The following is a 55,679-nucleotide window of genomic DNA, read 5'->3' as shown; positions in this document are numbered from 1 at the left end:
CGCGCCCCAGCGGGAGCAAGCTCCCTCGCCACGGGTCGATCTTCATGAAAGGCGAGCAGTCCCGCTTTTGGCCGATGCACTGCCTACGTCCTGTTGCGCTGGCTTGTTATAGTTCAAGCCTCTTTTCAGCCGGTAAAGGATCACTGCCATGTCGCAATACCAAGCGTTCAACGTCGAACTTGTAGACAACATTGCCCATGTGCAGATCAATCGCCCGGAAAAGATCAACTCGATGAACGCCGCGTTCTGGAGCGAGATCATCGAGATCTTCCAATGGATCGACGACACCGATGCCGTACGGGTGGTGGTGCTGACCGGCGCCGGCAAGCATTTCTCCTCGGGGATAGACCTGATGATGCTGGCGGGCGTGGCCAACGAATTGGGCAAGGACGTAGGGCGCAATGCACGCCTGCTGCGGCGCAAGATCCAGCAACTGCAAGCCTCGTTCAACGCCGTGGACAACTGCCGCAAACCCGTGCTCGCCGCGATCCAGGGCTACTGCCTGGGCGGGGCCATCGACCTGATTGCCGCCTGCGACATGCGTTACGCGGCCGAGGACGCCCAATTCTCCATCAAGGAGATCGATATCGGCATGGCCGCCGATGTTGGCACACTGCAACGCTTGCCCCGGATCATCGGGGACGGCATGCTGCGTGAACTCGCTTATACGGGGCGCACCTTCGGAGCCGACGAAGCGCGCAGCATCGGCCTGGTCAATCGTGTCTACAGTGACACCGCCAGCCTGCTCGACGGTGTGATGGGCATCGCCCGGGAGATCGCCGCCAAGTCGCCGATTGCCGTGACCGGCACCAAGGAAATGATCAGCTACATGCGCGACCACCGCATCGACGACGGCTTGGAATACGTCGCCACCTGGAACGCCGCCATGTTGCAATCGACCGACCTGCGCGTGGCCATGGCCGCCCATATGAGCAAACAGAAACCTGAATTTCAGGATTGATTGACCATGATTTCACGCTGGACCACCGCAGTACTCGATACCGCTCTTGCTGGCGGCTGGGCCGTCGCCCGCAGCCCTGAGGGCTTTCTGTTCGATGACAATGGCGCGCTGTTTCCCCGCGAATGGCTCAAGCGCCAAGACCTGTCGGTCCTCGCCGAGCACGGCATCGGTCACCTGGATGGCGAGCCGGTCTACCTGCTGGAATTGCACAGCTCGCTGGACATCCCAGGCTGTAACTGGAAAGGCCTGCGGGCGTTCATGCTCGAGGATGACCACACGCTGTACAAAGTGTTGGGCTATGCCGCGCAGATCGGCACCTGGGCCCGCGAACATCGTTTCTGTGGCAGTTGCGGCAAGCGCATGGGTCAGATTCCGTTGGAACGAGCCATGTATTGCGATGCCTGTGAGCTGCGGCACTATCCGCGGATATCACCGAGCATGATCGTGTTGATTACTCGCGGCGATGAAGTCCTGCTGGCCCGTTCGCCGCGTTTCGTCCCGGGCGTCTACAGCACCCTGGCGGGGTTTGCCGAGCCTGGCGAATCGGCCGAGGATTGCCTGGTGCGCGAGGTTCGCGAGGAAGTCAGTATCGAGGTGAAGAACATCCAGTACATGGGCAGCCAGTGCTGGCCGTTCCCCCATTCGATGATGCTCGGTTTCCACGCTGAATATGCCGGTGGCGACATTGTGCCCCAGGAAGATGAAATCGAGGACGCCCAGTGGTTCAACGTCCATGACTTGCCACCATTGCCGGCCTCGCGCTCCATCGCCCGCTACCTGATCGATCTGTATGTGGCGCGGCGCTTAGGCCACGCTGAACCAGTGCTGCCAGGCTAGGCGCACGGTCAAGCCCAGCACCACGGTGATGAACACCGGTCGGATGAACTTCGCACCGCCGCTGATGGCGGTGCGAGCGCCGAAGAACGCGCCGATCATCACCGACAGGCCCATGCTCAGGCCGATGACCCAATCCACTTGCCCGGAAAAGATGAACACCGACAGTGCCGCGATGTTGCTGACGAAGTTCATGCTACGGGCCACGCCACTGGCCTTGACCAGGTCGATGGGGTAGAGCAGCAGGCTGCTCACAGTCCAGAACGCCCCCGTACCCGGCCCGGCCACACCGTCATAGAAACCCAGGCTGAAGCCCTGGGGCGACTGCCATGTCTTCTTGATCGGTGCATCGCTGTCCAGCGGTGCCTTGGGCGTGCCGCCGAACAACAGATACAGGCCGCAGGCGAAGACGATCACCGGCAGCATCTTGTTCAGCCACTCGGCGGGCAAGTAATGGGCGACGATGGCGCCGGTCAGGGCCCCGACCAGAGTGCCGACGAGGGCATGAGTCCACTGCCTTGGGTGGAACAGCTTGCGCTTGTAGAAGGTGAAGCTGGCCGTCGCCGAGCCGAAGGTCGAACTGAGTTTGTTGGTCCCCAGGACCAGATGAGGCGGCAAGCCTGCCGTCAGCAGGGCTGGCGTGGTCAGCAACCCACCGCCACCGGCAATGGCATCGATGAAACCGGCAATGAATGCGACAACAGCAAGAATAGCGAGGGTAGTGAGGTCAACGCTGAGTTCAAAAGGCATGGAATAGGCTTATTTAGCAGGTCGCAGAAGGGCTGCGGGGAAGGCCGGTATGTTACCCATAATGGTGCAGGGCTGCGACAGCCGGTTGGGCGGTGCACCGTAGACCTCACAACCCCGCAAATCCCCGTAACGAGGGAGCCTGCTCACCCAGGGCTGTGCAGCAGCCCCAAAAGGCTTCTGATATCTGCCTGGCACACCGAGACCGCTGGGCGATTTTTTTTTGAAATCAAGGGGTTGCCAGCCTAGGCAAATGAGTACATAATTGCGCCCATCGAACGCACTGAGACGTAAAAAATCTCAATGTTTTCAAGGAGATAGCGCCGAGTAGGTGGCTTGTTTCCTGATCAGTTTGTACTGCGGTTGATGTGGCAGCATCGCATCAAGCGTTCTGAGGCCGAATAGCAAAATGGTTATGCAGTGGATTGCAAATCCACCTACGCCGGTTCGATTCCGACTTCGGCCTCCACTTTTAAAAAGCTCTGTAGATCTATGATTTACGGAGCTTTTTTATTTCGAAGCATTGAAAGCTTTTGTATTGAAAAGGACATGAGCTACCTTGCTTCGCGGGGGAGGGATGTATATATTCCCCCCTCTTGCTGCACCAGCCAGAACATCGGCCATTGGATTTTGCCGATATTTCCATGGCTAACCGCGCTACCGCCCGAATGGCGAAACTGGTAGACGCATGGGACTTAAAATCCCCCGCTCGTAAGGGCGTGCCGGTTCGATTCCGGCTTCGGGCACCATCTAAAATCAAGGGTTTGCGAGCGAAAGCTAATGCAAACCCTTGTTCGTTTCTGCTTCTGGAAATTGCTGCAGAAACGGAGTCCAAGCCTGCGGGTGTTTTCAAGCACAAGCCCTTACACTCGGCGTCGAGATTAGCAAGGGGGTCATATCCTCCAGGCCTTGCCCATTACGCTAATCCTTTACCATGGAGAGGTAACGAGTGAAAACAATCGCAACGATGAGTCTGTTGGCCTTGATGAGCAGCAGCGCTGTATACGCTGGGGAGACAACCTCCGTTGATGGGAAATCGCTGGCTGTGGACTTTGGCGAGCCGACCGTCAAGCAGGTTCTGCACTATCGGAAAATGTACGATAAGAAGCCTTTTCCCGATGCGGAAATTTATTACTACAGTAACGGTTTGTACAAGATCATCTCTCAGGGAGAAAATCATTACGGTGTCTACGTCTTGCAGGGCCAACACACCGATGAGACATACACCGTGAAGTTCATTTCCCTGCCTTCCCCGGATTGGGGAAATAAAACGGCGTATCACCAACTTACCTTTATTCGAGGTGATGAACAAAACGTATTTATCCAGAACGCAATTGTCGACACTGGCGAGGCGATAGCCCAGCAGAATGGGACCTATACGCAGGAAAAAAATACCGTGGTCAATCCGATCAGCACCGCCTGGCAGAAAAAGTGAGCCCATTGCCCCCAGTGGCTTGATGGCAGGTTTTCAGGCATTTTCTGATCATCTAATACTTATAAAACAATAGGTTGCATGATTTATCTCATGCAACCTATTCGGCGTTGATCATCAGTGCCGGCGCCTCACAACCGCCGCCGAAAAGCCTCGAGAATGTCCCGCGTTCCCTTTTTCATTTGCAGTTGGGCAATGGCGTCCAGCGGGTGCCAAAGGCAATCGCTGATTTCATTCTGTGGCTTGGCCGCCGTCGAGTCGCTGACCGATGCTTCGAACACATGATGTTCGGTCTGCCCGTCACTGATTCGCATCAAGTAGAGCAGGTTCTCGACGTCCAGGCCGGTTTCCTCTGCCAACTCCCGTATGGCTGCCCCGGCATGGGATTCCCCGCGCTCGACGGTACCGCCCGGCAACGCCCAGCGGCTATTGGCTTTGCGAACCAGGAGGATATGGCGATTTTCCTCGCAGATGACGGTCGCTCGAATTTTCATGGCCGTGCTCGATCTGTGAATGTCATTAAAGTGAAATATATCTGCAATATTTGAGCCTGGCATTAGCTGCTTCGTTCAAATATCGAGTTTTTCAAGGTCTTATCCAATACGACCGCGACGGAGCGGAGAAGACTGAGCTTATTCGTGCCTGCCATCGCTCCAATCCATCTCTCCGACCACTAGCACTAGGTTTTCGACCGGTTATCGCCTCAAATGAATCAGCTTCAAAAAAATGAATCCATGTTGGGTGCATTGGCCGGCCCCGATAGGGGAAGGAAGCGAGAAATGACCACCGTTGAAGACTTCAAGATCAAATCCCATGAGCTCCTGGTGGAGCTCGATACGGCGACATCGGAAATGATGAAACTCATATGTGTTCATCAAATGAGTGGATCGACTTGGGATGAGGCGGTCCAGCGTCAACATGAGGCCTATGAGCAGTGGGTCGCTTATCTGAACGAGCGGGGATAGCCGCCAATGCGCATCTTGAGGGTGAAAATTCTTTGAACGGCGCCTCAACGGCTCTGCCTAATTCTTGAACCGACAAGAGGATTAGGCCATGTCTGAATTAGCCAGTTATTTCTGGATCGCTGTTGCGGTGCTTTTGCTGCTCGTCGATTTGTGGGCGATCGTCAGTGTCTTTCGAAGCGACAAGTCGGCCGGCACCAAGGCTGGCTGGGCCCTGCTGCTGATCATCTTGCCAGTGCTAGGCCTGGTCATTTGGGGTGTAGCCGGGCCTCGCGGGGTCAAGGAAGGTCCTTCATCGCCGGAGCACAGCAAGGGCTAGCCAGGAAGAGGCTGTGGGAGCCACCTCAATGGTTTATCCAATTGCCGCCGGTGGTTTCGCAGTCTTCCTGGGCCTGCTGCAACTGCTCGATACCGTAGTAGTACCACGTCAATTTTGCATTATCGGGAAGAGTGGCCGACCCACCGCGCTTGTCCTTGCTGGTTGAGTGCGGGTTGGCCAACGCTTCCTGGGTCGGCTTCGCCTGGCATGTCGCCACGTATCCCTCGGCACAACGCTCGACTTTACGCTTTTGGGTCGTGAGCGTTCCTTTGCTTTCATTGCTGCAAGACCAATCGAGGGTTTCCGCGGGCATGCCTTTGTATTCGTAGCAACTGTGGCTTTCGATTACTGGGACGGCCTGGCTCTGGGATCGAGTGATGACATCGCAGCCTTGGGCGAAGACGGCGACGGGGCTCGCACAAACGATCAATAGCAGGATTCTGGCATTCATGAGTTTCTCCCTTTGCGGTTTCTGCACCGGTGCCTATCAATTTCGAGGTGCAAAAAAAGCCCGCGTTCCATCAGTTTTCCAGCCGGTAGAACTCAGGGAGAAACAGGTCTGGCGCAGCGCGTCAGCGAAACTTGGGCAGAGGGGGGTCAGCAGGCTTGAGCGACATTAGCGCGCTTTGGATCGACGGGGCATCTTTGTCGATGTCGTTGAGCCGGTCCCGGATGCGCACTGCGGTGGGATGCCCGCCCTGGTGGTCGACCCAGTCGGCGATTTCCTTGCAGGCTGCCGTGAGCCGGGCCTGACGCGATTCGAGCAAGGTGAGCAGGGTGGTGATGGACTCTTTTTCGGACATGTCACACCTCCATTCAGGGGTTGATGAGGCAGCACAAAACCCGCCAGGGGCGGGCTGTGCCGTGGTTTAAGCGTAGTTGAGTTATTTCAGGTCTGTCGAAGAATCCGGCGTCCGGCTAGACAGCCGGTGCGTCGCAAACAATGCCAATGATGTCAGCTGGACTCCTTGACCCAGGACGGCGTGACGCTCGCCCGCCAGCGCACGTCGGTAATACCGTATTTTTCAGCCAGGGGCTTGGAGACCCGCTTGACCTTCTCTCTCCCGAATTTCGGTATGCGCCCGACCCCCGCGTCGCAACTGGCCCAATGCCAAGCCTCGGAGTTATTCATCGCTTCTGCGCGAATAATGAATGACTTGGGTTCGCCATGGAGCATGTAGTCGATGATGTAAAGCGATGGCCCGCCCATAAATCCTCCCTAATTAGTCCTATACGGATGGATACAAAGGCATGCGGAAAATTCCATCGAATTTCCAGACGGTCAAATTAATACCGCCCAGGCTCGAGCACGGAGCAACACCAGAGCGGTCGGAATTCGCGGCAAGGAACCAAACCCGGTTACCCTTCTCCAAGGTGAGCTTCAACACCGTAGGCCAGGGATCAAAGGCGACGCAGCGCGGCATCAACAAAAGGCAAGACATGAAAAACATCGCCAGGGTGCTGTTCGTCGCAGCCCTCACCATCGGTTTGTCGGGTTGCATTGGCGCCCCCATCGAACTGACGCCGCAAACCGAGCAACGTTTGCGCGAACACCCCCCGATCCGTTTCCTGCTGACATTCGATGATGGTCCCAGTGCCTCGTCTTTCTGGAACCCTAGCCTGGAGGTGCTCGACGCACTCGCAGACAATCCGGTACAGCCTGGCATCAAGGCGGTATTTTTCCTGCAGACTCGCGCACCACGTGCTGGTGGCAGTGATATTGGCCGCTCGGTCATGCGCCGTGAACAGCAGGAAGGCCATGTGCTGGCCTTTCATACGGCGACCCACTGGCACACCAATCACCGGTCGCTGAGCCCTGATGAGCTGGAGCAATCGCTCAACAATGGTGGGAGCGACATCGCTGCCATTAGCGGTGCGGCACCGATTTTGGTGAGGCCGCCATTCTGGAGCTTCGACAAGCGCACCGCGGCCGCCTACCGACAGCATGGCCTGCACATCCTGTTGACCGACCTGAGTGCTAATGACGGCAAAGTCTGGGGCATCACGATGAGCCCGCGGCGGCGGATCAACCTGACCCGGCAACTTTCCGAAGTGCGCGAGCGCATCGCCGCCGGGCAACTGCCAGCGGTGGATGGGGTTATTCCAGTGGTGGTGACGTTTCACGACATCAATCGTTATACCGCCCGGCATGCTCGCGAATACCTGCAAATCCTGCTCGAGAGTGCCAAGGCTACCGGCGTGAGGACCGACGCCAAGCCGTTCTATGATGACCACCAGGCGCTGGAGCGAGCGGCCTTGGCTCGGACGGTCGATCACAGCGCTGGGCCCGTGCATTTGCCGGGGCTGTGGGACTGGTTGTGGGATTCGGATTCCCACTGAGAGCGCCACGAATGCGGCGGGTGTCGCGACGTTCGGTTGGCCGCCCAGCGCAATCCGCGTGTATGGTAGGCCGTGCACCCTTGGTTAAAGTCGGAGGTGACCAATGAGTACTGCAATGCTGACGAAAATGCACATCAACGGTTATGACGTGCTTAGCGTAAACAGCGGCCCGTGGAGGGTCTGCACCCAGGCTGACCGGTTGGGTTCCTTTGCTTCCCGTGAGGAAGCGCTGGCCTACGCCGCCGCGTTGCCGACCCGAAGAGCCCGTAGTGGCCGGCCTGTAAACACGAAATAGAGGGGGCCGGTACATCCACTCTCTCGGTGACAGGTACACCGCTATCGCGAGCAAGCTCCCACAGTTTTTCCGGCTGTTCACCAAAAATCCCCTGTGGGAGCAGCTTGCTCGCGATGCCGGCGGGCCAGCCCGCGCCCGTCACGATGATCAGGCGCGGGCCAATTCCAACGGGACTTCCAGGGTAAACAGAGCACCTTGCCCCGGTCCGTCGCTATGGACATAAAGGCGGCCATTCATTTCAACCGCCGCCAGGGCGCAGCTGTGCAAGCCAAACCCATGGCCGTCCTTGCGGGTCGTGAAACCGTGATTGAAGATGCGGGCCAGGTTCTCCGGGGAAATGCCTTCGCCTCGGTCCTTGACGCTGAGGCATAGTGTCGTTTCGTCGAGGATGCGGATCCCCAGGGTCATCTCCCGTGGGTGCTCGCTGATGTGCGACATCGCGAATTTGGCGTTGCTGATCAGGTTGATCAGGATCAGCAGCAACCTATGCTTGTCGCCCATGATCGCAGGAACGTCCTGATACTCCTTGATGACGGTGACGTGATGCCGACTGAGCGCGCCCGAGTTCATGCGTAGCGCATCTTCGAACAGATCGCTGACATTGAGCGGTTCGATCAGCCTGGCTGCCCCTGCATAGGTTTGTTGAGTGGTGACGATTTCCTTGATGTGATCGATGCTCTTGGTCAACTGCGCCAGCTCATCGATAAGCACGGCTTGTTCTGCGGCGATGGAGTCGACCAGTTCGTTGAAATAACGCGGCAGCAACCGACCTTTTTCATCATGGGTGATGAACTGGCCAAGATCTTCGGCATGTTCATTCATCATTTTGACCGCCTTGGTGAGCCCGATCGTCTTGCTGTTCCTCAACTTGCGGGTGACGAGTTCGGCTGAAATGTTCACGCTGTTCAGCACATTCCCGACGTTGTGCAACACATTCGTGGCGATTTCGGCCATGCCCGCCATTCGGGCCGCATCTACCAGTTCGCGTTCTGCCTCCATCAGTTCTCGGGTGCGCTCCTGCACGCGCTCTTCGAGCCGTTCATTGGACGTTTGCAGTTGCTGGTTGATCTGGTTGATGACGGCGTAGCTGCGAACCAGTCGCACCGCCAGGTAGATCATCAACAGCGCCATGAGGCTGGCACACGCGCCCAGGTAGATATGGTATTGACGGTCCGCAGCGGCGGTCCTGCGCTGGGTCTCGTTCAATAGCTCGGTGATGCTGTCCAGTTCCTGGGCCACCGGAATCACGCTGATGCGATCCAGCAGATCATTGACGATCGGTTGTTCCTGGATAATGGATTTGACGTGCTGGGTCAGGGCAATGAAAAGGGGCTGGCTGGTTGCAGGCAGTTGATCGACGTATTTTTCCAGATCACTCAATTGGCGCTGCACTTCCTCGGCTTTGTCCGAGGTGACATAAAGTGCGTACTCCAGCGTCGTCAGCGTCAGCTCACGAACATTGGAAGCTGTTGCCAGATGTTCCGTCGGGCTTTCGGCGCTCATCCCGTCGAGCAAGGTTTGAATACCGTCCTCGACCATCGGCAACGCATCCAGGGCGGTGCGTAGATTGGCGTTGTGTTGCTGGAATTGATCGACCAGCACCGTTTTGTTCTTGACCGCGTCCACGTAGCCGTTGCGTCTGGATGCCCAAAGAACGGCCAGTGGGCCAGCGTTATTGAGCTGCTCCAACTGCTCCCATCGACTGCCGGCCTCGAGTGGCGGTGTCAACGACAGGTTGTTGTTCATGCCGATCTTTTTCCTGAGGATCTTGACGTTCCAGTTTGCGTCGGCTTGCTTGAGCTGGCGAATGAAGTCGCGGGATTCGAAGTAGGTCGATGAGTCGTACGTGTATGACTTGATCAAAAAGAATATCAGAGCCGAAAAAACAACAAGCGCGATGGCCAATAGGGCGGGCCATTTATATTTTTTGATAATAGTGGTCACGCTATTCTCCTGTTCAGGGCGCTTATCGAAGGAGTCGGTGAATGCTCGAGGGCGGAGAGAGGCTCGAGGGGGAGCCGGAAGGGGGAAAAGTAAACGTCGTGCGGGGGTGGCGTGCCGGTTTGCTTTGGCCTGGGTACACGTTGAGCTCCCTGCTAACGATGAACGTCGGTTTCATGGCTGAGTGTAGCGCTAACGAGAGGGGCGATGCTTGCTGCGCAGCGCGCCGCAGTGAAGCAGGCGCGGCCGGATAGCCGCGCCGGTGGCATTACTTGATGTCGATGAAGGGCAGGGCGCCGTTTGGCAGCACGGTGGTTGGCAAGACACCATTCCAGCGTTCGGCCTTGGTCAGTTCCACCAGGTTCTGGTTGCTGGCCAGGGCCTGGGCCCGTGCCTTGATGGCTTCGGCCTCGGCTTTGCCGCGCAACTCGGTCGCCAGTGCGTCTGCCTTGGCCTGCGCAACTTGCGAATCGGCCTCCGCCTGGGCCTGGGTCACGCGAATCTGTGCTTGTACCTGCTCGGTGGCGAGCTGTTGTTCGCGGGTCTTGACCTGGACTTCCGCAGCCATGCGCGCTTCGATGGCTTTTTCGTAGGCGTCACTGAAGTCAATGTTCTCGACCTGGACGCTGTCGATGATCACGGGGCCGGTAATGGTCGCCTTGATGGCCGTGGAAATATCGTTGACCAGTTGGACGCGGTTCTGCACGGCAGCCACGGCGTTGAACTTGCCGAATACGTTTTCCACCTGGGTTGGCACCTGGCGGCTGATCATCCGGTCGCGGATACCTTCCAGGTCCTTGAACTGGGTATAGACCTTCGCGACATCGGAAGGCGCGATGTGCCAGGACACGGACACCTTGAGCTGGGCGGACTGTTGGTCCTTGCTGTAGGCCTGGAGGTCTTCATAAGCCGTCACTTGGCTCTGGACGCTGATCAGGCGTACCGACTCGATAAAGGGCGTCTTGAAGGACAGTCCCGGTTCAATCACCCCGACCAGCGCCCCGTTGCGCAGCAGTACGCCACGCTCGGTTTCGTCGACCGTGTACCAACTGCCAAAGAACACGCACAACAGGACGATGCCCGCGATTGCAGCAACGATGGAGCCGATGGTTTTACTGGTCACTTTTCTTTCCTTGATTGGCTTGGGAGGGTTTGCCATAGCTGTGTCCAATGTTGAAGCTGCAATTGGCGTTCTGAATGCCAGACACGAAAAAGCCCTGAATAATCAGGGCTTTAACGTTAAAAAATGGCGGAGGCGATGGGATTCGAACTCATGGACCTGTTACAGTCGACGGTTTTCAAGACCGTTGCCTTAAACCACTCGGCCACACCTCCGTACTGCGTTGCGGGCGCCATAATACCCGAATGAAACACACTGTCAAACTCTCTACGTAGCTTGTTACAGAGCGTCTGTTATGATCCTTGCCACTGAATGTTTCAAAACCGGAGGAGTGTCGCCATGCGCGAACAGGATTACGCAGTGAACAACAGCGTGCAGGCTGAGCAGCTAGAGGTTAGCCGCGTCCTGCGCAACACTTATGGCTTGCTGGCACTCACGCTCGCTTTCAGCGGTGTGATGGCTTATGTCGCACAACAGATGCGGGTGGGTTACCCGAACATCTTCGTCGTGCTGATCGGTTTCTACGGCCTTTTCTTCCTCACCAACAAACTCCGTGATTCGGCCTGGGGCCTGGTGTCGGCTTTCGCCCTGACCGGCTTCATGGGCTTTTTGCTCGGCCCGATCCTCAATCGCTACCTGCAAATGCAGGGCGGCGCCGAAGTGGTCAGCTCGGCCTTCGCAATGACCGCACTGGTATTTGGTGGCCTGTCGGCCTACGTGCTGATTTCCCGCAAGGACATGAGTTTCCTGGGTGGCTTTATCACCGCAGGTTTCTTCGTGTTGCTGGGGGCGACGCTGGCCAGCTTCTTCTTCCAGATCAGCGGCCTGCAACTGGCGATCAGCGCCGGCTTCGTGCTGTTCTCCTCGGTCTGCATCCTGTACCAGACCAGCGCCATCATTCACGGCGGCGAGCGTAACTATATCATGGCCACCATCAGCCTGTATGTATCGATCTACAACCTGTTCGTCAGCCTATTGCAGCTGTTCGGCCTGATGGGTCGCGACGACTGATTGCATGGATGATGAGGTGAGAAGCCCGCTTTGGCGTGATGCTGTTCACCTAGAAACAGCGGCGTTTTTCAGAGATGAAAAGCGCCGTTTTTTTTGGTTTTCCGTTTTTAGGTGCATTTTTGGGGGAGGGGATATCCATTTCTGCGGCAACGGATATACACACCAAAGCAAGTAAATCCCGAACCCCTCTCAAAAAAAACGGCACCACCCTTGGAAAAAGGGAAGTGCCGCTTTTGGAGCCCAGGTAAACGGCATTGCCACATGAAGTGGACTTAAGAGGCAAACCGCCGCAACCCCACCGGTGGTACAAAGGCTTCCAGCTCGGCCTCCACGGCCTCGATTATTCGTTCAACATCCGGGGCATTCATCACCGTCGCGCAGGGGATACCCGCAATGGCGATCATGGTCTCGCCGCTGGCACGGTCAAACAGCCGGGCAACCATGCTGCCAGGCGCATCCATGCTTGCTTCGAATCCCATGGGATGGAAGTGCCAGCGCATCAACTGGCAAGCATTGGGGAACGTAACCTTGCTGAAGGATCCTTTATTCATGTGTTGCCCGCCTTCTTCAATCGAGCGCTTCCTTTTGCTCATGTCAGGAAGGAAGAGCCATCATGGCTCTACCAGTGAGAACTAAAAATAGCACCTGAAAATGAAGCTCATGTGGATTTTTTCAGTCCGTTTTGCGATTGGTTCACTTTTTTTGATCTGGATCACGACTTAAACGGCAACGTCCAGAATGCCATCACGCTTGGCTGGGCTTGTCCCGAGGCTTGGACAATGGCTCTGGCACGCGGCTTTTCCAGGCGATGAGCAGGGCCAGGATCATCATCGCCAGGGCGACGACGAAGGTCATGTGCAGACCGTTCGTCACAGCCGCGGGGCTGGCGCCGGTAATGTCATTCGTCGCCGCCGCGGCTGCAAACACCGCGCCGAGCACGGAGGCTCCGGTGAAAAAACCCAGGTTGCGCGACAAGTTGAGCAGCCCGGCGATGACGCCTCGCCTCTGGGCTGCTACATCGGCCATGACTGCCGTGTTGTTGGCCGTCTGGAAGAACGCATAGCCAAGGGTCGTCACCACGATAGCCGCGAGGTAGCCGACGGTGCCAAGGGTAGGGGGGACCAGTGACAACATCAGGCAGCCGAGCACCATGTTCGCCAGGCCGGCGAGTCGCATGGGATGCACGCCGAAGCGATCCACCAGGCGCCCGGCAGGTAGTCCGGCCAGCGCCGCAACAGATGGGCCTACGGCCAGGGCCAGTCCTACGAAGGCCGCCGGCAGTGCGAGGGTGATGGACAAGTAAAAAGGCCCGACCAGCAGCGTCGCCATCATGACCGTCGCAACCAGGGCGCTCGTCACCAGGCCTGATACCAATGATCTGTCGCGGAACACTTTCAAGGGAATCAACGGCGATACGGCCCGGGACTGGGCCCGAATGAATAGCCCGCCGCCCACGAGGGCGATCAGCAGCAGCGCAAGATTCAATCCGCCAAAGCTCCCGCGTCCGGAAGTCATGGACAAGGCATAGGTGGCGAGCGTCACTGCCAACAGCAAGGTACCGGTTACATCGAAGCGGGTTCCTTCGGGCTTCGGCGGCACTTCACGCACCGGTAGCGAATACCACGCCAGCCCTAGCGTCAGCAGGCCCAGTGGGATGTTGACCAGGAACAAGGCCGGCCAACCGAACCCGCTGATCAGCATGCCGCCAAAGGACGGTCCGAGGGCTGTGCCCACTGCCGACAGCGTTGCCAGTAGCCCCATGGCGCTGCCGGTTTTTTCCTGGTCGACCGTTTCGCCCACGAGCGCCAGGGTCAGCGCCATCATGATGGCGGCCCCCAGGCCTTGCAGTGCCCGACCGGCGACCAGCAGCCAAAGCGAGGGCGCCAAGCCGCATACCGCTGATGCCAAGGTGAACAGGGCGATACCGGCCAATAGCAGCTTGCGCCGGCCCATCAGGTCTCCCAAGCGGCCGACACTGACAATCAGCGTGGTGATTGCCAGCAGATAGGCCAGCACCACCCATTGGACCTGCTGGAAAGAGGCCCCGAGCACCTCGGCCAGCGTCGGCAGTGCCACCGCAGCCACACTGGCGCCAAGGGAGGCCAGCAGCGTCGAGAGCGCAAGGCTGGCCAGGGCCCAGCGAGGTGAAAAGAGCCGGTGTGCGGGCGCGGTTGCCGGCCGGTTTTGTTGCGTGTTGACGGGTTTCATCGTGTCACCTGTATCCGTGGCGCTCGAAACGGAGCTGTCAGAACGTTACGCCTGGGCATAACATGGCGGAAGACGCAGCATTTGCACGTTATAGCTGCAACAAACGCCATCTGTTCAAATCGAGATACCGCCATGTCCTCGCCTGATCTCAATCTGCTCGTCACCCTTGATGTGCTGCTCTCGGAAGGCAGCGTGGCCCGGGCCGCCCGGCGCTTGCAGCTCAGCCCGTCGGCCATGAGCCGGGCACTGGCGCGGTTACGTGAAACCACCGGTGACCCGCTGTTGGTTCGGGCCGGGCGAGGGTTGGTACCGACACCTCGTGCGCTGGAGTTGCGCGAACAGGTCAGCCACCTGGTGCAGCAGGCCCAGGCGGTGCTGCGGCCAGTGACGACCCCGGATCTTGGGCGCTTGAGCCGAACCTTCACGTTGCGCACCCGTGAAGGGTTCGTGGAAAACTTTGCCATCGACCTCATCACTCGCATCCACGAGCAAGCGCCCGGCGCGCGCCTGCGCTTTGTGGAAAAGACCGACCGGGACAGCACGACACTTCGCGAAGGCACCGTGGACCTGGAGACCGCCGTCGTGGACAAGGACACCAGCCCGGAACTACGAACCCAGGCGTTGTTCAGCGACCGCTTGATTGGCGTTGTGCGCGCGGGACACCCGCTGAGCCAGGCAACGGTGAGCGCTGCCGGTTATGCCGCAGGCGGGCATGTCGGTGTGTCGATGCGCGGCCTGGATCATGGCCTTATCGACCAGGCCCTTGCGGCTCTGAATCTGTCCCGCGAAATCGTCACCACGGTGCCAGGCTTTTCCTCGGCGCTGGGACTGGCCCGCTCCAGTGACCTGATCGCCAGCGTGCCCGAACGCTACACCGCGAGCCTGCGGGTCGGCCTGCACAGTTTTACGCTGCCGTTTTCCGTACCTGGGTTCACGATCGCCATGCTCTGGCATCCGCGGATGGACGCCGATCCTGTGCATCGTTGGCTTCGAAGTTGTCTGCGGGAAGTATGCGCACGTAAACCGTAGAGATTTAGTAGATATTCGTTAATAGCATTTCGCTGGCACTTAGTTGGCGAAAGTGCGACGCCGTACGCAAATTGCTAGTTATCGATATTTAATATTTAAATAGTTTTTTGTCCGACAATCCGCAACTCGGGCGGTTTAGCTGGGGCACTAACGAGGCAGAACCCTATTGTTTATGGGCGTTACGGGCAGGGCGTGAAATTGAACGAAAAAAATTGCTAGACGTTTGATTTCCAATTGTGTCAGGTTTCTTACGTCCTCATTGGGCGAGTGATAGGACGATCTCGCCAGAGATTGTCTGTCTGACTAAAACTGTTCCATTTGCAAACAAGGAAGTGTGTTTATGTCGAAAGTCAAAAGCAGCGCTATTGATTCTGCCGAACAACTCCTCTGGGCGCCGCAATCATTGGCGGCTGCCAGTAATGCGTTCAACCAGATCAATAGTTTCAGCCACCAATACGACCGGGGCGGTAACCTGACCGTCAACGGCAAACCGTCGTACTCTGTCGACGAGGCGGCCACTCAGTTGCTGCGCGACGGTGCGGCTTACCAGGACCGGGACGGCAGCGGCAAGATCGAGCTGACCTACACTTTCCTGACTTCCGCCTCTTTCAGCACCATGAACAAGCATGGGATCAGCGGCTTCAGCCAGTTCAGTGCGCAGCAGAAAGGCCAGGCCGCCCTGGCCATGCAATCCTGGGCGGACGTGGCCAATGTCACCTTCACCGAAAAAGCCAGCGGCGGCGACGGTCACATGACCTTCGGCAACTACAGCGGCGGCCAGGATGGCGCGGCTGCGTTTGCTTATCTGCCAGGGACGGGTGCCGGCTATGACGGGACCTCCTGGTACCTGATCAACAGCAGCTACACCCAGAACAAGAACCCGGAACTGAACAACTATGGCCGCCAGACCCTGACCCACGAAATCGGTCACACCCTCGGCCTGGCCCACCCGGGTGACTACAACGCTGGCGAAGGCAGCCCGACCTACGATGACGCCACTTATGGCCAGGACACCCGTGGCTACAGCGTCATGAGCTACTGGAGCGAAAGCAATACCGACCAGAACTTCAGCAAGGGCGGCGTCGAAGCCTACGCCTCCGGTCCGCTGATGGATGACATCGCGGCCATCCAGAAGCTCTACGGTGCCAACACCACGACCCGTACCGGCGATTCGACCTACGGTTTCAACTCCAATACCGGTCGCGATTTTCTCAGTGCGTCATCATCGTCGGACAAAGTGGTGTTTTCGGTATGGGACGCAGGTGGCCGCGATACCCTGGATTTCTCCGGTTTCACCCAGAACCAGAAAATCAACCTCAATGACGCCTCGTTCTCCGATGTTGGCGGCATGGTAGGCAACGTCTCCATCGCCAAGGGTGCCGTCATCGAAAACGCCATCGGCGGCTCCGGCAGCGACTTGCTGATCGGCAACACGGTAGCCAACGAGCTCAAGGGTGGAGCGGGCAACGATATCCTTTGGGGGGCCGGTGGTGCAGACAAACTCTGGGGCGGCTCGGGGTCGGACACGTTCGTGTTCGCCGCCAGTTCCGATTCGCGGCCTGGAGCGACGGACCAGATCCTCGATTTCGTCAGCGGCCTGGACAAGATCGACCTGACCGGTATCACCAAGGGCGCGGGCCTGCACTTTGTGAGCGCGTTCACTGGTACGGCGGGCGATGCGGTGTTGTCGACATCGGGTGGCAACAGCCTGCTGTCGGTGGACTTCTCCGGGCACGGCGTGGCTGACTTCCTGGTCAGCACCGTTGGCCAGGCTGCGGTCTCGGATATCGTGGCCTGATGTCCCTTTCCCGTGGGGGCGGCTGCTCCTGCGGGACCTCGGCCAGGATGAAAAAATGCGTAGAAAATTCATGCCCAGTAGCGTTCGAGCAACCGCCGGGTTGCTCGCTACGCTGATGATGTTTTGTGGAGAAGCCGCCATGGCGCGCAGCCTGTTGTTAGCAGAACCCTCGCAGTTGGCCGGTCAGTGGCAGGCTGTTTTGTCGAGCCCGCAGGACAACGCGCAAACCCAGGCGCTGCAGGACAAACCGTCCAACAGTTGCCTCGTCGAACTCAAGGCGGATCAGACCCTGGGCGGGCAAACCGATTGCCTGGGCCAATGGCTGGGGGATGAGCCGGTTCGTTGGTTCACTGAACCCGACGGACTTTCCCTGATTGGCAAGCAAGACTCAAGGACACACTTGGGCCTGCGTCAGGGAGACCATTATCAAATGACGTTGAAGTCCGGTTTGATACTCAGGCTTGAACGAAACAAGTCCCAGAGTGCTCATTAACGAATGAGTACAGTTGAGTCTTGAACGAAGTGCGCTTGTTTGAACAGGCGTGCTTTTCGGTGTCGGCCGAATCGAAAAAAAAGATTGGCAAGTTGAATAACGGCCAGTTCGCCGGCGAAGCCAACAACAAGGAAGATCATGAATAGGGTAAGGAGCGCTGCTGCGGCGCCGCTGTTTAAAGCGCTAGGCGATTATAAAAATATTTTGATCAGTGTTGGATGTTTTACCGCGCTGATCAATGTCCTGATGCTCGCGCCTTCGATTTATATGCTCCAAGTGTATGACCGCGGGTTGTCATCACAGAACGAGACCACGCTGGCGATGTTGTCATTGATGGTCGTCGGCTTCTTCGTATTCATCGGGCTGTTGGAAATGGTCCGCAGCTTCGTGGTCATCCGTATCGGCAGCCAGTTGGAAAGGCGCTTCAACCTTCAGGTGTACAAGGCCGCGTTCGAGCGCAATCTGCGCCAGGGGGAAGGCAACGCCGGGCAATCCCTGGGCGACCTCACGCATATTCGCCAATTCCTCACCGGGCCGGCGCTGTTCGCGTTCTTCGACGCACCGTGGTTTCCCATCTATCTGCTGGTGATCTACCTGTTCAACGTGTGGCTCGGCGTGTTTGCCTCCGTCGGCACGCTGCTGCTGATCGGTTTGGCCTGCCTGAACGAGGCCATGACCAAAAAGGCCTTGGGGCAGGCCAGCGTCTACTCGCAACAATCCAGTCAACTGGCCACCAGCCATTTGCACAACGCCGAGACGATCCAGGCCATGGGCATGCTCGGCGCGCTGCGCAGCCGCTGGTTCGCCGTGCACTCACGGTTTCTGGGCCTGCAGAACCAGGCCAGCGACACCGGCGCGGTCATCAGCTCCTTGAGCAAGACCCTGCGCCTGTGCCTGCAGTCGCTGGTGCTGGGTTTGGGCGCGTTGCTAGTGATCAAGGGCGACATGACCGCCGGGATGATGATTGCCGGCTCGATCCTGATGGGCCGGGTGTTGAGTCCTATCGACCAGTTGATCGCCGTGTGGAAGCAGTGGAGCGGCGCCAAGTTGGCTTACCGGCGTCTCGACGCGCTGTTGCAAGCGTTTGCGCCCCAGGACGACGGCATGACGCTGCCTACGCCTAAGGGCCAGGTGAGTTTCGAACACGTCAGCGCCGGGCCGCCAGGGCAACGCAACGCGACGCTGCAGCAGGTCAGCTTCAGCCTGGCCGCGGGGGAAGTGCTGGGTGTGCTGGGGGCGTCCGGTTCCGGCAAGTCCACCCTGGCCCGGGTGCTGGTGGGCGTGTGGCCGACCCTGGCGGGTACGGTGCGCCTCGACGGGGCCGATATTCATCGTTGGAATCGCGAGCAACTCGGCCCGCACATCGGCTATCTGCCACAAGACATCGAGCTGTTTTGCGGCAGCATCGCCGAGAACATCGCCCGGTTTCGCCAAGCCGATCCGCAAAAGGTCGTCGCCGCCGCGCAGCAGGCCGGGGTCCATGAGCTGATCCTGCGCCTGCCCCAAGGCTATGACACGGTGCTGGGGGAGGACGGCGGTGGTTTGTCCGGCGGGCAGAAACAACGGGTTGCGCTGGCCCGGGCGATGTACGACCGGCCGAGCCTGGTGGTGCTCGATGAACCCAACTCCAACCTCGACACGGTTGGCGAAGCGGCGCTCGCCAGTGCCATCGCGCAGATGAAGGCCCAGGGCACCAGTGTCGTGCTGGTCACTCATCGTTCCTCGGCACTGGCCCAGGCCGACAAGTTGCTGGTGCTCGACGAAGGCCGGCTACAAGCCTTCGGCCCAAGCCAGCAAGTGTTGCGGGCGCTTTCCGGCCAGTCGGGTTCACAGGACAACGCGCCACGCAGCTCACCGCCGAACAGTCCCCAGGTGGCCCCCAACGGACTGAGCATGAGTCGCCAGTACCAGGCCGCCAGCAAACCCGGTGGCGCATGAGCAAGGAGCTCGACATGAATCTCGAACATACTCAGGACGTTGAGCGCCCGGAGCGCGACGCCCACTTCTTCACGCGCGTGGGCTGGGCACTGGCGCTGGTTGGCGCGGGCAGTTTTTTCACCTGGGCCAGCCTGGCGCCGTTGGACCAAGGCATCCCCGTGCAGGGCACCGTGGTGGTTTCAGGCAAGCGCAAGGCAGTGCAGTCGATGAGCAGCGGTGTGGTCAGCCGGATCCTGGTACGCGAAGGCGAAGCGGTGAAGCAGGGCCAGCCGCTGTTCCGCCTGGACCAGACCCAGGCCGCCGCCGATGTGCAATCGCTGCAGGCGCAATACCGGATGACCTGGGCGAGCCTGGCGCGCTGGCAAAGCGAGCGGGACAACCTGTTACAGGTAAGTTTCCCGGCTGAGCTGAGTCGCGATCCCGATCCACGCCTGGCCCTGGTGCTTGAAGGCCAGCGGCAACTGTTCAGCAGCCGCCGCGAAGCCTTCGCCCGGGAGCAGGCGGCGTTGCGCGCCAACATCGAGGGTGCGGCGGCGCAATTGGCGGGTATGCGTCGGGCCCGCAGCGACCTGACCGCCCAGGCCGAATCCCTGCGTCTGCAACTGGGCAACCTGCAACCCTTGGCCGACAACGGCTATATCCCGCGCAACCGCCTGCTGGACTATCAACGCCAACTGTCGCAAGTGCAGCAGGAACTGGCGCAGAACAGCGGCGAAAGCGGGCGGGTGGAGCAGGGGATCGTCGAGTCGCGATTGAAGCTGCAGCAGCACAACGAGGAATACCAGAAAGAGGTGCGCAGCCAGTTGGCCGACGCCCAGCTCAAGAGCGAAACCCTGCAAGAGCAACTGAAATCCGCCGGCTTTGAGCTGCAACACAGCGAAATCCTTGCCACCGCCGATGGCATCGCCGTCAACCTGGGGGTGCACACCGAGGGCGCCGTGGTGCGCCAGGGCGACACCTTGCTGGAAATCGTCCCCCAGGGCACGCGGTTGGAAGTGGAAGGGCATCTGCCGGTGCACCTGATCGATAAGGTCGGCACGCATTTGCCGGTGGACATCCTGTTTACCGCCTTCAACCAGAACCGCACGCCAAGGGTGCCTGGGGAAGTCAGCTTGATTTCTGCCGATCAAATGCTCGATGAGAAGACCGGCGCGCCGTATTACGTCCTGCGCAGCAGCGTCAGCGACGTGGCGATGGACAAGCTCAACGGCCTGGTGATCAAGCCCGGCATGCCGGCCGAGATGTTCGTACGCACCGGCGAGCGCTCATTGCTCAACTACCTGTTCAAACCGCTGCTCGACCGAGCCGGCTCTGCGTTGACCGAAGAATAAGGATGTCCGGCGGTATGAAGCGTTTCTATTGGGTAGCCGTGCTGGCCGCTTCCGTGTGCAACAACGCCTGGGCCATGGGGCCTTTCGAGTTCTACGAGCGGGCCCTGCGCAATGACCCGGTCTACCTGGGCGCGATCAAGGAGCGCGATGCGGGCCTGGAAAATCGCGCCATTGGCCGCGCCGGGCTGCTGCCGCACCTGGGCTACAGCTACAACAAGGGTCGCAACCAGTCCAAGGTCACGTACCTCAACGATCGCGGCGCCAGCCAGCATGATGATCGCAACTACAGCAGCTACGGTTCCAGCCTGACGCTGCAACAACCGCTGCTGGACTACGAGGCGTACGCGGCCTATCGCAAGGGCGTGGCCCAGGCGTTGTTCGCTGATGAAAGTTTTCGTGGCAAGAGTCAGGAGTTGTTGGTGCGGGTGCTGAGTCATTACACCCAGGCGCTGTTCGCCCAGGACCAGATCGACATTGCCCAGGCCAAGAAAAAGGCGTTCGAGCAGCAATTTCGCCAGAACGAGCATCTGTTTCGCCAGGGCGAAGGTACGCGCACCGACATCCTTGAGGCGCAGGCGCGCTATGAATTGGCAATCGCCGAAGAGATCGAGGCGCGAGATGAGCAGGATGCCGCCTTGCGCGAGCTGGGCTCGCTGGTTGGCGTCCCGGCCCTGGATATCGGCGACCTGGCGCCGCTGCATGACACCTTCCAGACCTTTGCCTTGCAACCGGCCAGTTTCGACACATGGCACGCGCTGGCGGTGAGCAACAACCCCAGCCTGGCGTCCCAGCGACAAGCCGTCGACGTGGCGCGTTTCGAGGTGGAGCGCAACCGCGCCGGGCATCTGCCCAAGGTCAGCGCCTACGCGACGATGCGCCAGAACGAATCGGAAAGTGGCAATACCTACAACCAACGCTACGACACCAACACCATCGGCCTGGAAGTCAGCGTGCCGCTGTACGCCGGTGGCGGGGTCTCGGCGTCGACCCGCCAGGCCAGCCGCACTATGGAACAGGCCGAATACGAGCTGGAGGCCAAGACCCGCGAGACGCTGATCGAATTGCGTCGCCAGTTCAGCGCCTGTGTGTCCGGGGTGAACAAGCTGCGCGCTTATCAGAAGGCCCTGAGCTCCGCTGAAGCGCTGGTGGTCTCGACCCGGCAAAGCATCCTTGGCGGCGAGCGGGTCAATCTCGATGCACTCAATGCCGAGCAACAGCTCTACAGCACCCGCCGCGACCTGGCCCAGGCCCGTTACGACTACCTCATGGCCTGGACCAAGCTGCATTACTACGCCGGCACTCTCGGCCCGCAGGACCTGGCGAAGGTGGACGAGGCGTTTGTGTCCCGGGCGCCCATTCAATGACCTGTGGCGAGGGAGCTTGCTCCCGCTCGAGTGCGAAGCGCTCGCAAGCTTTTTTTGGGGCCGCTACGCAGCCCAGCGGGAGCAAGCTCCCTCGCCACAAAGACAAAAGCAAAGACAAAAGCAAAGACAAAGCAAGCCACTAGGCCAGGACAGGTTCCATCAGGCCGCGCAACTCCAGGATTCTTGCAACAACTAAGGATGGTTCGTGATGAAAATCGATAACAACAAACAGCCCGGACAGACAGGGCGCCTGCTCCTGCCCAAGGCCCTCAACCGCGCCGTGCTCTGTGCACTGGCGACCTTGGGCACGGCCCAGGCGGCGCCTTATGTCGAGAGCGGCAGGGCGGGTAATCCAGACAGTTGGCGCAGCAGTGAATTCAACGCCGAATGGGGGTTGGGGGCAATCAACGCGCAACAGGCCTACGCCGCCGGGTATACCGGCAAGGGCGTCAAGCTGGGGATCTTCGACCAGCCGGTCTACGCGGCGCACCCGGAGTTCTCCGGCACTGGCAAAGTCGTGACCTTGGTCACCAGTGGTATCCGCGAGTACACCGACCCCTACATCCCGGTGAAAGCCGGTGATCCGTTCCGCTACGACGGCTCGCCCACCGTTGGCTCCGATGGCAAGCTGGGTTCCCACGGCACCCATGTCGGCGGGATCGCTGCCGGCAGTCGCGATGGCAGCCCGATGCACGGCGTGGCGTACGATGCGCAGATCATCAGCGCCGACAACGGCGACCCGGGCCCCGAAGACGGCATCATCCTGGGCAACGATGGCGCAGTGTACAAGGCGGGTTGGGACGCGTTGATCGCCAGCGGCGCACGCATCATCAACAACAGCTGGGGCATTGGCATCACCGATCGCTTCGACCAGGGCGGCCGCGATCCGGCGTTCCCGCACTTCACCGTGCAGGACGCGCAACTGCAATTCGATCAGATCAAGCCGCTGCTGGGCACCAAGCCTGGCGGCGCCTACGAGGGCGCCATCGCCGCAGCCCGCAGCGGTATCGTCACGATTTTCGCCGCCGGCAACGACTACAACCTCAATAACCCTGATGCCATCGCGGGCCTGGCGTATTTTGTGCCGGACATCGCGCCGAACTGGCTCACCGTGGCGGCGCTGCAAGTCAATCCGGACACCGCCAGCGCCGATCCTTACACCATCAGCACCTTCTCGTCGCGCTGTGGCTACAGCGCCAGTTTCTGCGTGTCGGCCCCCGGCACCCGGGTCTACAGCGCCGTGATCGGCGGCACCAGTGCCGACGACCTGACTGTCGGCTACGCCAACAAGAGCGGCACCTCCATGGCCGCGCCCCATGTTGCCGGCAGTGTGGCGGTGTTGATGGAGCGTTTCCCCTACATGACCGGCGCCCAGGTCGCCGGCGTCCTGCGCACCACAGCCACCGACATGGGCGCGCCGGGCGTCGATTCGTTATACGGCTGGGGCATGATCAACCTGGGCAAGGCCATCGACGGTCCATCGATGCTGGTGACCGAGCAGGACATCCCCGCGGAGTTTCGTATCGATGGCGCCTATGGTTCCGGTCAGTTCGTGGTGGACCTGCCGGGCATCGGCGCGATCATCGATGCCGGCAAACCCACGGAACGGGTGTGCATCGGCATCCAATGTGGCCTGGACGTTTGGCGCAACGACATCGCCGGCCACGGCGGCCTGACCAAGGAGGGCATCGGCACCCTGGTACTCACCGGCGCAAACACCTACAGCGGGCCGACCCTGGTCAATCAAGGGCGACTGGCGATCAATGGCTCGCTGGCCTCGGCCGTTACGGTCAACGACGGCGGCATCCTCGGTGGCAACGGGCGCATCGCCAGCCTGACCGCCAACCGCGGCGCCAGCGTGGCGCCGGGCAACTCCATCGGCACCTTGCAGGTGGCCGGCGACGTGACCTTTCAACCCGGTTCGAACTACGCAGTGGAAGTCTCGCCCACCGCCAGCGACCTGATCGTGGCGGGCGGCAAGGCGTCCGTTGACGGAGCGACGGTGTCGTTGTCCCTGGAAAACAGCCCGACACTGCTGACGGCTGGCGAGGTGAAAAGCCTGTTGGGCAGGCAGTTCAATATCCTGCAGGCCGCCGATGGTATTGACGGGCGCTTCGCTGGCGTCTTGCCCAACTATGCGTTTCTGGGGGGCGACCTGGCGTACAGCACCAGTGGCATTCAACTGGCGGTCGAGCGTAACGACGCGTCATTTGCCAGCCTCGGCCTGACACCAAACCAGCGCTCCGTCGCCTCGGCCGCCGAACGACTGGGCGCGGGCAACGGACTCTACGAGGCCTTGCTGCTTTCGCCCAGCACCGCGGTGGCGCAACAGGCATTCCAGCAACTGTCCGGTGAAATCCATCCGGCCATTGGCACACTGTTGATCAACGACAGTCGTCAGTTGCGCGACGCCGTCGGTGATCGCCTGCGCCAGGACGCCCTGTACGACGCCGGTACGCCGACCGATGCCAGCAGCAATGCCTGGTTCAAGGTGCTGGGCGCTTGGGGCAAAAACGATGGTGGAAATGATCACGCCAGTACGACCAGTTCCATCGGCGGGCTGCTGGCCGGTGTCGACGGACTGATCAGCGACCAGACGCGACTGGGCTTCGTCACCGGCTACAGCGACAGTTCGTTGAGCATGGGTGAAGGCACCCATTCCTCGGCCAAGGCCGACAGCTATCACCTGGGGGCCTACCTGGGACATGAAATCGACGCGCTGCGCCTGACCGTTGGCGCTGCCCACAGTTGGCATCGCATCGACGTCAAGCGGGACCTGCAATGGGGCGACGTCAGTGGCCGGGAGAAAACCAAGCGCGATGCCCGGACCACCCAGCTCTTCACCGAAGCGGCGTATCGCCTCAACTTGCAACCGGTAGCCCTGGAGCCGTTTGCCAACCTGGCCTATGTGCACCTGGACAGCGACAGCTTCCATGAAAACGGCGACAACGCGGCCCTGCACGGGGATGCCGACCGCCGCGATGCCGTGCTCTCGACCCTGGGCGTACGGGCCAGCCATGCCCTGGCCCTGTCGGATCAACAGCAACTGCAACTGTCCGGCTCCCTTGGCTGGCAGCACAACCTGAGCCATACCACGTCCGAACAGGACCTGGCCTTCGCCGGCAGTAGCAACACCTTCGCGGTGCAGAGCGTGTCCATGGACCGCAACGCCGCCGTGATCGGTGCCCGTGCCGGGCTTGCGGTCGCCAAGGATGTGCGGGTCAACCTCGACTACAACGGCCTGATCGGCTCCCGGGATAAAACCCACGGCGTGGGCCTGACCCTGGATTGGCAGTTCTGACCAAGAAGAAGGGCTGGATATACCCCCGTGGCGAGGGAGCTTGCTCCCGCTCGGGTGCGTAGCAGCCGCCCCGGGGGAGCGCTTCGCACTCCAGCGGGAGCAAGCTCCCTCGCCACAACAGCTGTACCTCCCGGTTCCCGTATTCCAACAACAAAAGAGAGCAACAACCATGGGCATCTACGACTACAAGAACCTCGGCACTGCCGAATCCAAGGCACTGGTCAGCGACGCGATGGCGATCATGCTGTATTCCTACCATAACCTCGACAATGGCTTTGCCTCCGGTTACCAGCACAACGGCTTCGGTGCCGGCCTGCCGGCCACCCTGGTGACCGCACTGCTGGGGGGCACCGATTCCCAAGGGGTGATTCCCGGCGTGCCGTGGAACCCCGATTCGGAAAAACTGGCCCTGGAGGCGGTACAGAAGGCCGGCTGGACGCCCATCAGCGCCGCGCAACTGGGTTACGCCGGCAAGGTGGATGGCCGCGGGACGTTTTTCGGTGAAAAGGCCGGCTACACCACTGCGCAGGTAGAGATCCTCGGCAAATACGACAGCGCGGGACACCTGCAGGAAATCGGCGTGTCATTTCGCGGCACCAGCGGCCCTCGGGAAAATCTGATCGGCGATTCCATCGGTGACGCGGTCAACGACCTGATGGCCGCGCTGGGACCCAAGGACTATGCGAAAAACTACGTCGGCGAAGCCTTTGGCAACCTGCTGGGCGACGTCGCGAAATTTGCCCAGGCCCATGGCCTGACGGGCAACGACGTGCTGGTCAGCGGCCACAGCCTGGGTGGGCTGGCGGTCAACAGCCTGGCGGACTTGAGCACCAGCCAATGGTCGGGGTTCTACTCCAGTGCCAACTACATCGCCTACGCCTCGCCAACCCAGAGCAGTACCGACAAGGTCTTGAACATCGGTTACGAGAACGATCCGGTGTTTCGCGCCCTGGACGGCTCGACGTTCAACCTCGCCTCGGTGGGTGTGCACGATGGGCAACAGGAATCGGCCACCAACAACATCGTCAGCTTCAACGACCACTACGCTTCGGCGACGTGGAACGTGTTGCCGTTTTCCATTCTCAACATTCCCACCTGGATTTCCCACCTGCCTACCGGCTACGGCGATGGCATGGGCCGGATCATGGGGTCGGTGTTCTACGACCTCACCGAAAAAGACTCCACCATCATCGTCGCCAACCTGTCGGACCCCGCGCGGGCCAATACCTGGGTGCAGGACCTCAATCGCAACGCTGAACCCCATACCGGCAGCACGTTCATCATCGGCAGCGACAGCGACGACCTGATCCAGGGCGGCCAGGGTAACGACTACCTGGAAGGCCGCGCCGGCAATGACACTTTTCGTGATGGCGGTGGCTACAACGTGATCCTGGGCGGGCAGGGCAGCAATAACCTGCAACTGCAGCAGTCGGTGAAGGATTTCAGCGTCGCCCATGACGGGGCCGGAACCCTGTATGTCCGCGACGCCCATGGCGCGATCAGCATCACCCGCGACATCGGCACGCTGGTCAGCAAGGAGTCCGGATTGTTCTGGGGGCTGCTCAAGGATGAGGTGAGCCACAGCGTCACCGCCAATGGCCTGGTGGCCGGCGCCAACCTGACGGCATATGCCTCGTCGATCAAGGGCAGTGTGGCCAATGACACCCTGGTGGCGGGAGCGAAGGGCGACTGGCTGTTCGGCCAGGACGGCAACGATGTGCTGATAGGCGGCGCGGGTAACGACACCTTCGTCGGTGGTGCGGGCAATGACCAGATGCAAGCGGGGGCCGGCAGTGACACCTTCCTCTTCAACGGCGCTTTCGGCCAGGACCGGATCAGCGGCTACGACGCGGGGGACAAGCTGGTGTTCCTCGGCGTGCCGGGCGCCGGGGCTGGTCATGACTACAGCCAGTACCTGTCACAGGTGGGCAATGACACGCTGTTCAAGGTCGGCGACAGTTCCGTGACCCTGGTGGGCGTTGGTCTGGGTCAGGTGGGGGGCGAAGGGATCGTGTTCGCCTGATATCGCCTTTGCGAGCAAGCCCGCTCCCACAGGGATGGATGGTGAATACAGGATTCTGCGAGCACCGGAAAACAAGTGTGGGAGCGAGCTTGCTCGCGATGGCGGCATTCCAGGCAAGTCACTGGAATTCAGTCAGTCTTCCTTGCGAATGGTTGCCACATCATCGGCGCGGACCCGGACTTTCCTGCCGGAAATATCCTCGAACTCGTAGAAACCGTCAGCGGTGCGGGTATTGGGGGTGTCCTTGGTCAAATACTGGGTACCGTTCTGCAAGGTCACCACGGTTGGCGACGCGCAGCCAGCCAGAGCCAGAAATGCCACGGCGACCATGGGCAGGCCCAGAAACCTGATGTTCATAACCATAACCTCTCAATTAAAAGGACACGGAGCAACTGATTCGACCGCGCCATCACGTTAGTCAACCGCCATTGGTCTCGCTTGCCGTAGGAAAGTTCATCGCTGACTGAAGGATTTCACCTTAAATATAGGAGACCGTTCATCTTTTGCTGTTGCCTGGCCGGTTTACAGCTGTTATCTGTATGCATAACCAGTGCTTAATATCCTTGGCGTTCTTTCCGTGGCAGTCCGTTCCCTCGACGATCCGTTTTACTACCTGAACAACTTCCAGCAGGTGCTCGCTTGGTTGACGCAGCGTTATGCCGATGTGCTCAGCACCGACGAGCAGCGCTTCATCGAGCACTTCGCAGCGCTGCCGCGTGGCGCCCAGGGCTTGCTGGTGCGGATGGTGATGCGCAAGGGGCTACGGTTTCGCCATAGCAAGCTGCATTACCCGGAAATTGGCGACATTGGTGCCGCCGTCGCGCCACTGTTGGCGCTGGGTTGGGTCGAGGAACAGGCCCCCATCGGGCTCGTCGAGCTGTTCGAGGTGCTGCTCAAGCCGGAAATCCTCCTGTGCCTGGGCCACCTGATCGAACACCCCAAGGCGAAAAAGACCGAATGGCTCCACGCCTTGGACGAACGCGTCAACCAGCCCCAGCCGTTCGATGCCTGGTGCCCGCAGTTGGATGACCGGCTGTACAGCCTGACGATCATGAGTCTGTGTGACCGGCTGCGGTTGATGTTTTTCGGCAACCTTTACCAGGACTGGTCGGAATTCGTCCTGGCGGACCTGGGCATCTTCACCTACGAAACCGTCGAGTTCAGCGCCGAGTCACGGGGCTTGCGCAGCCGCGAGGACGTCGATGCCTGCCTGTTCTTGCACGACTGCCAGCAGCGCTTCGAAGCTGGCGAGCCCCTGGATGAGATCGTCGCCCAGGTCAACGAACTGTCCCTGGACAATCCGTGGCTGGAGCGGCGCCGGGGCAAGTTGTTGTTCCAGATTGGCCAGCACGGCGAGCGCATCGGCGACTTCGCCTTGGCCTTGGGCATCTATCGCGATTGCACCTACCCGGGCGCGCGGTTGCGGATGGTCCGGGTACTGGAGCGCATCGGCGAATACGGCTTGGCCCTTGAACTCGGCGAGGTGGCGATGCAGGCACCGCAAAGTGCCGCCGAAACCCAGGCCTTGCTGCGGATCGTGCCCCGTCTTCGGCGCAAGTTGGGCGGCCCGCCGGTGCCACGGGGCCCGGTCCGGGAAGTGGAGCGCCTGGAGCTGCAACTGCCTCGCGTCGATCCGACCTTGTCGGTGGAGTACCACGTCCAGGCCCACCTGCACGACGACACCGCGCCAGTGCATTACGTCGAGAACAGCCTGATCAATTCGCTGTTCGGCCTGCTGTGCTGGCCGGCGATCTTCGCGCCGTTGCCGGGTGCATTTTTCCACCCGTTCCAGCGGGGGCCGGTGGACCTGCTCAACGAAGATTTTCATGCCCGTCGCGCCGAGCTGTTCGCAGCTTGCCTGGCAGAGCTGGACGATGGCCGCTATCGGCAGACCATCAGCCGTCGCTATGCCGAAAAGTGGGGCGTGCAGTCGCCTTTCGTATTCTGGGGCGCGCTGTCCGAGCCCTTGCTGGAGCAAGCCCTCGATTGCTTGCCGGCCGCGCATCTCAAGCACTGGTTTGACCGTTTGCTGCTGGACATCAAGGCCAACCGCGCCGGCATGCCGGATCTGATCCAGTTCTGGCCGCAGCACAAGACCTACCGCATGATCGAAGTCAAAGGCCCTGGCGATCGGCTGCAAGACAACCAACTGCGTTGGCTGGAGTTCTGCCATGAGCACCAGATGCCCGTTGCCGTTTGTTATGTGCAATGGGCAGAGTCGGCTATCGTGAGCGAGCTTGCTCGCGATGGGGCCGCATGACCCCGGCATCCAGCTACAGCATCGCCGTGCGGGCGTTGTGTGAGTTCACCGCCAAGGTGGGTGATCTTGACCTGCGCTTCACGCCGTCGCCCACGGCCTTGGAAGGCATCGCTGGCCATCGCACCGTGGCGGCGCGGCGCAGCGATGGCTACCTGGCTGAGGTGGCCCTTGAAGGTCTCTACCAGACACTGAAAGTCAAAGGCCGGGCCGACGGCTACGACCCGACCCGCAACTGCCTCGAAGAAGTGAAGACTTACCGGGGCGACCTGAGCAAGCAACCGGCCAATCACCGCCAACTGCATTGGGCCCAGGCGAAAATCTACGGCTGGCTGATGTGCCAGAAACTACAGTTGCCGCATATCGACGTCGCCTTGGTGTATTTCGACATCGTCAGCGAAAAGGAAACCTGCTTTACGCAAAGCTTCGAGGCGGCGCAACTCCAGGCGTTTTTTGAAGCACAGTGCGCGCTATTCCTCGCCTGGGCCGAACAGGAAATGGCCCACCGTCAGGCCCGCAATCTCGGCGCACACACATTGGCTTTTCCTCACGCCAGCTTCAGGCCAGGACAGCGGCACTTGGCTGAGTCGGTGTTCAAGGCGGTCAGTACCGGCCGTTGCCTGATGGCCCAGGCGCCCACCGGCATCGGCAAGACCGTCGGCACGCTGTTCCCGATGCTCAAGGCCCTGGCGCCGCAGCGGTTGGATAAAGTGTTCTTTCTCACCGCCAAAACCCCGGGACGCAAGCTGGCGTTGGACGCCGCTCAAGTAATCACCCGCAGCGCGCCGTCGATGCCGTTGCGCGTGCTGGAAATGATCGCCCGGGACAAGGCTTGCGAACACCTGGACAAAGCCTGCCATGGCGAATCCTGCCCGCTGGCCCGTGGTTTCTACGACCGCTTGCCGGGCGCCCGGGCAGCGGCGAGCCAGGTCACGTTGCTCGACCAGGCGGCGTTGCGCGAGATTGCGCTGGCCCATGAGGTCTGCCCGTATTACCTCAGCCAGGAAATGGCCCGCTGGGCCGACGTAGTGGTGGCCGACTACAACTATTACTTCGACTTCAGCGCGTTGCTCTTCGGCCTGGCCCAGGCCAACGGCTGGACTGTCGCGACCTTGGTGGATGAAGCCCATAACCTGGTGGAGCGCGGGCGGCAGATGTACAGCGCGACCCTCGACCAGGCCACGCTGACCAGCGTGCGCAAAACCGCCCCTGAACCGCTGAAGAAATCCCTTGATAGGGTCAATCGCCAGTGGAACGCCTTGCATGCGCCCCAGGTGGCGGCCTATCGGGCCTATGAAAAGTTGCCGGACAAATTGCTCCAGGCCCTGGCTACCTGCACTACGGCTATTGGCGATTATCTAAACGATCATCCCCAAGGCCTGGACAGCGGATTGCAGGCGTTCTACTTCGACGCGTTGCAGTTTGGCCGGGTGGCGGAAACCTTCGACGAGCACTTTCTGTTTGACATCCACAAGCGCGAACTCGGCCGCCAGCGCAGCCTATCTACGCTGTGCCTGCGCAACGTGGTGCCGGCCGCATTCCTGCGACCCAGGCTGACGGCGGCCCGCAGCACGGTGCTGTTTTCCGCGACCCTGGGCCCCCGGCATTACTACGCAGACTTGTTGGGGACGCCGGGCGACACGGTATGGATCGACGTGGAATCGCCGTTCAAGGCCGAACAACTGGACGTACAGGTCGTCAGCCGCATTTCCACCCGTTTTGCCCATCGCCAGGCGTCCCTGGAGCCCATTGCCGCGTTGATGGCCCGCCAGTTCAACGAGCGCCCAGGCAACTACCTGGCTTTTTTCAGCAGCTTCGATTACTTGCAGCAAGTGGCTGGGCTGTTTGCCGAGCGGTACCCGCAAATTGCGCTCTGGACGCAATCGCGCGGCATGGGCGAAGCCCCCCGGCAGGCGTTTCTCGAACGGTTCATGGAGCACAGCCAAGGCATTGGCTTTGCGGTGCTGGGCGGCGCGTTCGGCGAGGGCATCGATTTGCCGGGTTCACGCCTGATCGGCGCATTCATCGCCACCTTGGGGCTGGCGCAGTTCAACCCGGTCAATGAGCAGATGAAACAACGCATGGCCGCAATCTTCGGCGATGGCTACGACTACACGTACCTGTACCCTGGCCTGCAAAAAGTCGTGCAGGCGGCCGGTCGCGTTATCCGCACCCAGCAGGATCGCGGGGTGGTGATGCTGATCGATGACCGGTTTGGCGAGGCGAGGGTGCAGCACTTGTTGCCGCGCTGGTGGTCAGTTACCCAAGAGGCCCACAAATCCCCTTGTGGGAGCGAGCTTGCTCGCGATGGCAGACTGTCAGCCAGTATTGATGCAAACTGACCCACCGCTATCGCGAGCGAGCTCGCTCCCACAGGTTGGAAGGCTTGAGGATTTTTCCTGGCGCCTGACTTGCTCCATACTTCGCGAAAAAAGAATCCACACGGATGCCCCGGCCAGATGCTTGAGAACGCCCCCAAGTCCCCACTCATGAACGAGGAGCAGCGCTTTCGCCTGCTCATCGACGCGGTGGTCGACTACGCCATCTACATGACCGACCCATCGGGCCTCATCACCAGTTGGAACTCCGGCGCCAGGCGCTTCAAGGGCTACGAGGAATCCGAGATCCTGGGCCAGCATTTCTCCCGTTTCTACACCGATCAGGATCGCGCCGCCGGCCTGCCGCAACGGGCGCTGGACACGGCCGTGCAGGAGGGGCGCTTTGAAGGCGAGGGTTGGCGGGTGCGCAAGGACGGCACGTTGTTCTGGTCCCATGTGGTGATCGATCCGATCATCGACAGCCAGAGCGGCACCTTGCTTGGTTTCGCCAAGATCACCCGCGACCTGACCGATCGTAAAATGGCCGAGGAAACCCTCAAGCAAAGCGAGCAGCAGTTCCGCCTGCTGGTGCAAAGCGTCACCGATTACGCCATCTACATGCTCGACCCGCAAGGCCAGGTCACCAACTGGAACCTGGGGGCGCAGCGGATCAAGGGTTATCTTCCGGCCGAGGCTATCGGCCGGCATTTCTCGATGTTCTACACCCCCGAGGATCGCGATAGCGGCGAACCACAACGGGCGTTGAGCATCGCCGCCAGCGAAGGGCGCTTCGAGAAAAAAGGCTGGCGCATGCGCAAGGATGGCACGCGCTTCATGGCCCACGTGGTCATCGATGCGATCCGCAGCGACACCGGCACGCTGTTGGGATTTGCCAAGATCACCCGTGACATTACCGATGCCACCCAGGCCCAGCAGGCCCTTGAGCAAGCCCGCGAGGCGCTGTTCCAATCCCAGAAACTGCAAGCCATCGGTCAGCTCACCGGCGGTATTGCCCATGATTTCAATAACCTGTTGACGGTCATCCTTGGCAACCTGGAAATCGTACGCAAGCGCATGGCCAACGAACCGAAACTCACTCAATTGCTGGACAACGCGACCCAGGGCGCGCTGCGCGGGGTTTCGTTGACCCAGCGCATGCTGGCGTTTGCCCGCCGGCAAAAACTGACCTACGAATCGGTCGAGCTGGCGGCCCTGGTGCAGGGTATCAGCGGCCTGCTGCAAAGCTCCCTGGGCCCATCGATACACATCCAGACCCGCTTCGCCGAGGCGCTGTCGCCGGTGCTGGCCGATGTCAACCAACTGGAACTGGCGATTCTCAATCTGGCGACCAACGCCCGGGACGCCATGCCCCATGGTGGCAAGCTCATGATTAGCGCCGATGAGCGGCAAGGGTGTGATGCGGCCCACGACAAGCCGATGGCCCCCGGGCGCTACATTTGCCTGGCGATTACCGATGAAGGCGAGGGCATGGATGAAGCCACGCTGGCCTCGGCCGTGGACCCATTTTTCACCACCAAGGGGGTTGGCAAAGGTACGGGCCTGGGGTTGTCCATGGTGCATGGCCTGGCGGAACAGCTCGGGGGGCGTCTGACGCTCAGGAGCGAGAAAGGTGTCGGTACCACCGCGCAGTTGTGGTTGCCGGTGGCAAACAACCCGGCACCGGGCAAAGCGTCGATCCAGGAAACAACGCAGCCAGTCGATGAGTTGAAAGTGCTGGTAGTCGATGATGACAGCCTGGTGCTGACCAGCACGCGCCTGTTGATCGAAGACCTCGGGCACCGGGTCCTTTGCGCGCCATCGGGCGCCCAGGCACTGGAGCTGTATGAGCGCAACCCGGACATCGACCTGGTCATCACCGACATGGCCATGCCGCAGATGGACGGTGCGCAGTTGGCGAAACTGTTGCGTGACCGCCAACCGGACCTGCCCATCATCCTGGCCACCGGTTATGCCGAACGCCTGGAAGGTTTCGCCACCCAATTGCCTCGGTTGATCAAGCCGTTCAAGCAGATTGACCTGGTGCAGATCATTGGGCAGACGATGAAATAGTCAGCCTCCTGTGGCGAGGGAGCTTGCTCCCGCTGGGTCGCGAAGCGGCCCCCATGTGGCGAGCGCTTCGCACTCGAGCGGGAGCAAGCTCCCTCGCCACACAAGAGCAGGCGCTTATTCAGTGTTCTTCTTGAACCCCCGCAAATTCATCGCACACAGGCAAAACTGCAACACGATCAACGCATACGCGTGGGTATGAAGGCCCCAGATCACCCACAGAATATTGCTTGCAATAAAACAACTGAATCCCGCCATCCGGCGTCGCGGTTGGCGTGAGCCGATCAACCAGGCGGCCAGCACCGTGACGAGCATCGCTGGCCATTGCACCCATCCAAGATAGTCCACACAAGCGTCCTCTTGCCCTTACGAACTAGAGACCCTGGCGGTTGGAGAGCGTTTCCCCGGATGTTGGATGCACCTGCGGTCCATTGGCTTGAACTTGCCGTGCGTCAGGTTCTTCTAATGAATCCGAATCATCAGAGAGGCTCGTCCTTCGCAATGCCCAGAATACTCACCGGGCCAACCCCGGAAGAAGAACTGACGGAACACAACGCCACACTGTTCGGTTCACCCAAGGAACGACTGGATTTCTATCGCCGGGAAATCCAGTACGAAACCAGTATCCTGGCCAACCGAACCGATGCTTACCTGGCCGCCCAATCTTTCCTGGTGATCGCCTTTGCTTCGTGCATGGCCAACCTGAACCCGGAGTGGGGCAAGTTGTTCACGCTGATCGTGCCGCCATTTCTGGCCTTGCTGGGATTCTTGAGCTCGCTCAATGCCTGGCCGGGCATCAAGGCGGCCTACGAAATCATCGATCATTGGCATTTCAAACAGAGCGAGTTATTGCGCGCCGAACCCTTGATGGGCCTGGCCTACGACGAGTCACCGCTGTTCAACGAGCGGGAGTCGACGCACAAAGGCTACCGCAAGTCGCTGCTGTTCTCGGTGCGTACGCCATGGATCTTCGCCACCTTCTGGGTATTGCTGGGGGTGTATTCGGTCTATATCCAGATGGGCGATCCTGGCGGTTGAGCCGCGCGATCTTGAGGACGAACATCATTGTGGCGAGGGAGCTTGCTCCCGCTGGGCTGCGAAGCGGCCCCAAGCTTTGCGGTTGCTGCGCAACCGAGCGGGAGCAAGCTCCCTCGCCACAACAGCGTTCATCTCCTGCCGCAGTTACTCACCTCGGATGCTTGCGGCGCTCATACCATGCCAGGGTCGGTTGGGTCGTGACGCCATGAACCAGAATGCTCAACGCCACCACCGACAGGGTGAGGTTGATGCACAGCTGCGCCACCTCCGGCTGCAGGTCATTGTTCAAGGCGAAAAACAAATAAAACAGGCTGCCGATACCGCGGATGCCGAACCAACCGATCAGCAGCCGTTGCGGTCCGTCGAGCAATCGCCCCCAGGGTAACGCCAGCACACTCAACGGGCGGATGACGGCAAACAGCAGGGCACCGATCGCCAAGGCCCGCCAGTCCCAATGGTTGGCCAGCACGACCCCAAGCAGGGTGACCAGAAACACTTCCATCGATCGCTCCACCAGGCTGCCGAATGCGAGCATGTCGCTCATCATGACCCCTGCGGCCAATTGACCATCGTCCAGCGACTCGGTATCACCCAGGACAGCCTGTTGGGGATCGACGGTTTCGTGGCCCACCACCGGTTGCACCAGGTGTTCTGCCGGCGGCGCCGCTTCATCGGTGGATTTGACCTCAGCCTGGCGCAGCCCCAGGCCGGCGGCAAACACTGAGAGAAAACCATAGCCCTGGATCCACTCGGCCACGACGTAAGCCAGGGCAATCAGTGCCAGGGCCAGGTAGTCATTGGGCGACAGCGTGCTGTCGGCATTCCGGATGCGCATCGACAAGGTCAGCTTGCCAATGCCGCGGCCCATCCAGTAGCCGACCAGCAAACCGGCCGGCACCGCCCAGAGGACGTTACGCAGCAGCCATTCACCGAGAAAACCGCTGCCGTCTTCACGCAGCATCAACAGGCCGAGGATCACAAAAGGAAATGCCGTCCCGTCGTTCAGTCCCGCTTCGCCCGACAGGCCGAAACGTACCCGGTCGTCATCCCGCGCGTCATTGACCTGCACCAGCGCCGCCAGCACCGGGTCGGTAGGTGCCAACATCGCGCCGATCAGCATCGACACGCCCCAACCCAGGCCCAACAGATAATGCAATGCCAGGCACAGGCCGGCGATGCACAGGATCATCACCGGCCCGGCCAGCCCATAGGCGACACGCCAGGTACCGTTCTTGAGGGGCAAACGCAACTTGAGGCCGCTGACGAACAATGAAAACACCACCGCGACCTCCGTGAGGTGTTCCATCCAGACCGCCGAGTCGCTGATGTCCAGCTTCAGCACGTCCAATCCCATCGGCCCGATGGCAACGCCCAGTACCAGGCACATCGCCGAGGTGGTGACCGGCATCCAGCGCAGATAGGAGGAGGTCAAGGCCAGGGTCAGCAACACCGCACCGAGCACCGCTACCCATACCGTGAAAGTCATCGTTGCTCCTTGGATAGCGCTTGGTACAGCCGGCGAGTGAACCCCGTGGCGAGGGAGCTTGCTCCCGCTCGGCTGCGAAGCAGTCGTAAAAACCTTTTGACCGCGCCCCCTTGCATGGGCCGCTTCGCGTCCAGCGGGAGCAAGCTCCCTCGCCCCAACAGCGCCGTTGCCACATTCAACAGCTGGGGTGGTTCTCAGTATTCGAGGGTTGGAGCGAAACGAGGGTTCCCCTCGTGAACGGACATCCCGTTTATCCGCCTGCCCTTCAACCCAACGGAATTTTTCGTCGTTGCCGGTGCTCTGCAACAGAAGAGACGTGCTGATTCAGCGTCCGCCGAAACCCGAGAGGCCCTTATGACTGCGCTGACACCCCTCCAATCCCAGCCGGGAACCGTGCACCCTGTTACGCCTGACGGGCACGTGCGCCAATGCTATGAACGACTGTTCCAGGGCCCCGACGACGCTGACAAGCAAGCCGTCGCCCAGGCGTTCCTCCGGGAATGCATCGCAAAGGCCGCGGCGCTTCCCCAGGAGATGCCCGATGACCCCATGGCGCTGCTGGCCTGGGTCGAGCAGCACAGCGCCGGTGTGGCCCGGCAATACGCTGACTACCTGGAACGGCGCAAAAATGGCGGCGCGCGGGAGTTCTTCAGCAGCAAGGCCCACGCCTTGTACTTCCTGCAGGCTGTGGCGCCGACCAAACGGGTGGACGGCGCCTGGCTGTATGGCGTGGTCAAGCACTGGCATGACCACCGTTTCGAAGGGTTGCTGTGCACCTACCTGGAAGAACTGGGGGACGGTCATCCCGCGCAAAACCATGTGGTGCTCTATCGAAAATTGCTCGCCGAACACGATCTGTCGGATGCCCCGGACATCGACGACGACTTTTATCTGCAAGGCGCCGTGCAACTGGCCTTGGGGTACGCCGGCGACGAATACCTGCCAGAAGTCATCGGCTACAACTTGGGCTATGAGCAATTGCCCCTGCATCTGCTGATCAGCGCCTATGAGCTGACCGAGCTGGACATCGATCCGTACTATTTCACCCTTCATGTCACCATCGACAACGCCAGCACCGGCCACGCCCATAAGGCCGTACAAGGGCTGCTGCAGCTGATGCCGATGGAAGCCGACCGGAAAGCCTTCTGGCACCGGGTCACGTTGGGCTATCGCCTCAACGACCTGGGGCAGGGCAGCCGGGACATCATCGGCGCGTTCGACCTGACCCGCGAAGTGCTGGACATGCTTGAACGCAAACGCCCGTTCGGCCAGCACATGCATTCCGATTACTGCAAGTTCGAAGGCAAGACCGTCAACCAGTGGCTTTCGGCGCCAGGCCAGTTGGAAGGATTCTTGGCGGCAATGCAGAACAAAGGCTGGATCAAACGCCATGAAGATCCGCAGAACAGCCGCTTCTGGACGCTCGTCAACGGGGCCGGAGCGGCCATGTTCGGGGTGTTCAGCCCCTACGAAAAACAGCTGCTGCGCGATTGGATAGCCGGTGACTGGCTGGACGAGGGTACAAGATCCGGCGTCCGGCGCGCTCCGGTTGCTGCTTGCGAGCCAACGACGCCGATGGACGATCCCGATGTACAAAGCTTGCAACAGGCACTGCAAGGGCGGACGCCCAACGAGCAGATGCAGGTACTGATGCCCTGGCTCTGTGCCCGGCGTCATAGCCATCCGGCCGGCCTGTTGGCGACTCGTCGGTTCATCGAACTCAAGTCCGCACTTCGTTAGGGAGCCCTGCATGAATGAAGAACGCCTGTCCGAGCGGGACCTTGCGCTGTTGCAACTGGGCCGGCGCCTGCAAGCCGACGGCTACCGTTTCATTACCCCAACGCCGTTGACCCACGAGCGAGTCAACCAGCGACCCGGCAATGAACGCTCCAAGACCTTGCGGGACGTGTTCGGTTGGTCGCGGCCATTTGCGCCGGGACTGATCAGTGCCGATGAACAGCGGCAACTGCAAGAGGCCCAAGTGCTGGAAGAGCGCGACGGCCTGCTGCGCAGCCGGGTGCGTTGGTCGAGCCTGGATGGCTTGCTGTTCGCTCATTCGCCGTTCCCCACCCAGGCCACCGATGCGGTGTTTTTCGGCCCTGACAGCTACCGTTTCGCCCAACTGATCCATACTCATCTGCAGCAGAACTTCACGGCGGTACATCGCGCCGTGGACATCGGTTGTGGCGCCGGCGTCGGTGCGATCGTGATTGCCCGCGCCCGGCGTGAAGCGCAAGTAATGGCGGTGGACATCAACCCGCAAGCCTTGCGCCTGAGCGCCGTGAACGCCGCGCTGGCCGAGGTGGGCAATGTCGAGGTCGCTCGCAGCGACGTGCTGCAGGACGTGCCAGGCAACTTCGACCTGATCGTCGCCAACCCGCCGTACATGGCTGATCCATCCGAGCGCGCCTATCGCCATGGCGGCGGCGCCCTGGGCGCCGGGTTGTCGTTGCGTATCGTCGAACAAGCCTTGCCCCGGCTGACACCGGGCGGCTCGCTGGTGCTCTACACCGGTGTGGCGATGGTGGATGGGCGCGACCCGTTCCTGGAAGCGCTGGGCCAATGGCGTGACTCGGCGGATTTCGGCTGGACCTACAAGGAATTGGACCCGGACGTGTTTGGTGAGGAATTGCTGACGCCGGGTTATCAGGACGTGGAAAGGATCGCCGTGGTGGCGTTGGTTGTAACCCGCATTGGCGCAGGTATCGGCGGGGTTATCGGAGGGATTATCGATGAACAGGCGCATGAAATTCGGCATTGAAGAGGAGTATTTCATCACCGATCTGCAAACCCGTTGCATGCCAGGCGAGCCACCCGCACAAGCGATCGCAGCTTGCCAGGCCGAGCTGGGCAAGCATTTCGCCCATGAAATGTTCCTGTGCCAGGTCGAGATGGCATCGCCCATCTTTCGCAGCCTGTCAGAGGCGGCCGATTACCTGAGCCAGGTGCGTACGGGCTTGAACCAGCGGTTGGCACCCTATGGCCTGGGTCTGCTCAGCGCCGGTTCACATCCGATGACGACCCAAGTACTGCAGCCGACCGACGAGCTGCATTTCCAGCAACTGTTCGATGATTACCAACGGGTGGCGAGGCGCAGCGTGCTGTCGGGCCTGCATATCCATGTGGAAGTTCCGGCCATTCAGGATCGAGTGCGGGTCATGAATGAGATCCTGCCCTGGTTGCCGATGTTCCTGGCCCTGAGCGCTTCATCACCGTTCTGGAACGGTGGCTATAGTGGCTTCAGCAGCTATCGACAAGTGGCCTGCGATGAATGGCCACGCATGGGCGTGCCGGAGTTTTTCGAAGATGAGTCGGCGTTCGCCAGCTACGTCGACATGCTCATGCGTACCGGGTCCATTCGCCAACCCAGCGATTGCTGGTGGGTGATACGGCCTTCCTCACGTTACCCCACGCTGGAACTGCGCATTTGTGATGCCTGTCCTCGGGTCGACGACGTCCTGTGCCTCGCCTCGCTGTTTCGCCTGATGGTGGCCCATGCCGTGGCGCAGCGCCGGCCTGGCGCCAACTACAGCCAGATGTCCCAGTGGGTCCTCAAGGAAAATCGCTGGCGGGCCAAACGTCATGGGATTCTCGCGGAGTTCATCGTCGAGGGGCAGGAGCAGCCGATGCTGATCGGTGAATGGTTGACCCTGGCCGAGCAAACCTTCGGTGAGACCGCAGCAGAGCTGGGTGTCCAGGACGTATTCGGGCAAGTGCGCCGCATGGTGCAGGAAGGCACCAGCGCCGACCGGCAAATCGTCCTTTTCGAACAGGGGCTGTTGCTGGGCGATTCCGTCGAACAGGCCCTGGGCCGCGTGGTCGATCAATTGCTCGCGGAAACCGTCGGGCTGCCGGTCGCCGATCCGGCGTTGCAACAGGTGGCTGGTGGTCCATGAGCAGCAAGACCCTGGATGACTACAACCGCATGCGGGATTTCGCCGCCACTCCGGAGCCGGCGGCGAAGCGCTCGCGCAAATCGGCGAAGACTGCCCACGCCTTGCAGTTTTGTATTCAAAAACACGACGCCTCGCGGCTGCATTACGACTTTCGGCTGGAACTGGACGGTGCACTCAAGAGCTGGGCGGTGCCCAAAGGCCCCTCCCTGGACCCGAAAGCCAAGCGCCTGGCGGTGCATGTCGAAGACCATCCGCTGGATTACGCCACGTTCGAAGGCAACATCCCCGAGGGCCATTATGGCGCCGGTGACGTGATCGTCTGGGACCGGGGCGTCTGGATTCCCCAGGGCGATCCCCACGAGGCCTATGAAAAAGGCCGGCTCAAGTTCGAGCTGCAAGGGGAAAAGCTCAGCGGCCTGTGGAACCTGGTGCGCACCCACATGCCCGGCAAGCAGGAGCAGTGGTTCCTGATCAAGCACCAGGACCAGGCCGCCCGCCCCGAAAGCGAATACGACGTGGTCCAGGCCGAGCCGGACAGCGTGCTCAGCGATCGCACCCTCGTGCCCAAGCGTCGAGGCAAGGCTGGCGCCAAAGCGGTGAAACAACCGGAAAAAGCCGCGCAGCCGAAATCGCCGAAGCGCACCTCGAAAACCTCCCTCAGCGGTGCGGTCGCCGGGCCGCTGCCGGACACCCTCAAGCCGGAACTGGCGACCCTGGTGGAAAGCGCGCCCGACGGCGAGTGGCTCTATGAAATCAAGTTCGACGGTTACCGGGTCATGGCGCGGATCGAAAACGGTGACGTCAGGCTGCTCACCCGCAACGGTCATGACTGGACCCACAAATTGCCAAGACAGGCCGAGGCCTTGGCCGCACTGGGCTTGGAATCGGCCTGGCTCGACGGCGAGATGGTGGTTGCCAACGACCAAGGCGTGCCGGACTTCCAGGCCTTGCAGAATGCCTTCGAGGGCGGCAGCAGCGGCAAGATCGCCTATTACCTGTTCGACATGCCTTACCTCAACGGCATGGATTTGCGCAAAGTGCCGGTGCAAGAGCGCCGGGCCGCCTTGGCGGCCGTGCTGGAGCCCAACGAAAGCCCTTTGCTGCGGTTTTCCGATGCCTTTGAAGAAACCCCTGAAGCGCTGCTCAATAGCGCCTGCCAGATGCAGATGGAGGGGCTGATCGGCAAGCGCGTCGGCAGCACCTATGTGTCCCGGCGCAGCAACGACTGGATCAAGCTCAAGTGCAAGAATCGCCAGGAGTTCGTGGTGGTGGGCTTCAGCGAGCCCAAGGGCGCTCGCAGCGCCTTTGGTGCCTTGCTGCTGGGGCTGCATGATGCCGACAGCGGCCAGTTGCGCTACGCCGGTAAGGTCGGCACCGGGTTCAACGAAACCACCCTCAAAAGCATCTACCAGCAATTGCTGCCCCTGGAGACGAAAAAGGCCGCCGTGGTGAACCCGCCCACCGGCTACGAAGCCAAGGGCGTGCATTGGCTGGAACCGAAGCTGCTGGCCGAAGTGGCCTTTGCCGAAATGACCAAGGAAGGCTCGGTGCGCCATGCGGTTTTCCATGGCTTGCGCGACGACAAACCGGCCAAGGACATTACCCAGGAGCTGGCCAAGCCCGTGAAAAAAAACGCAACGGCAAAAAAAACCAAAGCCAAGGATGAGCCTGGCGCGACACCGGCCAGGACCAAGAGCAAGGCCAAGGCATCGGCCTTGGACGGCAAGGTCCGCATCACCCATCCGGAGCGGGTCATTGACGCCAGCAGCGGCACCACCAAGCTGCAACTGGCCGAGTACTACGCCAGCGTGGCCGAATTCATCCTGCCGGAACTGGAAGACCGCCCGGTCGCCTTGGTCCGGGCGCCGGATGGCATCGCCGGTGAGCTGTTCTTCCAGAAGAACCCCGAGCGCCTGGCGATTCCCGGTATCACCAGCCTGGACAAGGAACTGACCGGGCAGCCGGTGATGATCATCAACAACGCCGAGGCGCTGATCGGTGCGGTGCAGATGAGCACCGTGGAACTGCACACTTGGAATGCCACGTCTGTCGATCTGGACAAGCCCGACCGCTTCGTCCTCGACCTTGACCCGGACCCGGCGCTGCCCTGGAAAAGCATGGTCGAGGCGACGCAGCTCACCTTGTCGGTGCTCGATGAACTAGGCCTCAAGGCGTTCCTCAAGACCAGCGGCGGCAAGGGCATTCATGTGGTGGTGCCGCTGACGCGCAAACTGGGTTGGGACGAGGTCAAGGGGTTCAGTCATGCGATTGTCAGTCACATGGCCAAGCTGCTGCCAGACCGTTTTTCGGCGGTGTCCGGGCCGAAGAATCGGGTAGGGCGGATATTCATCGATTACCTGCGCAACGGGTTGGGTGCCACCACCATTTGCGCTTATGCCGCCCGGACTCGGGAAGGGTTGCCGGTGTCGGTGCCGATCTTTCGCGAGGAGGTGGCCGAGCTCAAGGGGGCGAATTTGTGGAACGTGCACAATGTTCATGAGCGTCTGGCGGAAGTTGGGCATGAGCCTTGGGCTGGGCTCAAGCGAACTCGGCAGAGTATTACGGCTGAGATGCGCAGGCGTATCGGTATGAAGAAAGTTTAACCGGATCACCTCAAGCCGCTGTCATCGGCATTGTGCACCCCGAAAACGCATTCAGCCCACCGGGACACGCAAATATTCCGGCTGCAGGAAGTTGAACCAGAGCAGGATCATTTCCACCAGGATCGTCACCAGGACCAGCAGCCCCACGCCCCAGACACTTGCCGAATACAGCAGGCCCTGTTCCTTCTTGAGGCCCATGAACTTGGGCAGCCCGACGAACAGCAGGAATGTCGAGTAGGCCGATGCCAGCAACAGCACCGCCACGGCCAGCCAGCGGCTCGGGTAAAGCCCGAAGATTCCGGCCAGGAAGTACGGCGTTGCGGTATAGGCGGCGAAGCCGATGCATTGGTTGACCGTCGGGCGCGCTTCGAAAGTGCGGGACATCCAGCGGATGAACAGCCCCATCAACGTGACGCCGACGACGATGGTCACGTACAGCAGCACGCACAATTGAAGCGCGCTGGCACTGCTGAGTCGTACCGTTTCGTTTTCGGCCAGGCTCCATCCGGTCCAAGTGGTGCCGATGAACAGGCATACCGCGGGGATCAGCGCGAGCAGCAGCAAATGAGCCAGGTAATGGCGTGGATGCGCCTGTTCTTGCTCGCGTATGTCGGCCCAGGCGAATTCGGGCTGCGTGAACAGTTTGACGAAAGGTGCGGACATGACGACCTCCTGATCAGGACGGCCTCTGCATGAGGCCCTTATGGCGTTTGAGGTACAGAAAAAGGCTCGGGTTTCATTTATTTGCTGGTCCTGGCCGACGGGGCGATAAAGGGAATGAAACACAACGGTAGAGGTCAACCCATCAGCATCCCCGAAGGACCGTCTGCCATGACTGTTGCCCAAATCCTGGTTGATTATTTGCGCGATCATGACCTGCGCCTGACCACAGCCGAATCCTGCACCGCCGGACAGATCGTCACATTGCTGGCCGAGGTGCCCGGCAGTGGTTCACTGATCGAAAGCGGTTATGTGGTGTACTCCCCTGAGGCCAAGCAGCGCTTGCTCGGTGTCAGCCCGCGCACCATCGAGACCTTCAATCTCACCAGCCGTGAAGTCGCCGAGGAAATGGCCCTCGGCGCCTTGCACGATGCCAATGCCAATGCGGCGGTGGCCACCACCGGTCTGCTCGGGCCAGACGACAAGGACGGAATACCCGCCGGCACCGTCTGCTTTGCCTGGGCGTTCGATGTGGACGGTCAGCGAGCACTGTTCAGCCGTTGCGTGCGCTTCTTCGGCAGTCGCGGTCAGGTGCAATTGTGGGCCGCCGAATACGTGCTGCAACAACTGCCCGGCTTTCACCAGCGCGCCATGGCCGGCGAGCGGCGATAGGAGGGCGGGCCATGAGCGATCCATACGAGCAGGACGACCACCGGAGCCGCCAGTTTCCGGTATGCGAAGACATGGCGTTCCAGCACAAGGTCTGGCGTTTCGAGCGAGTTGGCTGGTACGTGTTGGTGCTGTTGGTGATCCTGGCCTTGCTGGGGCTGTTCTCCCGTGGCCCGCTGAGCAACCGGGAGCTGTACAGCGACGACCGCAGCCTTGGCGTCGAGTATCAGGCCTTCCACCGCAACGGCTCCAGCAACGTCCTGGTCATCCGTCTCAAGGGCCAGCCCAACGCCGTGTTGGAAGTCGAGTTGGGTGGCGATTGGCTGGAAGGTTTCGAGGTGCAAGCGTTGCAACCTGCACCGCTGCGCTCGGCGGGCGCGGGGCAGGGCATGACCCTCTGGGTACAGGCCGATGAACGAGGGCAGGCCAGCCTGCACCTGTCATTGCTCGGCGACGGTTTCGGGACCTATCACAGCCGCATCGCAACCCCTGGCGGTGCCTCGGTGAGTTTCAATCAGTTCATTTTTCCTTAGGTGACCTATGGATTCGGTGCTGCGAGCGGCCGTGATGTACGCGGCGTTGATGGTGTTGTTCAAGATCGCCGGGCGACGTTCGCTGGCAGAAATCACCACCTTTGATTTCGTGTTGTTGATGATCATCGGCGAGGCCACTCAACAGGCGCTGTTGGGGGATGATTTCTCGATGACCAACGCGCTGATGGTGATCGTGACGCTGATTGCCATCGATGTCGGCTTCTCATTGCTCAAACTGCGCTCTCAATGGGTTTCGCGCCTGATCGACGGTGGCCCGACCATCATCGTCGAGGACGGACGAATTCTGCATGGGCGGATGCGTCATGCGCGGTTGGTGGAGGCGGACATCATGGAGGCAGCACGCTCCAGCCAGGGCATCGAGGCCCTGGAACAGATCAAGTTTGCGATCATCGAGCGCAATGGGAAGATTTCGGTGATTGCCAAGGAGTAACCCCGAGTGCTGGCGAACTTCATTGTGGCGAGGGGATTTATCCCCGTTGGGCTGCGAAGCAGCCCCAATAGGCCAACACTCGGGATCAGCCTGATATACCAGGTGAGCTTTTTAGGGCTGCTTCAGCCTAGCGGGGATAAATCCCCTCGCCACAAAAGCAGTCCCAACCTTGATCAGAGCATCGGCTTGCCTCCGGTAATCCCATAACGGGCTCCGGAAATGTAGCTGGCTTCGTCCGAGGCCAGCAGCACATAGATCGGCGCCACTTCAACCGGCTGGCCAGGGCGGCCAAGGGGTGTCTGGGAACCGAAATTCTGTACTTCTTCCTCGGGCATGGTCGCCACGATCAGCGGCGTCCAGATCGGTCCGGGTGCCACGCTGTTCACACGGATGCCCTTGGGGCCGAGCATTTGCGCCAAGCCGCCGGTGAAGTTGGCAATGGCGCCCTTGGTGGTGGCATAGGCCAGCAGCGTCGGCTTGGGCATGTCGGAGTTGACCGAGCTGGTGTTGATGATCGAGCCACCCGGCTTCATGTGCGGCACGGCGGCCTGGCAGATCCTGAACATCGCGGTGATGTTGATATCGAACGTACGCACCCATTCTTCGTCGGGAATATCCTCCAGGTTTTCGTGGGTCATCTGGAACGCGGCGTTGTTGACCAGGACGTCGATATGCCCGAAGCGGGCGACGGTTTCATCGACGATCTTGCGGCACAAGCCTTTGTCCGCCAGATCACCGGGCAGCAATAGGCATTGGCGCCCGGCCTGCTCGACCCAGCGTGCGGTTTCCCGGGCGTCTTCATGCTCGTCCAGGTAGGCAATCGCCACATCCGCACCTTCACGGGCGAAGGCAATGGCCACGGCACGACCGATGCCGCTGTCGGCGCCGGTGATCAGGGCGATTTTGTTCGCCAATCGTCCGGAGCCGGTGTAGCTCTGTTCGCCGCAGTCCGGGTAAGGGTCCATTTTGCGCTGGCTGCCGGGCACCGGCTGGCTTTGTTTAGGGAAAGGCGGGAAAGGGTAGTCGACCATCGTCGTTCTCCAGGTGGGTTGCGATGGAGGGTGGACTTTGGGTTTTCGGGCAGAGTTCGGTCGAATTGTCCGGCCAGTCGATGAGCGTAATAAGGCGTGTTTCGTCGGCGAATAGAGGGGCCTGGCGAACATTGGACGGGCCTGTATTCTCCAATGTGAGTACAGGTGTCGTTTAAGGAGCAGGGCAATGTTCAGCCACATACAGATCGGCGCGCGCGACCTGCCGACAATGGTCGCTTTTTATGATGCAGTCCTCGGCTGCCTGGGGCTGGAGCGTATCGAGGGCGAAAATGATTCGGGCCCGCCGGGAGAAGGCTGGCGTCAGCCCGGCAAGCATTGGCCCCAGGTTTTCGTCCAGTTGCCTTTCAATGGCCTGCCCGCTACGTGGGGCAATGGCATGCAAGTGAGCTTCGCCGCGGACTCCCCGCAAACCGTGCGTGCTGCCTGGGAGCAGGCGATTGCCATGGGCGGCTCCGACGAAGGCCCTCCCGGCCCGAGGCCGCAGTATTGCGAAGGCTATTTTGGGGCCTATTGCCGCGATCCGGAGGGCAACAAGCTGTGCTTTGTCCATGCGCCGGATATGCATGAATAAAGCACAGACCCCATTGCGGCCAGGAGCTTGTGTGGCGAGGGAGCTTGCTCCCGCTGGGGCGCGTAGCGGCCCCTATCTGAGGGCTTCGCAGGCCAGCGGGAGCAAGCTCCCTCGCCACAGGATCAGCCCCTGGCCCTCAGGCTGCGCTCCATCCGCGTGATCCCTTCCTCCAGCAGCGCCCGCGGGCAGCCGAAGTTCAAGCGCACGAACTGACCGGCGTCGTCGCCAAAATCCAGGCCGGCACTCAGCCCCACCTTGGCTTCTTTCAGGAAGAAGCCCTGCGGGTCATCCAGTCCCAACCCGGAGCAATCCAGCCAAGCCAGGTAAGTGCCCTGGGGTACGGTCATGGTGATGCCCGGCAGGCGAGTGTTCACTGCATCGACCAGGTAATCGCGGTTGGCTTGCAGGTACGCCTTCAGGGCCTCTAGCCACGGACCGGCTTCGCTATAGGCCGCACGGGTCGCTTCAAGGCCCAGGGCATTGACGCTGTCGACCATGCCGGCCCGGGCGCTGTTGACCCGTTCGCGCAGCTTGGTGTTCTGGATAATGGCGAACGAGGTCTTCAACCCGGCGATATTGAAGGCCTTGCTGGCGGACATCAGGGTGATGGTGCGCTCGGCAATCTCCGGGCTGAGGGAGGCGGTTGGAATGTGCACACGGCCGTCGAAGCACAGTTCGGCATGGATTTCGTCGGAGATGATCCAGGCGTCCTGCTCCAGGCAGATGTCTGCCACGGCCTTGAGTTCCTGGCGGTCAAACACCTTGCCCAACGGGTTGTGAGGATTGCTCAGCAACAGCGCGCCACCGCCCTGCAAGGCCTCGCGCAACGCAGCCAATGGCGTGTGGAATTCACCGTTGACCGGGTGGAATGGCAATTCCACTTTGTTCAACTGCCAGTGACCTGGGGCGTTGCGCAGCGGCGGGTAGTTGGGCACCTGCACCACGACATTCTGCTGGGGCGCTACCAAGGCATGCAGGGCCATGTTGAAGCCCGGCTCGACACCCGGCAGGAACACAATCTGCTGGGGCTCGACGCGCCAGGCGTACTTGCTCCACAGATCGGCCACGACGGCGGCGCGCAGATCGTCCTGGGCCACGCTGTAGCCCAGCATCGGATGTTCCAGGCGCTTGTGCAGCGCGTCGATGATCACGGGTGGGGCGGGGAAGTCCATATCGGCGACCCACATCGGCAACACATCGGCCGGGTAGCGGCTCCATTTGGTACTGCCGGTGCCGTGGCGTTCCAATACCGTGTCGAAATCGAAAGTCATGGGGGTTCCATCAGTCAGTCATGAGATGGCGAACATCATAAAGCAAAGGCCAGTGAGAAAAGCTTGGTGGCGTAGTGCCACCAACTGATGATAATCAGTTACAGTTCACTGTCGAAACGCCCCCAAGACGTGAACGGCATTGGTAACGGACCCTCCAGGCCTTTGAAAAGGACGACCCCCATGACATCGCCCGTGCGCTTTAACGATCACCACCGTAGAGCCGATCGCATCATGTTGGGGCTGCTTTGGCTCACGTTGTTGTATTCCCTGAGCCTGGCATTCCTGCACTCGACGTTTACCCAGGCGCTGCTGGTCGGAGCGACAACCTGCGTGGCGAGCACCGCGCTTTATCGCGTCCTGGTGGGCACTCGGGCCATGCGCTGTGTTATCGCGGTGGCGTTGATGGTCATGGCGGCATTGCACATCAACCAGACCCAGGGTGTGATCGAATTCCACTTCGGGATCTTCGTGCTGCTGGCCGTGTTGACGTTCTACCGTGACTGGCTGCCGATTGTCGTGGCCGCCGCCACCATTGCGGTTCATCACCTCGGTTTTCACTGGCTCCAACACCAGGGTTATCCGGTGTTCGTGATGGATACCCACGGTGGCTGGTCGATGGTCTTTCTCCACGCGTTCTACGTGGTAGTGGAAAGTGTGATCCTGATTTACCTGGCGAACCAGAGCCTGGCCGACGCCACGGAAAACCAGGATGTGCTCGATAAGGTTCTGGTGGCGGCCGCGCAATTGAGCAACGACGCTGGCAGGCAGCACAACGAGGGCGTCAAGGTCTCGTCGAGCGAGCGATTCGATCATTTCCTCCAGCAGGTCACCCAACTGGTGGACGGCGTGGTGCGCGACACCCGAAACCTCTCGGACCTGGGCCAGGACCTGTCCCAAGTCGGCCAGACCCTGGAAACCGGCGCCCGCCACCAACTCGATGAAGTGGCGCAGATGAGCGCAGCGATCAGCCATCTGGTCCAGGCCATGGAGAACATCGCCGGCCATGTCGACCAGACCTTGCAGCGTGCCGGCCAGGCCAACGAGCAGGTCAACCGCGGGCGCAGCACGGTTGACCAGACCCGAGAAGAGATCGTCGAGCTGGCCGGGCGCATCAACCTGACCAACGAAACCGTGCAAGTCCTGGCTGAACAGGCGCAACAGATCGGCCAGGTGCTGGATGTGATCAATGGTATCGCCGAACAAACCAACCTGCTGGCCCTCAACGCGGCCATCGAAGCCGCTCGGGCCGGCGAGCAGGGCCGTGGTTTCGCGGTGGTGGCCGACGAAGTCCGGACCCTGTCCCAAAAGACCTCGATGTCCACCACGCAAATCCAGCAGATCATCGCCAAGCTGCAGCAGGGCAGCCGCCAGGCCGCTGTCGCCATGCAAGACAGCCGGGATGGAGTGGCGCGCTGCGTGTCCGCCAGCCAACTCGCTTCACAACTGCTCCACGCCGTGGTGGAAGACATCGCAGTGATCAACCATTTCAACGACCTGATCGCCACTACCACCCAGGAACAATCCAAGGCGTCGATGGGGATCAATGAGCGCTTGCAGAGCGTCCAGGCCGTGGCTGAGCGCAACGCCGACAACATTGGCATCCTGACTCGCAGCAGTCAGTGCTTGCCGCCGTTGGCAGAGCGTTTGGCGGTGTTGGGGCAAGCGTTTCATGGCAAAGCCGGGACGCTCTGAGCGGCAGGATCTGCAGTGACCACCGCGCCTACATACCGGTAGCAAACGCCGGAGGATGTTCGAGGGTCAGCCGTATCTCGCGAAACGCAACTTCGTACTGGCAGAGCATGCGCAACGCCCAATCAGCCCGCCCCCGAATGCGATTGTCGTCTTCGTGGGCCGGCTCCTGGCCGTTGAGCATCGACTCCACCTGCCGAATGATCAGCTGTTCCGGCAAATACATGATCCGGCAATTCTTGTAGCTCGACGCACGCAGCTCGGCGATGGGATAGGCGCCGCCAAGTCCAGCCGAGACGCCCACCAACAGCGCGGGTTTGTGCCCGAGCTCCTTGGTCCCCGCATAGAGGAAGAAGTTCTTCAGCGCGGGGCAGGCCATGCCATTCCACTCCGGGCTGATCACGATCAGTGCTGTCGCTTTGGCAAGGATCGATTGTTGGGCACGCCACACCTCATCGCGGTCTTTTTCCGGCCAAAGCGGCAATCGGCAGGCGGCCAGGTCAATCAAGTCGCTGGCGTCGCACAGGTTGAGATCCTTCAGTCGCTGGCGCAGATAACGCGCCACTTTGAGCGACTGACTGTCCCCGCGGTTGGAACCCGACAGCACAACGATGTGGCGGCTCATTGCGTCACCTCCGGTTGTGCGCTGGCCTTGGGCGCGGTACGGCGTGAGCGCACGACGGGCCAGAACAATTCCTCTTGCCAACTGATCGGTGACAGGTGCTCGATTCCGTAGGCTGGCGGGCGTCGGCGCGTGATTTTTGCCGTCCCGAACAGCACATCCCATAGAAACAACAGGTTGCCGAAGTTGCCTTTGTAATGAGTGACACCGTCCTCGGCCGTCAAGCCATGGTGGGCAGAGTGGGTGGATGGGGTGGAAATTATCCGCTCCAGAAGCCAGACCACGGGCCGCAAACCACGAACCCCATAAAGCTTGTCATCCCATGCAACACTGCTGTGCGCCGCGAAAATAACAGTCATCTTGATGATCAGGTAAACGTAGTAGACCGGCGCGAGGCCCAGGTAGATCAGCATGCCGGACAGCCAGATCCCGGGCATGAGCAGGTAATAAAAACTGTTGTTGCGGTAAACGATCCGGACACTCATGTAGGGCGCGGAATGATGGGCGCGATGCAACGCATAGAGGGCGGGAACCCGGTGAGTCAGGCGATGCCACCAGTATTGAGTCATGTCGTCCAGCAACAGGAACAACACGAACCCGGCGACCCAGGGGATCGCCACCAGCGCGTCCTTCATCTGCGGGGCAACCAGGCTGAGCAACTTGCCGCTCAGCCACATGACGGCGGGGAAGGTGATTGCAACCAGGATCCCGGAGCCGATGACTTCAATCAGTACATCACGCCTGCCGCCCGATGACTGGCGCAAGGCCGAGCAAGCAAGTTCCAGCAAAATGAAGGCGAGGAATATCCCGGCCACGACGACAGAAGGATTATTGGCGAGCATTGTTGTATTCATGGCACTCTCGATTAAGGCCCCAGCGGGCAATGCCATTTCATTAGAAGCCAGCGAGTCAGCCCTCCCAATGCGCGAAACGGACAGAATCGAGCGAGAAGCGGTCAATCGTTCACCCCAACGCTTTCACCGGGGCAAATTGGGCCAGGTGCTGGAGCGTTTCCTGGACAGTCACGCTGGCGGGAGGCAAAAAGACTACAACCTGATCGAGCTGGATCAGCTCTGGCGCGAAGCGGCGCGCGTCGATCCGGCGATCGGCTTGAAACTGTTTGAGCTATTTACGCCTCAGGACTGGCACGTCCTGGCTTATCTTTGCCTGTACAGCCCTGACGTCTTGTCGGCCATGCAGCTTTGGGCACGCTACGCCGCGCTCGCCTCGGATACGGACACGGTGCGCTTGCTCAATGACGAAAACGGCCTGGGCGTCGAGTTGAGTGTCGATGCGCCGGGGGATTTGGCGCGGTACGTCGTAGAGCACTATGGCGTAATGGCCGTTACGCAATTACGGCGAGGAACGGGACAGGACATACAGCCGATTCTCGCCAGATTCGCCCATTCGCGGCCCTCGTATTACCAACAGTACAGCCAATGGTTTGGAGACCGTATCGAGTTCGACTGCCCGGACAACCGTTTCTATTTCGATGCCCCAAGCGCACGCCTGCCGATGCAGACGCGTCATCACGGCATGTTGGAGCTGTTGACCCAGGAGCTCGACCGCCGGGTCGCCGCGCACCGCAGTTTCACCGGCTGGTCGGCCAGGCTGGCCGACGGTGTCCGGCGATCATTGGCCAAAGGCGAAACGCCAACGCTGGTCGATCTGGCGCAAGCACTGCACCAGACGCCGAGAACCTTGCGCAGGCGCCTTGAGGAACAAGGCACGACCTTCAGGCAGTTGCTCGACCAGGTTCGCGGCGAACTGGAGTTGCTTTTGGAAATGCAGGGCGAATCCCCGGCGCAGATTGCCGCTCAGCTGGGTTACAGCGATACGACCGCGTACCTGCATGCACGAAGCAGATGGCGTGCGGTGAAGTAAGGCAATCAGCGAGCCCTCCCGATACGAATGTATCTCTGTGTATCCAAGGCCATTGTTGATACGGACGATTTCATTCAAGACCGTCGCTGACACATGCGCGATACCTGGCCGACGTCAAATGAGCCCACCGAGACAGCCCCAGCCGTCTCATTGGCTCACCCCACGTCGGAGATAACATCATGAACTGGAAAAACCTCGGCATCGCTTCCCTGTTTGCCGCATTGAGCCTTGGCGCTGTCGTGGCCAATGCCCAAGACAGCATCAAGCCTCACACCTACATGTATGGCGACCACCTGGATGTCGCCAAGGTGCTTTCGGTCAAGCAAGGCTCGGGCTGCGGCGTCGTGGAGACACGCATGACCTATTTGGACTCGGCCGGCCAGATCCAGGCACTGGACTACGACGCCGTCGCCCAGGACTGCGCTCAGGACAATTGATCCAGGTCCGTGGGCCACTCACTCAAGGAGAGTCATCATGCTTGCAATTTCATCCGTTTGCGCCTGGCACCGTTGCCTGGTTCACACCGCCAGGGGCAGTGCGCTCAGTCTCGCACTGCTCGCTGCCAGCCCGGGAGCCTGGGCGGCCACCGCCGCGGTCGCGCCAGCCAGTACGGTTCAATCGTCTCAATCCGAGGCCATCCGCCCATACCGCATCCATGTCGATGACGCGAAGCTGGCCGAACTGCGCAAGCGCATTGCCGACGCCCGTTGGCCGGACAAGGAAACCGTCAATGACGTTTCCCAGGGCGTGCAACTGGCCCAGGTACAGGACTTGGTGAAGTATTGGGGCAACGGTTATGACTGGCGCAAGGCCGAGGCCAGGCTCAATGCATTGCCCGAGTTCATCACCACGATCGATGGTGTCGACATCCAGTTCATTCATGTGCGTTCGCGCAATCCCAACGCCATGCCGCTGATCCTTACCCATGGCTGGCCGGGTTCGCAATTCGAGTTCCTCAAGACCATCGGCCCGTTGACCGATCCAACCGCCTACGGGGGGCGTGCCGAGGACTCTTTCGACGTCGTGATTCCGTCGATTCCAGGTCACGGCTTTTCCGGCAAGCCGACCGAGTTGGGCTGGGGCCCGGACCGCGTGGCCAAGGCCTGGGACGTGCTGATGAAACGCCTCGGCTACACCCATTACGTGTCCCAGGGCGGTGATCATGGGTCGGTCATCTCCGACGCCTTGGGCCGCCTGGCGCCGCCCGGTTTGCTGGGTATCCATTTGAACATGCCGGCGACCGTGCCGCCGGAGCTGGTGAAGCCGATCAACAGCGGCGAACCGGCACCGGCCGGGTTGAGCGCTCCAGAACGCACTGCCTACAACTCGCTGAGCAGCTTCTTCGGCCGCAATGCAGCCTACGGCGCAATGATGGTGACCCGGCCGCAGACCATCGGTTACCTGCTGGCAGATTCGCCCTCGGGCACAGCGGCATGGATGTACGAGAAATTTGCCGCCTGGACTGACAGCGAAGGCAAGCCTGAGCGTGTGCTCAGTCGCGATGAAATGCTCGACGACATCAGCCTGTACTGGCTGACCGACACCGGCGCATCGTCCTCCCGTTTCTATTGGGAGAACAACAACAATAACTTCAGTGCGGTGGCGCAAAAAACCGCTGACATCAAGGTCCCGGTAGCGATCACCGTGTTCCCCCACGAAATCTACCGTGCACCAAAAACCTGGGCCCAGCGCGCCTACCCATCGCTGTCCTACTTCAACGAAGTCAGCAAGGGCGGCCATTTCGCTGCCTGGGAGCAGCCGCAATTGTTCAGCGAAGAGTTGCGCGAGGCATTCCGGCCATTGCGTAGCGCCGCGAAAAACACCGTCGCCCAGACCGCTTATTAAACCTTTCCTGGCGGCTCAGAACCGGGAGCCGCTCACCCGCCATTCGTAAGAGAGATTCACATGGACACGACTCTGAACCACCCATCCGCAGCGCGCCATGGTCGCTTGTTCACCCCAGCCCTTCTGGTGTTCGCGATGATGCAATTGGGCGCCTTGGGCTTCGCTTCGTCGCAGGCTAACGCCGCCGATATACCTGCCAGCACCATCGGCGCCATTACACCGGGCAGTCACACCTCGTTCGGCCCGCTGAAGCACGTCAAGGCTGGCCTGTTGGACGTTTCCTATGCCGAGGTCGGTCCCGCCGATGGGCCGGTGGTCATCCTGCTGCATGGTTGGCCCTATGACATTCACAGCTACGCGGATGTGGCGCCAGCGCTGTCAGAGAAGGGCTATCGCGTGCTGATTCCGTACGCCCGTGGTTATGGCGACACGCGCTTCCTGTCGGCCAAGACCCTGCGCAACGGCCAGCCTTCTGCACTGGCAAGCGATCTGATTGATTTCATGGACGCGCTGAGGATCAAGCAGGCCGTGCTCGGCGGTTATGACTGGGGCGCACGCACCGCCGACATTGTCGCGGCCCTTTGGCCGGAGCGGGTGAAGGCGCTGGTGGCGGTGAGTGGCTACCTGATCGGCAGCCAGGAGGCCGGCAAGACACCGCTACCACCGGCCGCCGAACTGCAGTGGTGGTATCAGTTCTACTTTGCGACCGAGCGCGGCCGCCTCGGTTACGAGAAAAACACCCACGACTTCGCCAAACTGATCTGGAAACTGGCGTCGCCCAAGTGGAACTTCGATGACGCAACGTATGAGCGCAGTGCCGCCGCTTTGCAGAACCCCGATCATGTCGCCGTTTCAATCTTCAACTATCGCTGGCGCCTGGGCCTGGTCAAGGGCGAGGCCAAATACGATGCCCTGGAAAAGAAACTGGCGACGTTCCCGTCGATCAGCGTGCCGACCATCACCTTGGAGGGTGATGCCAATGGCGCTCCTCATCCGCCCGCCGAAGCCTATGCCAAGCGTTTCACTGGCCAATACGAACATCGCCTGATCGATGGCGGTGTCGGCCACAACTTGCCGCAAGAAGCACCGCGGGCGTTCGCCCAGGCCGTGATCGACGCCGATCACCTCCAGTGAAGCCGCGTTCCCGGCATCTGAAGTGAAGGGGAACCCGAAACAACGGGTTCGCCTCCCAAAGGCTGATACCTGAAATCACCTTGGATCAGGCAAACATGCCGGCGAATCCGGCAACCGGATAGGCGTTTCGCTCCACATACTCTCGCGGCCCTGAGGCCCTGCCACAGCTGTATCCGAGTGGCGGGG

General features: G+C 60.6%; 51 protein-coding genes and 3 tRNA genes. 36 read left to right on the top strand and 18 right to left on the bottom strand.

Going from position 1 to position 55,679, the window contains the following annotated elements; translation table 11 throughout:
- The first annotated feature begins 148 nt into the window (after positions 1 to 148).
- Positions 149 to 961: a crotonase/enoyl-CoA hydratase family protein gene (locus tag BLU76_RS22910; protein ID WP_092224604.1), complete on the top strand. Its 813-nt coding sequence runs from the start codon at positions 149 to 151 to the stop codon at positions 959 to 961.
- Between the two features lie 6 nt (positions 962 to 967).
- Entirely contained in the window at positions 968 to 1,798 is an 831-nt protein-coding gene (gene nudC / locus BLU76_RS22905; RefSeq protein WP_063321342.1) for an NAD(+) diphosphatase, read from the top strand.
- On the opposite strand, the gene BLU76_RS22900 is transcribed toward nudC, so the two are convergent.
- Positions 1,766 to 2,545, bottom strand: a complete 780-nt coding sequence (locus BLU76_RS22900; protein ID WP_092143641.1) for a TSUP family transporter — start codon at positions 2,543 to 2,545, stop codon at positions 1,766 to 1,768. The two genes, nudC and BLU76_RS22900, sit on opposite strands and share 33 nt — an antisense overlap.
- Positions 2,546 to 2,937: 392 nt before the next feature.
- Between BLU76_RS22900 and BLU76_RS22895 the strand changes: the two genes are divergently transcribed.
- From BLU76_RS22895 to BLU76_RS22885, 3 genes are all read left to right on the top strand, one after another.
- Positions 2,938 to 3,011: transfer RNA gene (locus BLU76_RS22895), tRNA-Cys, on the top strand.
- Positions 3,012 to 3,204: 193 nt separating this feature from the next.
- Positions 3,205 to 3,291, top strand: a tRNA-Leu gene (locus BLU76_RS22890).
- 218 nt (positions 3,292 to 3,509) lie between these two features.
- Positions 3,510 to 3,977, top strand: coding sequence for a hypothetical protein (locus BLU76_RS22885; protein WP_092143638.1), 468 nt, complete (start codon positions 3,510 to 3,512; stop codon positions 3,975 to 3,977).
- 128 nt (positions 3,978 to 4,105) lie between these two features.
- Here the strand turns inward: BLU76_RS22885 and BLU76_RS22880 are convergent, their stop codons facing one another.
- Complete coding sequence (locus tag BLU76_RS22880) at positions 4,106 to 4,468, bottom strand: NUDIX hydrolase (RefSeq protein ID WP_092143635.1); 363 nt, start codon at positions 4,466 to 4,468, stop codon at positions 4,106 to 4,108.
- Positions 4,469 to 4,753: 285 nt separating this feature from the next.
- Between BLU76_RS22880 and BLU76_RS22875 the strand changes: the two genes are divergently transcribed.
- Positions 4,754 to 4,939 (top strand): hypothetical protein, encoded by a 186-nt coding sequence (locus tag BLU76_RS22875; protein ID WP_003201747.1) that lies wholly within the window; start codon positions 4,754 to 4,756, stop codon positions 4,937 to 4,939.
- An 88-nt stretch (positions 4,940 to 5,027) separates the two neighbouring features.
- Positions 5,028 to 5,255: a PLD nuclease N-terminal domain-containing protein gene (locus BLU76_RS22870; RefSeq protein WP_014338117.1), complete on the top strand. Its 228-nt coding sequence runs from the start codon at positions 5,028 to 5,030 to the stop codon at positions 5,253 to 5,255.
- A 25-nt stretch (positions 5,256 to 5,280) separates the two neighbouring features.
- On the opposite strand, the gene BLU76_RS22865 is transcribed toward BLU76_RS22870, so the two are convergent.
- The 3 genes from BLU76_RS22865 to BLU76_RS22855 all read right to left on the bottom strand — a co-directional run bounded on the left by BLU76_RS22865 (position 5,281) and on the right by BLU76_RS22855 (position 6,465).
- On the bottom strand, positions 5,281 to 5,706 hold the full coding sequence (locus BLU76_RS22865; protein ID WP_092224602.1) for a hypothetical protein: 426 nt from the start codon (positions 5,704 to 5,706) through the stop codon (positions 5,281 to 5,283).
- A 121-nt stretch (positions 5,707 to 5,827) separates the two neighbouring features.
- A complete protein-coding gene (locus BLU76_RS22860; RefSeq protein WP_072347196.1) occupies positions 5,828 to 6,058 on the bottom strand; it encodes a hypothetical protein in 231 nt (76 codons plus the stop codon).
- Positions 6,059 to 6,210: 152 nt separating this feature from the next.
- On the bottom strand, positions 6,211 to 6,465 hold the full coding sequence (locus BLU76_RS22855; RefSeq protein ID WP_063321314.1) for a DUF6555 family protein: 255 nt from the start codon (positions 6,463 to 6,465) through the stop codon (positions 6,211 to 6,213).
- A 230-nt stretch (positions 6,466 to 6,695) separates the two neighbouring features.
- On the opposite strand from BLU76_RS22855, the gene BLU76_RS22850 reads away from it, so the two are divergent.
- The gene (locus BLU76_RS22850) at positions 6,696 to 7,595 is read left to right on the top strand and encodes a polysaccharide deacetylase family protein (RefSeq protein WP_063325087.1); all 900 of its coding nucleotides are present in this window, start codon (positions 6,696 to 6,698) and stop codon (positions 7,593 to 7,595) included.
- Between the two features lie 103 nt (positions 7,596 to 7,698).
- Positions 7,699 to 7,890 (top strand): hypothetical protein, encoded by a 192-nt coding sequence (locus BLU76_RS31975; protein WP_013693334.1) that lies wholly within the window; start codon positions 7,699 to 7,701, stop codon positions 7,888 to 7,890.
- 147 nt (positions 7,891 to 8,037) lie between these two features.
- Here the strand turns inward: BLU76_RS31975 and BLU76_RS22840 are convergent, their stop codons facing one another.
- From BLU76_RS22840 to BLU76_RS22825, 3 genes are all read right to left on the bottom strand, one after another.
- A complete protein-coding gene (locus BLU76_RS22840) occupies positions 8,038 to 9,834 on the bottom strand; it encodes a DAHL domain-containing protein (RefSeq protein ID WP_092143629.1) in 1,797 nt (598 codons plus the stop codon).
- Between the two features lie 265 nt (positions 9,835 to 10,099).
- Positions 10,100 to 10,954 (bottom strand): prohibitin family protein, encoded by an 855-nt coding sequence (locus tag BLU76_RS22830; RefSeq protein WP_083569183.1) that lies wholly within the window; start codon positions 10,952 to 10,954, stop codon positions 10,100 to 10,102.
- A 124-nt stretch (positions 10,955 to 11,078) separates the two neighbouring features.
- Positions 11,079 to 11,166, bottom strand: a tRNA-Ser gene (locus BLU76_RS22825).
- Between the two features lie 124 nt (positions 11,167 to 11,290).
- Between BLU76_RS22825 and BLU76_RS22820 the strand changes: the two genes are divergently transcribed.
- A complete protein-coding gene (locus BLU76_RS22820) occupies positions 11,291 to 11,962 on the top strand; it encodes a Bax inhibitor-1/YccA family protein (RefSeq protein ID WP_003201763.1) in 672 nt (223 codons plus the stop codon).
- Positions 11,963 to 12,234: 272 nt separating this feature from the next.
- Here the strand turns inward: BLU76_RS22820 and BLU76_RS22815 are convergent, their stop codons facing one another.
- Together BLU76_RS22815 and BLU76_RS22810 are read right to left on the bottom strand one after the other, a co-directional pair.
- On the bottom strand, positions 12,235 to 12,513 hold the full coding sequence (locus BLU76_RS22815) for a DUF1652 domain-containing protein (RefSeq protein ID WP_003201764.1): 279 nt from the start codon (positions 12,511 to 12,513) through the stop codon (positions 12,235 to 12,237).
- Positions 12,514 to 12,706: 193 nt separating this feature from the next.
- Positions 12,707 to 14,170: an MFS transporter gene (locus BLU76_RS22810; RefSeq protein WP_092224600.1), complete on the bottom strand. Its 1,464-nt coding sequence runs from the start codon at positions 14,168 to 14,170 to the stop codon at positions 12,707 to 12,709.
- Positions 14,171 to 14,302: 132 nt separating this feature from the next.
- Here BLU76_RS22810 and BLU76_RS22805 point away from each other — a divergent pair, with 132 nt between their 5' ends.
- The 9 genes from BLU76_RS22805 (at position 14,303) to BLU76_RS22770 (ending at position 27,447) form a co-directional block, all read left to right on the top strand.
- Positions 14,303 to 15,199 (top strand): LysR family transcriptional regulator, encoded by an 897-nt coding sequence (locus BLU76_RS22805; protein WP_092224598.1) that lies wholly within the window; start codon positions 14,303 to 14,305, stop codon positions 15,197 to 15,199.
- A 340-nt stretch (positions 15,200 to 15,539) separates the two neighbouring features.
- Positions 15,540 to 16,997, top strand: coding sequence for a serralysin family metalloprotease (locus BLU76_RS22800; RefSeq protein ID WP_092143619.1), 1,458 nt, complete (start codon positions 15,540 to 15,542; stop codon positions 16,995 to 16,997).
- Between the two features lie 70 nt (positions 16,998 to 17,067).
- Complete coding sequence (locus tag BLU76_RS22795; protein ID WP_092143753.1) at positions 17,068 to 17,490, top strand: AprI/Inh family metalloprotease inhibitor; 423 nt, start codon at positions 17,068 to 17,070, stop codon at positions 17,488 to 17,490.
- Positions 17,491 to 17,510: 20 nt separating this feature from the next.
- Entirely contained in the window at positions 17,511 to 17,636 is a 126-nt protein-coding gene (locus BLU76_RS31970) for a hypothetical protein (protein ID WP_256572701.1), read from the top strand.
- The gene (locus BLU76_RS22790; RefSeq protein ID WP_092224596.1) at positions 17,629 to 19,428 is read left to right on the top strand and encodes a type I secretion system permease/ATPase; all 1,800 of its coding nucleotides are present in this window, start codon (positions 17,629 to 17,631) and stop codon (positions 19,426 to 19,428) included. The genes BLU76_RS31970 and BLU76_RS22790 overlap by 8 nt, the downstream gene beginning before the upstream one ends.
- Complete coding sequence (locus BLU76_RS22785) at positions 19,425 to 20,759, top strand: HlyD family type I secretion periplasmic adaptor subunit (protein ID WP_092224594.1); 1,335 nt, start codon at positions 19,425 to 19,427, stop codon at positions 20,757 to 20,759. Before BLU76_RS22790 ends, BLU76_RS22785 begins: the two co-directional genes overlap by 4 nt.
- Before the next feature lie 14 nt (positions 20,760 to 20,773).
- Positions 20,774 to 22,123, top strand: coding sequence for a TolC family outer membrane protein (locus BLU76_RS22780; RefSeq protein ID WP_092224592.1), 1,350 nt, complete (start codon positions 20,774 to 20,776; stop codon positions 22,121 to 22,123).
- 208 nt (positions 22,124 to 22,331) lie between these two features.
- Positions 22,332 to 25,424 (top strand): autotransporter serine protease, encoded by a 3,093-nt coding sequence (locus BLU76_RS22775; RefSeq protein WP_092224590.1) that lies wholly within the window; start codon positions 22,332 to 22,334, stop codon positions 25,422 to 25,424.
- A gap of 169 nt (positions 25,425 to 25,593) precedes the next feature.
- Positions 25,594 to 27,447 carry a polyurethane esterase gene (locus tag BLU76_RS22770; RefSeq protein WP_092143604.1) on the top strand — a complete coding sequence of 618 codons (1,854 nt, stop codon included), beginning with the start codon at positions 25,594 to 25,596 and terminating at the stop codon, positions 27,445 to 27,447.
- 132 nt (positions 27,448 to 27,579) lie between these two features.
- Here BLU76_RS22770 and BLU76_RS22765 read toward each other — a convergent pair whose 3' ends face one another.
- Entirely contained in the window at positions 27,580 to 27,804 is a 225-nt protein-coding gene (locus tag BLU76_RS22765) for a YgdI/YgdR family lipoprotein (protein ID WP_003201785.1), read from the bottom strand.
- 220 nt (positions 27,805 to 28,024) lie between these two features.
- Here BLU76_RS22765 and BLU76_RS22760 point away from each other — a divergent pair, with 220 nt between their 5' ends.
- From BLU76_RS22760 to BLU76_RS22750, 3 genes are all read left to right on the top strand, one after another.
- Positions 28,025 to 29,707, top strand: coding sequence for a VRR-NUC domain-containing protein (locus BLU76_RS22760; protein ID WP_092143601.1), 1,683 nt, complete (start codon positions 28,025 to 28,027; stop codon positions 29,705 to 29,707).
- Positions 29,704 to 32,046 (top strand): ATP-dependent DNA helicase, encoded by a 2,343-nt coding sequence (locus BLU76_RS22755; RefSeq protein ID WP_092143598.1) that lies wholly within the window; start codon positions 29,704 to 29,706, stop codon positions 32,044 to 32,046. Before BLU76_RS22760 ends, BLU76_RS22755 begins: the two co-directional genes overlap by 4 nt.
- A 117-nt stretch (positions 32,047 to 32,163) precedes the next feature.
- Positions 32,164 to 34,092 carry a hybrid sensor histidine kinase/response regulator gene (locus tag BLU76_RS22750; RefSeq protein ID WP_092143595.1) on the top strand — a complete coding sequence of 643 codons (1,929 nt, stop codon included), beginning with the start codon at positions 32,164 to 32,166 and terminating at the stop codon, positions 34,090 to 34,092.
- A gap of 114 nt (positions 34,093 to 34,206) precedes the next feature.
- Here the strand turns inward: BLU76_RS22750 and BLU76_RS22745 are convergent, their stop codons facing one another.
- On the bottom strand, positions 34,207 to 34,437 hold the full coding sequence (locus BLU76_RS22745) for a hypothetical protein (protein WP_063321299.1): 231 nt from the start codon (positions 34,435 to 34,437) through the stop codon (positions 34,207 to 34,209).
- A 153-nt stretch (positions 34,438 to 34,590) separates the two neighbouring features.
- On the opposite strand from BLU76_RS22745, the gene BLU76_RS22740 reads away from it, so the two are divergent.
- On the top strand, positions 34,591 to 35,127 hold the full coding sequence (locus tag BLU76_RS22740; protein ID WP_092224588.1) for a hypothetical protein: 537 nt from the start codon (positions 34,591 to 34,593) through the stop codon (positions 35,125 to 35,127).
- Between the two features lie 148 nt (positions 35,128 to 35,275).
- Here the strand turns inward: BLU76_RS22740 and BLU76_RS22735 are convergent, their stop codons facing one another.
- On the bottom strand, positions 35,276 to 36,613 hold the full coding sequence (locus tag BLU76_RS22735; RefSeq protein WP_092224586.1) for a cation:proton antiporter: 1,338 nt from the start codon (positions 36,611 to 36,613) through the stop codon (positions 35,276 to 35,278).
- Between the two features lie 354 nt (positions 36,614 to 36,967).
- Between BLU76_RS22735 and BLU76_RS22730 the strand changes: the two genes are divergently transcribed.
- Genes BLU76_RS22730 through ligD form a run of 4 tightly spaced genes read left to right on the top strand, consistent with a single transcriptional unit; the run spans position 36,968 to position 43,112 of the window.
- Entirely contained in the window at positions 36,968 to 38,353 is a 1,386-nt protein-coding gene (locus tag BLU76_RS22730) for an iron-containing redox enzyme family protein (RefSeq protein WP_092224584.1), read from the top strand.
- Positions 38,354 to 38,363: 10 nt separating this feature from the next.
- Complete coding sequence (locus tag BLU76_RS22725) at positions 38,364 to 39,374, top strand: methyltransferase (protein ID WP_092224582.1); 1,011 nt, start codon at positions 38,364 to 38,366, stop codon at positions 39,372 to 39,374.
- The gene (locus tag BLU76_RS22720; protein WP_092143583.1) at positions 39,346 to 40,509 is read left to right on the top strand and encodes a carboxylate-amine ligase; all 1,164 of its coding nucleotides are present in this window, start codon (positions 39,346 to 39,348) and stop codon (positions 40,507 to 40,509) included. The genes BLU76_RS22725 and BLU76_RS22720 overlap by 29 nt, the downstream gene beginning before the upstream one ends.
- Positions 40,506 to 43,112, top strand: coding sequence for a DNA ligase D (ligD, locus tag BLU76_RS22715; protein WP_092224580.1), 2,607 nt, complete (start codon positions 40,506 to 40,508; stop codon positions 43,110 to 43,112). The genes BLU76_RS22720 and ligD overlap by 4 nt, the downstream gene beginning before the upstream one ends.
- Before the next feature lie 51 nt (positions 43,113 to 43,163).
- Here ligD and BLU76_RS22710 read toward each other — a convergent pair whose 3' ends face one another.
- Positions 43,164 to 43,775 (bottom strand): Yip1 family protein, encoded by a 612-nt coding sequence (locus BLU76_RS22710; protein WP_092224578.1) that lies wholly within the window; start codon positions 43,773 to 43,775, stop codon positions 43,164 to 43,166.
- A gap of 168 nt (positions 43,776 to 43,943) precedes the next feature.
- On the opposite strand from BLU76_RS22710, the gene BLU76_RS22705 reads away from it, so the two are divergent.
- From BLU76_RS22705 to BLU76_RS22695, 3 genes are read left to right on the top strand one after another with little or no spacing between them, the layout of a single operon-like run.
- Entirely contained in the window at positions 43,944 to 44,444 is a 501-nt protein-coding gene (locus tag BLU76_RS22705; RefSeq protein ID WP_092224576.1) for a CinA family protein, read from the top strand.
- A gap of 11 nt (positions 44,445 to 44,455) precedes the next feature.
- On the top strand, positions 44,456 to 44,974 hold the full coding sequence (locus tag BLU76_RS22700; RefSeq protein ID WP_092224574.1) for a hypothetical protein: 519 nt from the start codon (positions 44,456 to 44,458) through the stop codon (positions 44,972 to 44,974).
- A gap of 7 nt (positions 44,975 to 44,981) precedes the next feature.
- A complete protein-coding gene (locus BLU76_RS22695) occupies positions 44,982 to 45,425 on the top strand; it encodes a DUF421 domain-containing protein (protein ID WP_092224573.1) in 444 nt (147 codons plus the stop codon).
- Positions 45,426 to 45,598: 173 nt separating this feature from the next.
- On the opposite strand, the gene BLU76_RS22690 is transcribed toward BLU76_RS22695, so the two are convergent.
- Complete coding sequence (locus tag BLU76_RS22690) at positions 45,599 to 46,456, bottom strand: SDR family oxidoreductase (protein WP_092224571.1); 858 nt, start codon at positions 46,454 to 46,456, stop codon at positions 45,599 to 45,601.
- 187 nt (positions 46,457 to 46,643) lie between these two features.
- Here BLU76_RS22690 and BLU76_RS22685 point away from each other — a divergent pair, with 187 nt between their 5' ends.
- On the top strand, positions 46,644 to 47,048 hold the full coding sequence (locus tag BLU76_RS22685) for a VOC family protein (RefSeq protein WP_063321290.1): 405 nt from the start codon (positions 46,644 to 46,646) through the stop codon (positions 47,046 to 47,048).
- Positions 47,049 to 47,170: 122 nt separating this feature from the next.
- Here the strand turns inward: BLU76_RS22685 and BLU76_RS22680 are convergent, their stop codons facing one another.
- Positions 47,171 to 48,319: a MalY/PatB family protein gene (locus tag BLU76_RS22680; RefSeq protein ID WP_092224569.1), complete on the bottom strand. Its 1,149-nt coding sequence runs from the start codon at positions 48,317 to 48,319 to the stop codon at positions 47,171 to 47,173.
- Between the two features lie 180 nt (positions 48,320 to 48,499).
- Between BLU76_RS22680 and BLU76_RS22675 the strand changes: the two genes are divergently transcribed.
- Positions 48,500 to 50,011: a methyl-accepting chemotaxis protein gene (locus tag BLU76_RS22675; protein ID WP_092224567.1), complete on the top strand. Its 1,512-nt coding sequence runs from the start codon at positions 48,500 to 48,502 to the stop codon at positions 50,009 to 50,011.
- Between the two features lie 28 nt (positions 50,012 to 50,039).
- Here BLU76_RS22675 and BLU76_RS22670 read toward each other — a convergent pair whose 3' ends face one another.
- Both BLU76_RS22670 and BLU76_RS22665 read right to left on the bottom strand, forming a co-directional pair.
- On the bottom strand, positions 50,040 to 50,633 hold the full coding sequence (locus tag BLU76_RS22670) for an NADPH-dependent FMN reductase (protein ID WP_092224565.1): 594 nt from the start codon (positions 50,631 to 50,633) through the stop codon (positions 50,040 to 50,042).
- A complete protein-coding gene (locus tag BLU76_RS22665; protein ID WP_092143551.1) occupies positions 50,630 to 51,484 on the bottom strand; it encodes a sterol desaturase family protein in 855 nt (284 codons plus the stop codon). Before BLU76_RS22665 ends, BLU76_RS22670 begins: the two co-directional genes overlap by 4 nt.
- 67 nt (positions 51,485 to 51,551) lie before the next feature.
- On the opposite strand from BLU76_RS22665, the gene BLU76_RS22660 reads away from it, so the two are divergent.
- From BLU76_RS22660 to BLU76_RS22645, 4 genes are all read left to right on the top strand, one after another.
- The gene (locus BLU76_RS22660; protein ID WP_092224631.1) at positions 51,552 to 52,514 is read left to right on the top strand and encodes an AraC family transcriptional regulator ligand-binding domain-containing protein; all 963 of its coding nucleotides are present in this window, start codon (positions 51,552 to 51,554) and stop codon (positions 52,512 to 52,514) included.
- Positions 52,515 to 52,693: 179 nt separating this feature from the next.
- Complete coding sequence (locus tag BLU76_RS22655) at positions 52,694 to 52,951, top strand: DUF2790 domain-containing protein (protein ID WP_092143548.1); 258 nt, start codon at positions 52,694 to 52,696, stop codon at positions 52,949 to 52,951.
- 37 nt (positions 52,952 to 52,988) lie between these two features.
- Complete coding sequence (locus BLU76_RS22650; RefSeq protein ID WP_092224563.1) at positions 52,989 to 54,359, top strand: epoxide hydrolase family protein; 1,371 nt, start codon at positions 52,989 to 52,991, stop codon at positions 54,357 to 54,359.
- Between the two features lie 60 nt (positions 54,360 to 54,419).
- On the top strand, positions 54,420 to 55,493 hold the full coding sequence (locus tag BLU76_RS22645; RefSeq protein ID WP_092224561.1) for an alpha/beta fold hydrolase: 1,074 nt from the start codon (positions 54,420 to 54,422) through the stop codon (positions 55,491 to 55,493).
- The last annotated feature ends 186 nt before the right edge of the window (positions 55,494 to 55,679 follow it).

The organism is Pseudomonas sp. NFACC08-1 (assembly GCF_900106735.1).
GTDB lineage: Bacteria > Pseudomonadota > Gammaproteobacteria > Pseudomonadales > Pseudomonadaceae > Aquipseudomonas > Aquipseudomonas fluorescens_Q.
Note: the sequence above shows the minus strand (reverse complement) of the source record. Positions and strands in the feature narration are given on the sequence as shown.

Excerpts from the sequence above, each read along its gene's own strand:
- BLU76_RS22785 (WP_092224594.1), top strand. The coding sequence starts at position 19,425 with ATGAGCAAGGAGCTCGACATGAATCTCGAACATACTCAGGACGTTGAG.
- BLU76_RS22780 (WP_092224592.1), top strand. The coding sequence starts at position 20,774 with ATGAAGCGTTTCTATTGGGTAGCCGTGCTGGCCGCTTCCGTGTGCAAC.
- BLU76_RS22850 (WP_063325087.1), top strand. The coding sequence starts at position 6,696 with ATGAAAAACATCGCCAGGGTGCTGTTCGTCGCAGCCCTCACCATCGGT.
- BLU76_RS22650 (WP_092224563.1), top strand. The coding sequence starts at position 52,989 with ATGCTTGCAATTTCATCCGTTTGCGCCTGGCACCGTTGCCTGGTTCAC.
- BLU76_RS22875 (WP_003201747.1), top strand. The coding sequence starts at position 4,754 with ATGACCACCGTTGAAGACTTCAAGATCAAATCCCATGAGCTCCTGGTG.
- BLU76_RS22695 (WP_092224573.1), top strand. The coding sequence starts at position 44,982 with ATGGATTCGGTGCTGCGAGCGGCCGTGATGTACGCGGCGTTGATGGTG.
- BLU76_RS22705 (WP_092224576.1), top strand. The coding sequence starts at position 43,944 with ATGACTGTTGCCCAAATCCTGGTTGATTATTTGCGCGATCATGACCTG.
- BLU76_RS22680 (WP_092224569.1), bottom strand. The coding sequence starts at position 48,319 with ATGACTTTCGATTTCGACACGGTATTGGAACGCCACGGCACCGGCAGT.
- BLU76_RS22790 (WP_092224596.1), top strand. The coding sequence starts at position 17,629 with ATGAATAGGGTAAGGAGCGCTGCTGCGGCGCCGCTGTTTAAAGCGCTA.
- BLU76_RS22765 (WP_003201785.1), bottom strand. The coding sequence starts at position 27,804 with ATGAACATCAGGTTTCTGGGCCTGCCCATGGTCGCCGTGGCATTTCTG.
- BLU76_RS22770 (WP_092143604.1), top strand. The coding sequence starts at position 25,594 with ATGGGCATCTACGACTACAAGAACCTCGGCACTGCCGAATCCAAGGCA.
- BLU76_RS22910 (WP_092224604.1), top strand. The coding sequence starts at position 149 with ATGTCGCAATACCAAGCGTTCAACGTCGAACTTGTAGACAACATTGCC.
- BLU76_RS22720 (WP_092143583.1), top strand. The coding sequence starts at position 39,346 with ATGAACAGGCGCATGAAATTCGGCATTGAAGAGGAGTATTTCATCACC.
- BLU76_RS22730 (WP_092224584.1), top strand. The coding sequence starts at position 36,968 with ATGACTGCGCTGACACCCCTCCAATCCCAGCCGGGAACCGTGCACCCT.
- BLU76_RS22685 (WP_063321290.1), top strand. The coding sequence starts at position 46,644 with ATGTTCAGCCACATACAGATCGGCGCGCGCGACCTGCCGACAATGGTC.
- BLU76_RS22670 (WP_092224565.1), bottom strand. The coding sequence starts at position 50,633 with ATGAGCCGCCACATCGTTGTGCTGTCGGGTTCCAACCGCGGGGACAGT.
- BLU76_RS22885 (WP_092143638.1), top strand. The coding sequence starts at position 3,510 with ATGAGTCTGTTGGCCTTGATGAGCAGCAGCGCTGTATACGCTGGGGAG.
- BLU76_RS22665 (WP_092143551.1), bottom strand. The coding sequence starts at position 51,484 with ATGAATACAACAATGCTCGCCAATAATCCTTCTGTCGTCGTGGCCGGG.
- BLU76_RS22660 (WP_092224631.1), top strand. The coding sequence starts at position 51,552 with ATGCGCGAAACGGACAGAATCGAGCGAGAAGCGGTCAATCGTTCACCC.
- BLU76_RS22725 (WP_092224582.1), top strand. The coding sequence starts at position 38,364 with ATGAATGAAGAACGCCTGTCCGAGCGGGACCTTGCGCTGTTGCAACTG.
- BLU76_RS22855 (WP_063321314.1), bottom strand. The coding sequence starts at position 6,465 with ATGGGCGGGCCATCGCTTTACATCATCGACTACATGCTCCATGGCGAA.
- BLU76_RS22810 (WP_092224600.1), bottom strand. The coding sequence starts at position 14,170 with ATGAAACCCGTCAACACGCAACAAAACCGGCCGGCAACCGCGCCCGCA.
- BLU76_RS22710 (WP_092224578.1), bottom strand. The coding sequence starts at position 43,775 with ATGTCCGCACCTTTCGTCAAACTGTTCACGCAGCCCGAATTCGCCTGG.
- BLU76_RS22880 (WP_092143635.1), bottom strand. The coding sequence starts at position 4,468 with ATGAAAATTCGAGCGACCGTCATCTGCGAGGAAAATCGCCATATCCTC.
- BLU76_RS22655 (WP_092143548.1), top strand. The coding sequence starts at position 52,694 with ATGAACTGGAAAAACCTCGGCATCGCTTCCCTGTTTGCCGCATTGAGC.
- BLU76_RS22795 (WP_092143753.1), top strand. The coding sequence starts at position 17,068 with ATGCCCAGTAGCGTTCGAGCAACCGCCGGGTTGCTCGCTACGCTGATG.
- ligD (WP_092224580.1), top strand. The coding sequence starts at position 40,506 with ATGAGCAGCAAGACCCTGGATGACTACAACCGCATGCGGGATTTCGCC.
- BLU76_RS22755 (WP_092143598.1), top strand. The coding sequence starts at position 29,704 with ATGACCCCGGCATCCAGCTACAGCATCGCCGTGCGGGCGTTGTGTGAG.
- nudC (WP_063321342.1), top strand. The coding sequence starts at position 968 with ATGATTTCACGCTGGACCACCGCAGTACTCGATACCGCTCTTGCTGGC.
- BLU76_RS22740 (WP_092224588.1), top strand. The coding sequence starts at position 34,591 with ATGCCCAGAATACTCACCGGGCCAACCCCGGAAGAAGAACTGACGGAA.
- BLU76_RS22860 (WP_072347196.1), bottom strand. The coding sequence starts at position 6,058 with ATGTCCGAAAAAGAGTCCATCACCACCCTGCTCACCTTGCTCGAATCG.
- BLU76_RS22735 (WP_092224586.1), bottom strand. The coding sequence starts at position 36,613 with ATGACTTTCACGGTATGGGTAGCGGTGCTCGGTGCGGTGTTGCTGACC.
- BLU76_RS31975 (WP_013693334.1), top strand. The coding sequence starts at position 7,699 with ATGAGTACTGCAATGCTGACGAAAATGCACATCAACGGTTATGACGTG.
- BLU76_RS22800 (WP_092143619.1), top strand. The coding sequence starts at position 15,540 with ATGTCGAAAGTCAAAAGCAGCGCTATTGATTCTGCCGAACAACTCCTC.
- BLU76_RS22865 (WP_092224602.1), bottom strand. The coding sequence starts at position 5,706 with ATGAATGCCAGAATCCTGCTATTGATCGTTTGTGCGAGCCCCGTCGCC.
- BLU76_RS22805 (WP_092224598.1), top strand. The coding sequence starts at position 14,303 with ATGTCCTCGCCTGATCTCAATCTGCTCGTCACCCTTGATGTGCTGCTC.
- BLU76_RS22870 (WP_014338117.1), top strand. The coding sequence starts at position 5,028 with ATGTCTGAATTAGCCAGTTATTTCTGGATCGCTGTTGCGGTGCTTTTG.
- BLU76_RS22815 (WP_003201764.1), bottom strand. The coding sequence starts at position 12,513 with ATGAATAAAGGATCCTTCAGCAAGGTTACGTTCCCCAATGCTTGCCAG.
- BLU76_RS22700 (WP_092224574.1), top strand. The coding sequence starts at position 44,456 with ATGAGCGATCCATACGAGCAGGACGACCACCGGAGCCGCCAGTTTCCG.
- BLU76_RS22750 (WP_092143595.1), top strand. The coding sequence starts at position 32,164 with ATGCTTGAGAACGCCCCCAAGTCCCCACTCATGAACGAGGAGCAGCGC.
- BLU76_RS22645 (WP_092224561.1), top strand. The coding sequence starts at position 54,420 with ATGGACACGACTCTGAACCACCCATCCGCAGCGCGCCATGGTCGCTTG.
- BLU76_RS22775 (WP_092224590.1), top strand. The coding sequence starts at position 22,332 with ATGAAAATCGATAACAACAAACAGCCCGGACAGACAGGGCGCCTGCTC.
- BLU76_RS22900 (WP_092143641.1), bottom strand. The coding sequence starts at position 2,545 with ATGCCTTTTGAACTCAGCGTTGACCTCACTACCCTCGCTATTCTTGCT.
- BLU76_RS22675 (WP_092224567.1), top strand. The coding sequence starts at position 48,500 with ATGACATCGCCCGTGCGCTTTAACGATCACCACCGTAGAGCCGATCGC.
- BLU76_RS22690 (WP_092224571.1), bottom strand. The coding sequence starts at position 46,456 with ATGGTCGACTACCCTTTCCCGCCTTTCCCTAAACAAAGCCAGCCGGTG.
- BLU76_RS22820 (WP_003201763.1), top strand. The coding sequence starts at position 11,291 with ATGCGCGAACAGGATTACGCAGTGAACAACAGCGTGCAGGCTGAGCAG.